We start from the raw sequence: 54,227 nt of genomic DNA on the forward strand, positions 1-54,227 counted from the left end.
CATCCTCTAACGTGCTGCCTATGAAGTGGAGGCGTGCCGCAACTCAAGCCAAGGCGTAACCCGATCCCGCCACCCCCGGGGTACGACGCAAAGGGCTAGCCCCCCCGGCCCGGCTGGGGTAACGCCTACGCATCGGTGCCGCAACAACCCCGGGGTAGTCGGGACTGCGCTGACCACCGAAGGCCCACGGTCGTGCAGCCATAAGGCGACACGGTAGCTAGGGGTCCCTATGGGGGCTTTCGATCCGTCGATATGGCGGAGAGATGGCCCCCCCGCGTTGGCGCGCGGAGGGGCCGGGCTTGATGGCTAGATCAAGGGCGAGACCGCCGCCGCGACCATAGGGGCCAGCCGGTGACGAATCCAAGGGTTCGAAGCCGCGCCTGAGCAAAAATAGTCGCGACGGCGGGCGCCCCCCTGGAAAGGGTCCCGTGACACAAACTTATCTGACTGAACGCGATATCGCCGCGCGCTACCACATCGCGGCCCGAACCCTACAACGCTGGCGAGGCACCGGAGAGGGGCCGCCCTACATCCGGTTAGGCGCGCGGCGGATCGTGTATCCGCTGGCGGCGGCCGAGGAGTGGGCAGCGGCGAGGACATTCCCGCATCGCGCCGCAGAACTGGCGCAGGATGGGAGGAGCCGCGCATGAGCCGCGTGTTCCTGCCGCTGGCCGCGCTGGTCGCGACGCTGGTGATCCTGGCGGCGCTGCGCCTCCTCAACATCGCATCCCCTTAACGCAAGACCGCCGGGCGCGTGGAGCGACCCGGCGGCAAGCGTTCGGTGTGATGATGCGGTGGTGACGCCCGCCTTCTAGCACGCTGCGCGCTCCGCGCCACGCTCCAATTGTGTCCGGTGGTCCTGACATCAGGACAACCACCATGAACGCCACCACTACCTGCCCCACCTGCGGCCGGCGCCACCGGCTGCGGCGCGCGATGACGCCTGCCCCGCTGCCGCTGTTCGCATGGGCTGCACGGCATCCTCGCCCGCCTGCCATCGGTGCCCGCCTCCTCCTCCGCGCCGACATGCTCGACGCCGAGGGAGAGCCGCGCGCCTGCATCGCCATTCCCGGCCAGCGCGTGCCGCTGGCCTATCCGAACCTCGCGGCGGCGCTGTCCGCCCTGCGTGCCATGGAGGCCGCCCATGCATCCCGTTGAACCTGCCGACCACCGCCCGGTGGCGCAGCGCCCCCGTCACCTGCTGCGCGTCGGTGACACGTTCCTGCCGATCCCGAAGCGGGCGGCGGAGGTGGCGCGACTGCTGTTGCAACACCCTGCCGGGATGACGCGGGTGGAGATGCTGAACGCGGCGCCGCCCCGCTTGGCACTCAACGCGACATGCCACGTCGCGCGGCTGCGGAAGGCCGGTTGCCCGATTGAGAGTGTCCCCGTGATCGGCACCGACGCGGACGGCAACAAGGTGCTGTTCGTGCGCTACCGCCTGGCCGGCGATATCGCCGTGACCGCCGGACCCTGGCCCATGCTGGAGGATGCCGCATGATGGATGACCTCGACGCGATGACGGTGGTGCAGGCGCCGGGACGGCGCCTCGCCAAGCTGATCCATGCGGATGGCACGGTGGAGGCGCAGCAACGGACCCGCACCGTCAACCTGCACAACCTCCAGGTTCCGGGGCTGGCGGCGCTGGCGATGCTGCTGGAGGAACTGGCGCAGCGCCCGGACACCTGCGTGGTGCGCGGCGCGATCCTCGACGCGGACAGGACGCACGGTGTCCGGCGCCTCCTCCACCGCGATCCGAAAACAGGCGAGGCGCCTACGCTGCGCGAGGTGCCGCGCCGCTGGATCGCGCTGGATGTGGACAGCCTGCCGGTGCCAGAGGGGATGGACCCTGCGGACCTGGTGGCGAACGCCCGCGCCATACTGCCACTACTGCCGGCGCCGTTTCGGGTGGCGAAGCTGGTGGTGCAAGCCACGGCATCGCACGGGATCAAGCCCGGTGCGCGCCTGCGGCTATGGGGCTGGTGCAGCCGCCCCGTGACCTCCGCCGAGTGTAAGGCGTGGCTGGCGGCGGCGCCGGTTGATCGTAGCCTCTACAGCGCCGCGCAACCGCACTACACGGCGGAGCCGCTGTTCGTCGGGCAGCGCGATCACCTGCCGCGCCGGCTGGCCGTTCTGGAGGGGCTGGAGGCCGTTGTGGTGCCCCCGGCGCCGCTGCTGGCACCACCGCCCCCACCGCCTGCTGCAACCGCCCTGCGGCGCTCCGGCAGGCTCTACAGCGGGGGCGAGGTGATGCGCTTCGCCCGCCTCCTGCGCGTGGTGCAGGACGCGGTGGAGGGAGAGCGGCACCGGCTGCTGTTTTGGGCATCGTGTCGCGCTGGCGAATTGATCGCGGCCGGCATCCTCGATGAAACCAGCGCCCATGTGGCGCTGGTTCAGGCCGCGATGGATGGCGGCGGGAAGGACAGGCGCAACGCCGAGGCAACTGCCCGCGACGGCATCGCGCGCGGCGCGGCGGAGGCGCGGGCATGACGGAAGCCGCAACCATGGTGGCCGAGGATGCCGCCGAGATATTGCGCCTCTCCCTGCTGGACCGCGTGACCTATGACCGCGAACGCGATGCGGCAGCAAAGCGGCTGCGCGTTCGCGTCGGCACGCTGGACAGCATGGTGGAGGAGATGCGGCCGGCGCCCGAGCAACCGCGCGGCCGAGGCGTGGAGCTACAGGTCGTCGTGCCCTGGCCGGAGCCGGTGGAGGCCGGAATGGTGCTGGACAGGCTGGCCGCTGCGATCCGGCGCCACGTCATCCTGCCCGCCACCGCCGCCGATGCTGTCGCGCTGTGGATCGCGCATACCTGGGTATCTGAGCGGTTCCAGCACTCGCCCCGTCTGAACATTGGATCACCTGCCAAGCGATGCGGGAAATCGACGCTGCTGGACCTGCTGCGCGCCACCTGCCACCGCCCGCTAAAAGCCGACAACATCAGCGCCAGCGGAGTGTTCCGCACGGTGGAGGCGTTGCGGGAGGAAGGCGGGATTACGCTGCTGGTGGATGAGGCGGACACCTTCGTGGGCGACAACGAAGAACTGCGCGGCATCCTCAACTCCGGCTTTGAGCGTAGCGGGGAGGTGGTGCGCGTGGTGGAGGTGAAAGGGGAGTGGGTGCCGGTCAGGTTCGCCACCTTCTGCCCCGTGGCGCTGGCTGGGATAGGCAAGCTGCCGGACACGCTGGCGGACCGCTGCGTGCCGATCACGCTCCAGCGGAAGGCGGCGGCGGAGACGGTGACGAAACTCCGCGCGCCTGGCGCTCGCGCAACGCTGCACAATGCCGCCCGGTGCCTCGCCCGATGGGCGGCGGACCGGCGCGACCATCTGCCGCTGGACCCGGAGGTGCCGGAGGCGATGGGCGACCGGGAGGGCGACATTTCCGTGGTGCTGCTGTCCATCGCGGACGATGCCGGCGGGGAATGGCCCCAGCGTGCCCGCCGGGCACTGCTGGAGGTGTTCGGGCACCGCAACGCGGCCGAGGGCAATGCCGAGGCCGGCGCCCTGCTGCTGGCGGACCTGCGGGCGCTGTTCACCGAACGCGGCGCGACCCGCCTTCCCTCGACTGACATTATCGCGGCGCTGGAGAAGTTGGAGGAGCGGCCGTGGCCGGAGTGGAAGAACGGGAGGCCGATGACCCCGGTGCAACTGGCGGCGGCGCTGGCGCCGTTCCGGGTGCGGCCGATCACCTACCGGCCGCCGGGCGGTGGTGCCCCGGTCAAGGGCTACATCAGCGACCATTTTGAGGAGGCGTGGTCCCGGTATCTGACGCCTGCTGCACCTGCGCCCGCCAACTAAGGGCGCTGGAGCGGTAACGCGGTTACAAGCGAGGAAACTCTAGGCTTTGCGGCCGTTCGGGTGCGGTTACAGGGTGCGATCCTGTTACGGCTGCGAATGGGCGGAAAGCGGCGGAAAACCGGGGTTGTAACCGCGTTACGGGCTGGGCGGAGGGAGGAGGCGGGCAGGCTGGGAAACCACGCGCGCGGGCTTAGGGGTCATATTTTGAATTGCGGATGCGTGCGGAGGTGACGGGGAGCGGTCCCGGTGCGGGGATCGTATGGAGATCGCACCCCCGCCCCCCCCGGCGGCACGCACCGCCGCCCGAAAGTCACGGATTAGCATGGCCGCATGAGTGGCGCGGTCGTGGAGGGCGTTGGGCTGAACACTTCGCCCGCCCCCCCGCCATATGGATCGCGTTCTTGCCAATCGGCAGGCCAGCGCAGTGCCACCACCTAGACGCTGACCCGCCTTTGGCGAAGCTTAACTGATAGGACGACGCCCGGCAGTAGGCGCTGGGACGGGCGCTGGTGGCGCCAGCGCCATCAGGGCACGCGCCAAGTCTGGATCGTCTCCAATCTGCCGGATCAGACGTTGCAACCCTGCTTCTAGGGCAATTCGGGCGTTCTCTCCGCTGGCGATCTGGATGTTGGGGTTCAGACCTTCCGCCGTGAAGGTGCGAGTGAATACGATGCGGCCGGTGGGGTCCGTTATCTTGACGTTGACCTGTAGGTCAGCGGCGGCCACGCCGCTCCAGAACCCGGCGCGGAACTCGCTGTGAAAGCGCAACACCTCCACCTCGACCCGGCCATCGGTGCCGCCGATCCGAAAGCCGCGTGCCTCGAACTCGCCAATAACTGCCTGGCGTGTCTCCGCGATCACATCGTTGGTCGCGATGATCGGCGCCATCTCCATGCCGTATCCGTTCTTCTTGACGCTGACCCGATCCCTATTGGCCGTCCTGGCATCACGAGTTTCCACTTGCAGCCCGATACGCTCAGCCCCGGGGATAGCCTGGACGCCGGCTACTGGCGTGTGCCGAACGTGGATGTAGTCGGGTTCTAGCGCGCAGGCAGCCAAAGGGAGCAAGGCAAGGAGCGTTAGCAGGCGGCGCATAGGTCCCTCCGATTGATAACCGGGCGCAACGGTGCCGGGAGACGTGGCGGGCGTCTAGCGGGGGCGTGACGTCCGGTGATCCCTCCTGACCGGTGGTAACGCCTGCACTGGCACCTGCTAGTGCTGATATGACGGAGGCGGCCCCGCTGGTGATCCTACCGCACCACGGTAGCCATAGCCGGGTGGTTGCTACGGTCCTGGCCCATGGGCGCGACGTAGGGCGGACGATGGACGGCGCCAGGTGGTCAAAGGCGCGTTGCCCACGGCGCTAGAGCGGCGACGCAAGCGGCATCTTGTGGACTGGTTTGTGGACCATGGCCGGCGCCGCGCTAGAAGCTGCCCGGAAGGCCGGATTCTGGCGGACGGAATATCCGCCTAACAGCGAGACGCCGCCGGCTGCCCAAAGCGCGATTGTCTGCGGCGCTAAGGGCCGGGGGTCCTGTCCGCTGGCGCCGAGTCGCAGCGTTTCGGACGGCGCCACCGCGCTAGGTTCCGCCGCCGCCTAGAGGTTCCTCCTTCTACCCATCCAGAACGTGATGCTACGCCCGGCCACTGCTGCACCTGGAGCGGAGACGGCGCCGGAACACCTGCGCTTGCATTTCCGCGAGAGGGACCCAGCCGAGGGGTCCGCACCGGGTCCGCATATCGGAGGTCCGCGAAATAAGAGCGCGAAATATGCCCTTAAACGACTGATTTGATTGGTGTCCTCGGCGGGATTCGAACCCACGGCCCCCAGATTAGGAATCTGGTGCTCTATCCTGCTGAGCTACGAGGACGCCGCGCCCCGGATAGCACAGCCCGCCCGCGCCATGCGAGGGGGGCGGGAAACCCGCGCGACGCCAGCCCGTTCGTCCCCCCAGGTCCCGCCACAAGCGACCGAGGGAGATCGACACATGGCAAGCAGCATCCGCGACATCTACATCGCCGGCCTCACCAACGCCCACGCGCTGGAAGCCCAGGCCATCCAGCTCATCAACCGCCAGGTCGAGCGGATCGAGAACTACCCGGAGATGCGGGAGCGCCTGCGCCTGCATGGGGAGGAGAGCAAGCGCCAGCAGGAACGCCTGGCGCAGATCCTGGACGGGCTCGGCACCTCGCCCTCCAGCATCAAGGACATCGGCACCTCGCTCATGGGCAACGTCGCCGCCATCGGCCATGCGCTGGCGCCGGACGAGGTGATGAAGAACACGCTCGCCAACTTCGCCTTCGAACACATGGAGATCGCGAGCTACCGGTCCCTGCTGACCATGGCCCAGGCCGCCGGCGACACCGGCGCGCCGCGGCTGCTGGAGCAGAGCCTGCAGGAGGAGATCGCGATGGCGCGCTGGATCGAGGAGAACCTCGACGCCACCACGCGGCGCTATATGCAGCGCGAAAGCGCCGGCCAGACCGCCGGCGTCTGACCGGTGAGGGAGGGGGCCGCGGCCCCCTCCCCTTCACGCGCCCCCCCAGGGCGCGCATCCTGCCCCCGCAGTCACGCGGAGGCGCGCCATGGCCGAGCCCTATCCCGAAGCCGTCTTCGACGCCGCCATGGCGCGGGCCGGCATCGCGCTGACGGAGGCCGAGCGCGCGACGCTGATCGCCGTCTCCCGCCACATCGCCGCCAGCACCGCGCGCATCCGCATCCCGCGGGAGGCCGCGCGCGAGGTCGCGCTGGAACCCGCCACCATCTTCGTGCCGGGCGAAGGGCGATGAGCGCCCTGCCCGCCACCATCGCCGGCCTGCACCGGCTGGTCGCGGCGAAGCAGCTCTCCCCGGTGGAGCTGGCGCGGGAAGCGCTGGCGCGGGCCGAGCGGCTCAACCCCGTGCTGCACGCCTTCATCCGGCTGACGCCGGAAGTCGCGATGGAGCAGGCCCGCGCGGCGGAGGCGCGGCAGATGGCGGGAACGCTGCGCGGCCCGCTGGATGGCATCCCCGTCGGCCACAAGGATATCTTCGAGACAGCGGGGATCCCGACGACCGGCCATTCCCGCTTCATGCAACACCATGTGCCCGCCCGGGACGCGACGGTGGTGCGCGCCTGGGCGGAGGCGGGGATGGTCATGGTGGGCAAGCTCGCCACCCATGAATTCGCCTGGGGCGGGCCTTCCTTCGACCTGCCCTGGCCGCCGGCGCGCAACCCCTGGGACACCAGCCGTTTCACCGCCGGCTCCTCCACCGGCACGGGTGCGGCGGTCGCGGCCGGGATCGTGCCGGCGGGCACGGGCAGCGACACCGGCGGCTCCATCCGGGGGCCGGCGGGGCTCTGCGGCCTGGCGGGCATCAAGCCGACCTATGGGCTGTGCAGCCGGGCGGGGGTGCTGCCGCTGGCGCAGAGCCTCGACACCACCGGCCCCATCGCCTGGACGGTGGAGGATTGCGCGCTGCTGCTGCAGGCCATGGCGGGGCATGACCCGGCGGACCCTTCTTCCGCCAACCGGCCCGCGCCGGAGCTGCTGGCGGGGCTCGGGGATGGCGTGAAGGGCCTGCGGATCGGCGTCATCCGCCACTTCCATGAATCCGACCTGGTGGTGACGCCTGCCGTCCGGCAGGGCGTGGACCACCTAGCCGAGGTGCTGCGCGCCGAGGGGGCGGAGGTGCAGGACGTCACCCTGCCGCCGCTGATGGACTGGAACGCGACCGGCTGGCTGATCCTGATGGTGGAAGCGCTGGCGGTGCATGAGCCCTGGCTGCGCACGCGCTTCCGCGACTATGGGGAGATCCTGCGCGAACGCCTGGCGCTGGCGACCCTGGTTTCCGGCGCCGACTACGTGCAGGCGCAGCGCCGGCGGCGGGAGCTGTGCGGGGCGATGGCGGCGGCGATGCGGGGTTGCGACCTGCTGCTGACCGCGGCGCAGGCATCGGAGGCACCGCCGATCGACAAGGTCTCCAAATTCGCGAGCCTGGAGGCCCCCGGCCTGACCATCCCCTTCAACCTCACCGGCCAGCCCGCCATGACGGTCTGCACCGGGTTCGGGGAAGGCGGGCTGCCCGTCGGCGCGCAGATCATCGGCCGGCCCTTCGAGGATGCGGTGGTGCTGCGCGCCGGCCATGCCTTCGAACGCGCCACCGCCTGGCGCCAGCGCCGCCCCGCCCTCGCCGCCTGATGCCCCCCGGAGCCCCCGCCGCCATGAAGCGCCCCATCCCGCCGATCGCCGCCCCCGTCCTCAGCGCCCTGGTCCTCGCCGCCGGCCCGGCCGCCGCGCATCACCCGATGGGCGGCACGACGCCCGCGACGCTGATGGAGGGGCTGCTCTCGGGCCTCGGCCATCCCGTGATCGGGCCGGATCACCTGGCCTTCCTGCTCGGCCTGGCGCTGGTGGCGGGGCTGGCGGGATGGGGGGCGGTGCGGGCGCTGGTCTTCGTCGCGGGCTCGCTCGCCGGGGTCGTCACGGCCTGGGCCGGGCTCGCCCTGCCGGGGGCGGAGGCGCTGGTGGCGCTGTCCGTCATCGGCATCGGCGCCGCGCTGCTGGCGCGGGCCGAGCTGCCGGCGGGCGCCTGGGCGGCGCTGCTGGCGGCGGCGGGGCTGGCCCATGGCCAGGCCTTCGCGGAAGCGGTGATCGGCGCGGAGGCGACGCCGGTGCTGGCCTATCTCCTCGGCCTCGCGGCCGTGCAGGCGGCGATCGTGCTCGGCGTGGCGAAGCTGGCGGCGGAACGGCCGGCGCTCGGCCGGCTGCCGCGCCTGGCCGGCATCGCGGCGATGGTGGTGGGGGCGGCGGCGCTGCTGGCCTGAGCCCGCCGGGCTCAGAACAGGAAGTCGTCCACCTCCATCGCGGCGGCCGGGGCGGCGGCGGCGGGCACATCGGCGCCGAAGCCGCGCGCGATCTCCCTTTCGCGTTCCATCGTGAAGGGCACGGCGTGCACCAGCAGCAGCCGGTCATGCACCAGGCCGGGCGCCACTTCCGGCGCGCCGGCCGACAGCGCCTCCAGCTCCCCGCCCATGCCGCCGAGTTCCTGCGCCAGGCCGAGCGCGGCGCCGAGGCATTCGGCCATGGCGGCGAGTTCGCCGGGCACGCGCCCGCCTTCCTCCCGCAGCCCGGCCACCGCCGCATCCATGGCGCGGCCGGCATCGCCCAGCCGTTCCAGCCCGTCGCGCAGCGTCGCCATCATCGCCTCCAGCGCCGCGACCTGGCCCTGGCCGCCGCCCTGCATCAGCGTGGCGCTGGTCTCCAGCGCGGCCTCCAGCGCCGCCGACAGGCCATCGACCCCTTCCGCCATCTGCTTGGCATAGGCGCGCAGCTCGATCGTCACGGCGCCGAGCGCGGCGCCCTGCTTGCCGAGCCTGGCGCAGCGGAACACGGCGTTCAGCCCGGCGACGCGCAGGTCGATCTCCATGCCGCGGATCTCGCCGAGCCCGGCGCGGAGGCTGCGCATATGGCCATCGATCGCGGCCATCGCGGCGTCCAGCGCCTCCAGGCTCGCGCGGCTGGACCCGACCAGCGACGCGGCCTGCCCCAGATCGCCATCGAGGGCGCCGAGGAAGGACCGGCCCTGCGGCCCGCCGCGCCCGTACAGCGCCTGGCCCTGCGCCACCATCGCCTCCGCCTCCTGCCCCAGCCGGGCGAGGGAGGCGGTGACGCTGCGCGATTCCGTGCCCAGCGTGGCGCCGGCATCGCGCAGCAGCGCGGCCTGCATCGCCAGCGCGCGCGCCGCCAGGGCCGAAGCCTCGGCCGGGGAGAGGCCGGCGCACCAGGGGACGCCGGCACCTTCCAGCCCCGCCAGGACCTGGCCCAGCGCGTCGGTCACATGTTCAAGCCGCTGGCGCGTGGCATCGCCCACCTGCAGCGCGGTGACGACGGTGCCGATGGCCCCACTGATCGCGCGGCCCCGGTCCTGCGTCTGCTCCGCCGCCGCGCTGGCCTGCCGCCGCAGGGCGGTGATGGCGTCGAGCCCCGCGGTGATGCGGGCCGGAACCTGCCGCAGCGCGGCGCCATGCTGCCGGTTGAAGGCCGCCTGCTGCGCGGCGATGCAGCCCAGGTCCTTCACCGCCGCGGCATGCTGCTGGCCGAAGCGCCGCACGGTCTGCGCGGCCAGGTCCGTCAGCCGGCGGAGGTCGGTCTGGAAGGTGACGATGTCGCGGCTGTCGGCATCCAGGCTGCTGCTGGCGATGGCGGAGTTGAGGGTGAGGACGCCGAGCGCCTCGTTGATGCGGGAGAGGAAGGCGATGCGCGCGCCGACCGCGCCGAGCCGCGTGCCGAGCACGCCGAGCGCCGTCACCGCCTGCTCCTTGCGGGCGGCCAGCGCGACCATCCCCGCCGACGCGGCCGCGAGCTGGGTGGAGGCGGTCTCCAGCGCCTCCCCGTCCAGCAGGCGGCGGAGGTCGCCGAAGCGTTCCCCGATGCCGTCGATGCGGGCGGCCGCCTGGCCCAGCCGGTCGCCCACCGCCAGCAGGTCGTCATCCACCGGCGCGAAGGCGGGCGCCAGACGGTCGCGCAGCGCGCGCAGCATCGGCGTGCTCAGTTCCATCGGCGCACCTCCGCCAGCAGCGCCGGGATGCGGTCCAGCGGCATGACGCGTTCGGCCGCGCCCAGCGCGATCGCCTCCTTCGGCATGCCGAAGACGACGCAGCTCGCCTCATCCTGCGCCACGGTCCGCGCCCCGGCATGGCGCATCTCCAGCAGGCCGCGCGCGCCGTCATCGCCCATGCCGGTCATGATGACGCCGACGGCGTTCGGCCCCGCATATTGCGCGGCGGAGCGGAACAGCACGTCCACCGAGGGCCGGTGGCGGGAGACGAGGGGCCCGTCCTTCACCGCCACGTGGTAGCGCGCGCCGCCGCGCTGCAGCAGCATGTGCCGGTTGCCCGGCGCGATCAGCGCGCGGCCGGGCAGCACGGCGTCGCCATCCTCCGCTTCCTTCACGTCGATCCGGCACAGCCCGTCCAGGCGGCGCGCGAAGGCGGCCGTGAAGCGTTCGGGCATGTGCTGGACGATCACGATGCCGGGGCTGTCCGGCGGCAGCGCCTGCAGCACCATCGCCAGCGATTCCGTGCCCCCGGTGGAGGCGCCGATGCAGACCACGCGTTCCGTCGTGCGCACCATGGCGCGGCTGACGGGCGGCGGCAGCATCGCATCCGCGCTCAGCTTGCGTTCCACCGTCGTGCTGGGCGCGCCCGCCATCCGCCGGCCGGGCCGCGCCCGCGCCGCCGCCCGCACCGCATCGCAGACCCGGATGCCGGATTCGAGCAGGAAATGCGCGGTATCCACCCGCGGCTTGGCGATGATGTCCACCGCGCCCGCATCCATCGCGTGCAGCAGCGTCTCCGACCCCTCCTCCGCCAGGGAGGAGCAGATGATGACCGGCACCGGGCGCTGCGCCATGATGCGGCGCAGGAAGGTGATGCCGTCCATGCGCGGCATCTCGATGTCCAGGATGATGACGTCGGGCATTTCCTGCTGGATGCGCTGCGCGGCGAAGAAGGGGTCCTGCGCCGTGCCCATCACCTCGATATCCGGGGCATCGGCGATGACGCGCGTCAGCGCCTGGCGCACCGCCGCGCTGTCATCGACGATGAGAACGCGGATCGGCTTGCCGGAACGCGCCGTCATGCCCTTCCCTCCTCCCGCTGCCAGATGGTGGACATCACGCTCCGCACCCCGCGCAGCGTGGCGCCCGCGGCGGTTTCCGAATGGCCGACGATGAGGAAGCCGCCGGGGCGCAGATGCGCGGCCAGCCGTGCCAGCACCGCTTCCTGCGTGGGCCGTTCGAAGTAGATCAGCACGTTGCGGCAGAAGATCACGTCGATGTCGCCATCCACCGCGTAGCTGGTCTCCATCAGGTTCAGCAGCTGGAAGGCGGTGGCGGCGCGCAGTTCCGGCACGATCCGGCATTCCGCCCGCGCGGGATCGCGATGCCGCATCACGTAGCGGCGGCGCAGCGCCGGCGGCACCGGGGCCATCGCCTCCTCCGGATAGATGCCGCGGCGCGCCACCTCCAGCACCTGGCTCGAGATGTCGGTGCCGAGGATGCGGAAGCCCGAGGCGATGCGCCCTTCCAGCGCCAGCTCCGCCAGCACCATCGCGATGGTATAGGCCTCCGCCCCCGTGGAGGCGGCGGCCGACCACATCTTCAGCGGCCGCCCCGCGCGCGGCCGTTCCATCAGCTTCGGCACGGCGACCCGCGCCAGGAAGTCGAAATGCTCGGCTTCCCGGAAGAAATCGGTCTTGTTCGTCGTCACCATGTCGATGACGTGCTGGTATTCCGTCTCCAGCAGCCCGTCATCGAACAGCGCGCCGCAATACTCGTCGACATCCATGATGCCGAGGCTGCGCGCGCGCTTGCGCAGCCGCCCCTCCACCATGGTGCGCTTCACCGCGGGAAGCTTGATGCCGATGTCGCGCTCGATCAGCCCCGCCACCTGGCGGAAGCGGCGGTCGCTCAGGATGTCCGCCATGTGGTCAGGCGGCCAGCGCCGGATCGTCCAGCAGCAGCGCCGCGCCTTCATCCGCGCCGATCAGCCGCGGCATGTCCAGCACGACCACGAAGGCGCCGGCGCGCCGGCCGATGCCGCGGATGCAGTCGGACCGCCACCGCCGGCCGATATCCGGCGCGGGCTCCGACTGCGCCGCATCCAGGCTCGTCACCTCGAACACCCGGTCCACCAGCAGGCCGATGCGCAGGCGCCGGCCATCGAGGTCCAGTTCGAGCACCAGGATGCGCGTCACCTGGCTCGGCTCCGCCACCGGCAGGCCGAGCAGGCGGCGCAGATCGACGACGGGCACGCTGTGCCCCCGCACATCGGTCAGGCCGAGGAAGCTGGCCGGGGCATGGGGCAGGCGCGCGATCGGCCGCAGGTCCAGGATTTCCTGCACCTGGGCGACGGGAATGGCGAAGATCTCCGCCGCCGCGCCCAGGGTGACGTACTGGTCATGCTCCGCCATCGCCGCCTCAGTGCCGCTGGAATTCGGCGTCGAGGCTGTCGCCCGCGCTCATGTTGAGGGCGAAGCCGTTACCGTTGGCGCGGCCCGCCACGCGGATGGGCTTGGCCTTGGCCGGCGCCTCGCGCCGCGGCGCGGGCTTGGCCTGCGGGCGGGCGAAGGAGACGGGGCGCTGTTCCGCCACCGCCGCCGCGCGCGGCACCTCCGCCTCCCCCAGCCGGAAATAGGCGATGGTGGATTGCAGCACTTCCGCCTGGGTGGACAGTTCCTCCGACGTCGCGGAGACCTCCTCCGACGCGCTCGCATTCTGCTGCGTCACCTTGTCCAGCTGCTGGATCGCCTGGTTGATCTGCCCGGCGCCCAGATCCTGCTCCCGGCACGCCGCGTTGATCTCGTCCACCAGCTCCGCCGTCCGCTTGATGTCCGGCACCAGGCGCTGCAGCATCTCGCCCGCCTCCTGCGCCGTCTTCACCGTGGTGGAGGACAGCGTGCTGATCTCCGCCGCCGCCGCCTGGCTGCGCTCCGCCAGCTTGCGCACCTCGCTCGCCACCACCGCGAAGCCCTTGCCGTGTTCGCCCGCGCGCGCCGCTTCCACCGCCGCGTTCAGCGCCAGCAGGTCCGTCTGCCGCGCGATCTCCTGCACGATGTTGATCTTCTCCGCGATGCTCTGCATCGCGACCACCGCCTGGACCACGGCCGCGCCGCTGCGCTCCGCATCCTCCGCCGCCTGGCGCGCGATCTTCTCCGTCTGGCTGGCGTTCTCGGCGCTCTGCTTGATGTTCGCCGCCATCTCCTCCATCGAGGCCGAGGCCTCCTCGGCGGAGGAAGCCTGCTCCGTCGCACCCTGCGCCAGCTGCTCGGAGGAGGAGGCGAGTTCCTGGCTGCCGGACGCCACGTTCTGCGCCGCCGTCGAGGCCTCGCTCACCACGGCGCGCAGCTTCGCCAGCATGCGTTCCAGCGACTGGCCCATCACGTCCTTGTCGGAGAGCGGCTTCGCCACCACGGCCAGGTTGCCCTGCGCGATCTCCTCCGCCACCGCGGCGGTGGCGCGCAGACCCTCCGTCATGCGGTCCATCGCGACGATCAGGTCCTTGATCTCGTCATTGGTGGTGACATTCGCCTTCTGGCTGAGGTCGCCGATCGCCACGGCCTGGGCCACGGCCACCGCCTGGCCGAGGCCACGGCTGATGGCGAGCGCGATCCAGATGGCGGAGGCCGCGGCGATCAGCAGCACGACGAGGCCGATCGACAGCAGCAGGACCTTGGTATCCTGCGCATCCGTGGTCGCTTCCGCGCGCGCTTCGCGCATCATGCGCTGGTTGATGGTGATGACCTGGCCCAGGCGGTCGAGCATCTCGACCACGTTCTGGCGGGCCGCGCCCATGGACAGCGCCTCGGCCTGCGCATCGTCGCCGGCCAGCATGAATTCCCGCATCCGGTCCTGCAGGGTGATGTATTGCTGCAGCGCCGCCCGCGCCGCCACCCAATGCGGCCGGCCTTCCGCCGAAGCCACCGCGATGGCGGCGTCGAAAGCCTGCAGCAGCGCCTGCCGCCGCTGGTCCATCTCGGCAGCCTGGCGCTCCACCGAGGGGCGGTCATTGGCCAGGACCATGTTCTTCTCGGCCCGCACGAGCAGCAGCGCTTCCGACTGGAGAGTCAGCGCCCGCTGGACGCGCACGACGGATCCATCCAGCGTGCCTTCGTAGTTGGCGGTGATCGACGACAGCTTGAACAGGCCGAGGCCGACCATGCCGGCGAGCATGAGCAGGAGGAAACCAAAGGCCGCGAAGAGCTTCGCCTTGATGGTCGCGCGCATGGTGCTGGTCTTTCTCCGTTGTCGATCGAATGACGGAAGGGGTGCGGCTCAGTGTCGCTGGAATTCGGCGTCGAGGCTGTCGCCCGCGCTCATGTTGAGGGCGAAGCCATTGCCGTTGGCGCGGCCCGCCACGCGGATGGGCTTGGCCTTGGCCGGCGCCTCGCGCCGCGGCGCGGGCCTGACCTGGGGGCGGGCGAAGGAAACGGGGCGCTGTTCCGCGACCGGTGGCACGCGCGGCGCCTCCGCCTCCCCCAGCCGGAAATAGGCGATGGTGGATTGCAGCACCTCCGCCTGGGTGGACAGCTCCTCCGACGTCGCGGAGACCTCCTCCGACGCGCTGGCGTTCTGCTGCGTCACCTTGTCCAGCTGCTGGATCGCCTGGTTGATCTGCCCGGCGCCCAGATCCTGCTCCCGGCACGCCGCGTTGATCTCGTCCACCAGCTCCGCCGTCCGCTTGATGTCCGGCACCAGGCGCTGCAGCATCTCGCCCGCCTCCTGCGCCGTCTTCACCGTGGTGGAGGACAGCGTGCTGATCTCCGCCGCCGCCGCCTGGCTGCGCTCCGCCAGCTTGCGCACCTCGCTCGCCACCACCGCGAAGCCCTTGCCGTGTTCGCCCGCGCGCGCCGCTTCCACCGCCGCGTTCAGCGCCAGCAGGTCCGTCTGCCGCGCGATCTCCTGCACGATGTTGATCTTCTCCGCGATGCTCTGCATCGCGACCACCGCCTGGACCACGGCCGCGCCGCTGCGCTCCGCATCCTCCGCCGCCTGGCGCGCGATCTTCTCCGTCTGGCTGGCGTTCTCGGCGCTCTGCTTGATGTTCGCCGCCATCTCCTCCATCGAGGCCGAGGCCTCCTCGGCGGAGGAAGCCTGCTCCGTCGCACCCTGCGCCAGCTGCTCGGAGGAGGAGGCGAGTTCCTGGCTGCCGGACGCCACGTTCTGCGCCGCCGTCGAGGCCTCCGTCACGATCTTGCGCAGCGCCGTGTTCATCCGCGTCATCGCGTTGACGAGGTCCTTGATCTCGTCGTTGCTGCGCTGGTCCACCGTATGGCTCAGGTCGCCGCCGGCGATGGCATCCGCCATGCCCACCGCCTTGCGCAGGCCGTTGGCGATGGACAGCGCGATCCAGACCGCGGCGCCGATCGCGACCAGCAGCGCGGCGCCCGCGGCCAGAAGCAGCGCCATCCGCGTCTCGGCTTGCGTCTCCATCGCTTCCGCGCGCTCGGCGCGCAGCAGCTCGGCATTGATGCCGATGACCTGCTGGAGGCGATCCATCATCGCCGTCACATGGCCGCGCGCGGCGCCAGTGGACAGCGTCGCCGCCTGCGCCGCATCGCCGGCGCGCACCAGGTCGCGGATCTGGTCCTGCGCCTGGATATACTGCAGGAGTGAGGCCCGCACCTCGATCCAGCGCGGGCGCCCGTTCTCCGATGCCCTCGCGATGGCATAGTCGATCGCCGCCAGCAGCGCCTGCCGGCGCTGCTCCATTTCCGCGACGAACTGGTCGGATTGCGCGCGGGTCGGCGCCACGATCACGTTCTTCTCCGCGCGGACCAGCAGGGCCAGCTCCGACTGCACCGTCTGCGCGCGCTGGATGCGCGGCACCGCATCCTCCAGCACTGTCTCATAGGTCCGGCCGACGGAGGCGAGGCCCGTCACGCCGAAGGCAGCCATGCCTGCCATCAGCAGGATGACGCATCCGAAGGCGGCGAAGAGCTTGGTCCGTACCGTGATGCGCATGGGGGTGGTGTCCTTGCGTGTTGCAGGAAGGATCAGTGGAGGATCTGGGCGAGGTTCGGCAGGATCAGCAGATCGTCGCCGCGCATGCCGATGCCGCGGATGAATTCGGGCCGCCAGCGGATGCCGATGCGCGGCGCCGTCTCCAGCGATGCGGGCACGATCTGCGTCACCTCGAACACCCGGTCCGCCAGGATGCCGACGGGGGTGGGCTCCCCGGCCAGGTCCAGCTCCACGACGATGATGCGCGTGTCGGTGGTGGGCGCCGTGACGGCCATGCCGAATTGCAGGCGCAGGTCGGCCAGCGGCACGATGCGGCCGCGGACATTGACGACGCCACCGACGAAGGGCCGCGCGCCCGGCACCGCCGTGATGGGCACGAGGTCCAGGATCTCCCGCACATCGGCCGCCTCGATGGCGAAGACCTCGCCCCCGATGCCGAGGGTCAGGACATCGACCGGGGTCTGGGAGGGGGTTTCCTGCGTCATGCCGCCTGCCTCATCCGCGTCCGGCGGCCTTCCTCCTCCCCGATCTCCAGCAGGTGCGCGACATCGAGGATGAGCGCGACGCTGCCATCGCCGAGGATGGTGGCCCCGGAGAAGGTCTTCACATCCGCATGCAGCCGCGACAGCGACTTGATGACGGTCTGGTGGCTGCCGAGGATCTGGTCCACCACGACGCCCAGCCGCTGGTCGCCGGCGGTGATGATGACCACCTTCTGGTGCGGGTCGGGCGGCGTGGTGCAGCGCATCACCTCCCGCAGCCGCAGGAAGGGCACCAGCGCGCCGCGGATCTGCAGCAGGCTGTAGCCGCCGGAACGGCCATCCTCCGGCGGCGGCAGCTCCACGCATTCCTCGACGGCCGACAGCGGGATGGCGTAGCAGCCATCGCCCACGCGGACGAGCAGACCCTCGATGATCGCGAGCGTGAGCGGCAGGCGCAGCGTGACATCGGTGCCGCGGCCCGGCCGCGTCGCGATCTCGATGGAGCCGCGCAGCTGCTCCACCGTCCGCTTCACCACATCCATGCCGACGCCGCGGCCGGAGATGGCGGAGATCTCCTTCGCCGTGGAGAAGCCGGGCTGGAACAGCAGCTGGTGGATCTCATGCTCCGCCAGCCGCGCCTCGGCGCTGATCAGGCCCTTCTCGATCGCGCTCGCGCGGATGCGCTCGGCATCCAGCCCGCGCCCGTCATCGCTGACGGTCACCAGCACTTCCGCCCCGGCATGGCGCGCCGAGAGGCGGATACTGCCGGCTTCCGGCTTGCCGGCGCCGATCCGCGCGCCCGGCGCTTCAAGCCCATGGTCCACCGCGTTGCGGATCAGGTGCACCAGCGGATCGGCCAGGCGCTCGATCATGGTCTTGTCGAGCTCGGTCTCCTCGCCGCTCGTCACCAGCTCCACCGGCTTGCCGAGGTCGCGCGACAGGTCGTGCAGCAGGCGGCGGAAGCGGGTGAACAGCGATCCGATCGGCAGCATGCGGATGCTCATCGTCGTGTCGCGCAGCTCGGCCACCAGGCGGCCGATCTCCTCCGCCACCGTCGTCAGCCCGGCCTCGCCGCCCGAGGCGATCTGGCTGAGCCGCGCATGCGCGATCACCAGCTCCCCCACCCGGTCCATCAGGGCGTCCAGCCGCTCCGCCTGCACGCGCAGGCTGCCGCCGACACGGGCGATCTCGCCCTCGCCCCGCGGCTTCTCCGCCATGGGCTGCGCGGGCGCGGGCTGGGCCGGCGTGGACGGAGCCGATGCGGGCTGCGCCGGCACGGGCGCGGCCGGCGCGGCGGCGGGCGCCTCCGCCACCGGGGTGGCCGGGGCGTCCAGCCGTTCGATCTGGATGCGCGCGTCGTCGCTGACGAAGATGAAGACTTCCTCGATGGCCGCGCGGGAACAGCGGCCCCGCAGCCGGACCTGCCAGCCGAGGTGGCAGCTCTCCGGATCGATCTCGTCGAGGGGCGGCACCGCCTCGGTCAGGGCCGTGACCGTCACGCTGCCCAGCGCGCGCAGCTCGTCGAGCATCAGCAGCGGATTGGCGCCGTTGACCAGCGCCTCCCCGCCCAGATGGAAGCGCACCAGCCACTCGGCCTCGGGCTCCGCCCCGGGCGGCTCCACCCCGGGCGGCGCGGCCGGCGCATCGGCGCCCTCCACCGCCAGGCGCAGCGCCGCCAGCAGGGCCGTGCCGCGCCCGGGCTCGGCCTCGGCGGGCGTCTCGATCAGGGCGCGGATGTGGTCGCGCGCCTCCAGCGCCGCCGCCACCAGGGCGGGGGAGCAGGGCGCCAGGCCGCTGCGCACGCGGTCGAAGGCGGTTTCGAAATCATGGACGAAGGCGGCCACCGCTTCGAAGCCGAACATGGCGCCGGAGCCCTTGATGGTGTGCAGCGCGCGGAACGCCGTATCCACCAGGCCGCGGTCATCCGGCCGCCGCCCCAGGTCCAGCAGCGCCTGCTCCAGCTGCTCCAGCAGCTCCGCCGCTTCCTGGCGGAAGATCTCCGCGGGATCGCCGGCGCCGCTCATCCCAGCACCTTCTTGACGATGGCGAGGAGCTGCGTCTGCTCGAAGGGCTTGGTGATCCAGCCCGTCGCGCCGGCCTGCTTCGCCTCCGCCTTGCGGGTGGCGTCCGATTCCGTGGTCAGGAAGATGATCGGCACGCCCTTGTAGGCGGGCAGCTTGCGCAGTTCCCGGATGAAGGTCATGCCGTCCATCACCGGCATGTTCAGGTCCGTCACCACCATGTTCACCGGCGAAGCCTGCGCCTGGCGCAGCCCTTCCGCGCCGTCGCCGGCTTCCTTCACCTGGTAGCCGGCGCCCGACAGCGTCAGGCGGACCATCTGCCGCACGCTGGCCGAGTCATCGACGGTGAGGACGGTCTTCATGCGGCGCTCCGTTCGGGGGAAGAGGTCCAGTCGCGGAAGCCGCCCTCGGCCAGGATGGCGGCGAGCGGCGGCGGCACGGGCTGGCGGAGGGAGAAGGCGATGCCGTCCCGCTGCGCGAGGGCATGGGCGGATTCCAGCAGCTGGACGAAGCAGGTGTCGAAGGCCGTGCCATCCGCGCAATCCAGCTCCACGGCCGGGGAAGCGCGCATCGCTTCCAGCAGCGCCGCCCGGGATTCCTGGATGGTGGCGATGGTCAGGCGGCCCTGCAGCCGCAAGGGGCGCAGGGCAGGGGTTTGGGCAGGGATAGACATGTTGCGCGCCTGTCCGGAAGGGATGGCGGCACGGTATGCGGTATCGAGGTTAGCAATTCCCCAATGGGGCGCCGATCATTGCGATGACGATCCTGCTTCGGCGCGGCGGTGCCCCCGCCGGGGGCAGCCTATCGCGGGCGGCTGGCCGTGGCGGTGATGGTGGCGATCATGTCCTGCTCGGCCGCCGCCGCGCTCATGTAGCGCGGCGCCGTGGTGACGAAGGGTTCCGTCGCCTCCGCCGGCATGAAGACGGCGAGGTAGAAGAGGCCCGTCGCCGCGTCACGGGTCGCCTCGATGCGTAGCGTGGCCATGCGTTCTCCTCAGCCGGGTACGGCAACCTGGTGGCGCAGCGTGACGTCGCGGCCGGTCCGCGCGGAATCGAGGATGGCGAGGCAGGCCTCCAGCGTCGCCATGCCCCAGGCCCCGGACTGCACCGGCGCCACGCCATCCAGCACGGCGGCGCAGAAGGCGTCCAGCACCTCCCCCCGCGGCACGGCGGGCAGGGGGGCGCGTTCCAGCCAGCGGCGGTCATCGGCATGGACCATCACGCCCTCCGCCGTCAGGCGGAGGTCCGCGCGCTCGCAGCTCGCCAGCAGGAAGCCGAACTGGTTGTGGAAGGCAGGCGGCGCGGGCGCGGCGAGCGGCGGCGTCTCCGGCCCATAGGCGCGGCGCGCCTTGGCCGCTTCCTCATCGGTGATGGCGGCAAGCGCGCGGCGCGCGGTGCCATAGGCGGCGGGGTCGCGGGGCTGGCCAAGCTCGCCCACCCAGCCCATCAGCTCATCCGTATCGTAGCGGCCATGGCCGCTATAGGTCAGGGTCGCGGCGGCCCCATCCTCGAACTGCAGGAAGGCCGTATAGGCGCCCTCCGTCGGGCGGGCGGGGTCCCAGCCGAAGCACTGGGCGCGGACGCTGCGCAGCAGGCCGCCGCCCAGCAGCCGCACCACATCCAGCTGGTGCGCGCCCTGGCTGAACACCACGCCGCCGCCGCGCGCCGTGTCCAGCTCCTCCGGCCGCCGCGGGCGGCAGAGGAAGTCGGTATAGGTCAGCGCGGTGATGAGGCGGACGCGCCCCTGCGCGCCGCCCGCGATCAGGCGGCGCGCCGCCAGCACGGGCCCGTCCTGCCCATGGCTGTGGCCGATGACGAGCTGCACGCCGGCGCGGTCCGCGGCCTCGATCATCGCGGCGCATTCGGCCAGCGTCACCGCCATGGGCTTTTCCACCAGGCAGTGCCGGCCGGCGGCGCAGGCGGCGATGACGTCGGCGGCGTGGAACTGGTGCGGCGTCGCGACATAGATCGCCTCCACCGCCTCGTCCCGGCAGAGCGCCGCCATGTCGGCATGGGCGCGGCTGCCGGGGAAATCCTGCAGGAAGCGCGCGCGCGCCTCCGGCCGCGGCTCGGCGCAGGCGACGAGCTGCACGCGCGCATGCCCGGCCAGCGTCGGCAGCATCAGCGTGAAGGCGCGGCTCAGCCCGACGACGCCCAGCCGCAGGCGGCGCGTCACAGGTCCAGCACCAGCTCATCCGTGCCGGGCGCGGCGCGGGAGACGCAGACCATGAGGTGCGACGCCTTCTCATGCTCCATCAGCACCAGGTCGCGGTGATCGGCCTGCCCCGCCACAAGCCCGGTGCGGCAGGACCCGCAGGTGCCGCTTTCGCAGGAATGGGAGACGGCGATGCCGGCAGCCCGCAGCGCGTCCAGGATGGTGGTGCCGGCGGGGATGTCGATCCGCGTGCCGGACCGCGCGAGCCGCACGGCGAAGGGCGCGTCATCCGCGCGCTTCTGCCCGCCGCCACTGCCGAAATCCTCGAAATGCACGGCGGAGGCGGGCCAGTGGCCGGTCATGTCCCTGACAGCCTGCATCAGCCCGCGCGGGCCGCAGCAATGGATGTGGCGGCCCTTGGGCTGGTCCAGCAGGGGCCAGAGGTCGAAGGCCCGATCGGGGTCGCCGCCATCATGGTGGATGACGACCTTGCCCTTCAGCGCGGGCGTGGAGAGATCATCCAGGAACGCCGTCTCGGCCGGGGAGCGCGTGAGGTAGATGAGCTTCCAGGGCGGCCGGCCTTCCGCCTGCAGCTGCCGGATCATGGACATGATCGGCGTGATGCCGATGCCCCCCGCGATGAACAGTCGCGACACCGGGTTGCCAAGCAGAGGAAAATCGTTGCGCGGCGCCGCGCAGGGCAGCAGGTCCCCCGCCTTCACCTGGTCGCACAGCGCGAGGGAGCCGCCCTGGCCGGCCGCGTCCCGCTTCACGGCGATGCTGTAGGACGCCGTCTCGATCGGGTCGCCGCATAGCGAGTAGCGGCGGATCATCCCGTTCGGCACCCGCACCTGCAGATGCGCGCCGGCGGTGAAGCCGGGCAGCTCGGCGCCATCGGGATCGGCCAGGTCGAAGCGCATGATGCCCTGCGCGATCGGCTCCGCCGCCAGCACGCGCAGCGGCCGGAACGCCCCATCCTCATCCATGCGCGATCCTCCATGGCGGATTTACTTAGCTCTCTAAGAATTTCGGTCAAGCCCCCGGCACCACGCCTTGCGGCGCAGGCACTTAGAACGCTAAGTATCGGGCGATCCGGCGGAAGGGAGGAAGCGCATGCTGACCCATGAGGAAAACCAGCTGCTGGCGCGCGTCGAGGGCGATGCCCCGATGGGCCGCCTGATGCGCCAGCATTGGCTGCCCGTCTGCCTGTCGGAGGAGGTGGAGGAGCCCGAGGGCAAACCCATCCGCGTGCGCATCCTGGGCGAGAACCTGGTCGCCTATCGCGATGCCGAGGGCCGCGTCGGCCTGGTCGGCGAATTCTGCCCGCATCGCAAGGCGTCGCTGGTCTATGGCCGGAACGAGGAAGGCGGGCTGCGCTGCCTCTATCACGGCTGGAAGGTCGATGCGGAGGGCAATGTGGTGGAGATGCCCTCCGAGCCGCCGGAGGCCTGCGCGGCCGCGAAGTTCAAGCACCCCGCCTACCCGACCGAGGAAGCGGGCGGCTTCGTCTGGGCCTATATGGGCGACCGCGCGACGATGCCGGTATTCGAGCCGCCGCCCTTCGCGCCGACGCCGGAGACGCGGGTTTCCATCGGCACCGCGCGGGTGGATTGCAACTGGGCGCAGGTGGTGGAAGGGCAGATCGACAGCGCCCATTCCTCCTCGCTGCATTCCTCGGACATGGTGCCCGCCCGCGTCGGCCGGGCCAGCGCCAATGCGAAGCTCTGGACGCGCCCTTCCACGGACAAGGCGCCACGGCTGCAGGTGCAGCTCACCTCCTACGGCTTCCGCTACGCCGCCATCCGCCGCCCGATCCAGAATGCGGCGACGCAGGATTATGTGCGCATCACGACCTTCGTCGCGCCGCTGATCTGCCTGATCCCGCCGAACGCCAGCTACAACGTGGCGCAGGTGACGATCCCGATCGACGACCATACCTGCATGTTCCACTTCATCGCCTGGGGCGATGGGCCGGACGTGCCCTCCATGGCGGAATGGCGGAAGTTCCTGGCGCTGACGCCGGGGGTCGATGTGGATCCGGCCAAGGGCTGGACGCGGCTGCGGGTGCGGGAGAATGACTACCTGCAGGACCGCAACCTGATGAAGCTCGGCAATTTCACCGGCATCAAGGGCATCCCCGCGCAGGACATGGCGATGTGGGAAGGCATGGGGCTGATCGCGGACCGCACCTCCGAACGGCTCGGCGCCAGCGATGTCGCGATCGTGCAGTGGCGCCGGCTGATGATCGAGGCCGCGAAGGCCTTCGCCGAAGGCGCGCCCGCGCTCGGCCGGACGGAGCCGATGGTGCCGAAGCGGGACATTGCGAGCTTCGAGGGCGTGGTGCCGAAGACCACGGATTGGCGCACCCTCGGCACCACGGAGCTGGAGCGCAGCCTCTTCCCCGGCGCGGCCCCGGCCCAGGCGGCAGAATAGGCACGATGACCAACCTCTCCCTTTCCGTCGCCATCGGCCCCTATGACCGCATGATGCCGCTGGTGCGCGGCGAGGCGCGGATCGATGCCGTCGATCCGCAATTCATGCTGCTGGAGCCGGAGGAGATCTTCTTCCGGGCCATGCGGCATGAGGCCTTCGACATCTGCGAGCTCTCGCTCTCCTCCTACAGCCTGCGCGTGGCGCGGGGCGACAGCCCCTATGTCGCCATTCCCGTCTTCCCCTCCCGCGCCTTCCGCCACACCTGCATCGTCGTGCGCAACGACCGCGGCATTGCCTCGCCCGCCGACCTGCGCGGCAAGCGCATCGGCATGCCGGAATACCAGCTGACCGCGAATGTCTGGGCGCGCGCGATCCTCGCGGAGGAATACGGCGTCCACCAGCGCGACATCACCTGGGTGCGCGGCGGCTATGAGAGCCCCGGCCGGATCGAGAAGCTGAACGTCACGCTGCCGGAGGGCGTCGTCGTGGAGAATGCGCCGGAGGGCAAGACCATCTCCGGCATGCTGGCCGCCGGCGAGCTGGATGGCGTGATGGGCCCGCGCGCGCCCTCCTGCTTCGAGCGTGGCGATCCCGCGATCCGCTGGCTGTTCGAGGATCCCACCGCCGAGGCCACCGCCTGGTTCCAGAAGACGCGCATCTTCCCGGTGATGCATGTGCTGGGCATCCGGAAGACCCTCGTCGAGAAGCATCCCTGGCTGCCGACGGCGGTGATGAAGGGCTTCCAGCGGTCGAAGGACATCGCGCTGGAACGGCTGACCGACACCTCCGCCACCAAGGTCACGCTGCCCTTCGTGGAGGAGAATCTCCGCCGCGCGCGGCAGCTGATGGGCGAGGATTTCTTCAGCTACGGCCTGGCACCCAACCGCCACGTCTTCGACTACTTCCTGCGCCACCACCATGCGCAGGGCCTGTCGAACCGCGTGCTGGCGGCGGAGGAACTCTTCCACCCCAGCACGCTCGAGGCTCACAAGGTCTGAGGGGTTTCCCCTCAGACCGGGAAACCCTCCAGCAGTTCCAGCGGATCGCCGTAGCGCTCCGCCAGGGCCACCACCTTCGGGTCGCGGAGCGACAACAGGTAGCCATCCTCGATCATCGGGCTGTTGCCCGCCGTGACCGTGCTGTCATAGGTCACGAGGTCCATGTGGATGTGCGGCTCCTCCCAGTTCGGCATGACGCGCCGGAGATACTCGGAGGGCTTCAGCGCATTGATGCCGAAATGCAGCGCGCCCGGGCTGTTGGGGCCGGCCGGGTAGATGTCGAAGCGCGGCGCCTTCGGGTTGTGGCCGCAACCCACTTCCTCCAGCGTGCCGCCGATCAGGTAGTCGCGCAGCACCTCGGCCTCGAAGCCCTCGCCATGCACGGCGAAGACCACGTCGTCGCGGAACTCGACGCCGACCGGGCTGGCGAAGGGATGATCGAAGCCGACGGCCCATTGCGCCCAGATGGTGCCGGAGATGCCGACCTTGTCCTCCGGCTTCAGCCCCACCATGCCCGGCTCGAACAGGTTCGGCCCATGCGTCGGCAGATAGTGGACGTAGCAGCCATCCTCATCCGCCACATTGTGCCCGCGCCAGCGATTGTGCCGCTTCAGCTTCTGCAGCATCGCATCCGTGTAGGGGATGCGGAAATCGGTGCCACGCGGGTCGGTGAAGCGCAGGGTGAAGTCGCCCTGCTCCGGGAACAGGCGGGAGGTCGCGCGGATGATCTCGCCCAGCAGGTCGATCGGGAACTGCGCCTGCGGCGTGTTCAGCAGGTCGAGGTCGCGGAAGAAGGTGATCTTCACCCAGCGCTGGCCCTTGTTCTTGCGCAGCGCCATGCAGAAGGGATCGATCACGCTGGCGAACCAGGTGGAGACGACGAAGGTCGCGCGTTCCAGCAGCGCCTTCGCCTCATCCGGGATGGTCACGTAGCGCGTGCTGTCGCCCATATAGGCGATGAAGGTGGCGCCGCGCCCGCGCGCCAGGCCCTGCACCGCCTGCACCACCCGCGGGTCCAGCAGCGGGTCGATCAGCATCACCACATGGTCGCCGGGCCGGATCGCCATGACGCGGCAGAAATTGTCCATGCCCTTGATGGAGGCGGCGATGTCCGCCGGCGGATGCGTCACCTTCCGTGGCAGGCCGCGGCGCGTGGGGGCGGCGATGATGTCCTCGACGCGGTTGGGCAGGCGGGGCATGGCGGCTTCCTCTCCGAACCCTTGGGCCGCGCGGGGACGGCCGGGCATACACTTCGAAGACTAAGCATTGTCCGGCCCGTCGCTGTCAATCCGGCGCGTGGCTCACACCCGGCGATACACCCCCCGCATGATCGGCTGCCAGCTGCCATCGGGCATCTGGACGCGGGAGGAGAGGGACCGCGTGCCATCCGGCATCATCTCGACGATGTCCTGGTATTTCAGGCGGCGGGTGGGATCGGTGAAGTCCGGCCCCTCGCTGTCCAGCGTCAGCACCTCGCCCTCCCGCACCCCGTCATAGAGCCACATCATGCTCATGGCGGAGGAGATGAAGCTGCCGGTGAAGCGGCCGCGGGCGATGTCGTAGCCGAAGGTGATGATGTTGGTGCAGGTGCCGCCGCCCGGCATCTCCGCCTGGCCCTCCCCCTGCACCCAGAGGCCGCCGATGGCGCGGACCTTCTCCGTGCCGCGCAGGGTCTGCTCGGGCTGGCCCGGCCCCATGGAGCAGGTGCTTTCCATCGTCCAGTCGCCGACCAGGCGCAGCAGCCATTCATGGTCAGCCGTGGGCTGCGGGATATCCATGCCGTGTTCCTTCCTCGGCGATGCGGTTCAGCCGGTGGGCACGTCAGGCGTGCTCGTGCAGCGCCTCCAGCCGCTCCAGCGATTCCGTCCAGCCGCGGCGGTGGCGCGTGGCGGTATCGGCATCGGCGAAGCGGTCATGGGTCAGCGTGACCTCCGTGCCTTCCGGCACGGCGCGGAATTCGACGGTCACGCGGGATTCGCGTTCGGGCATGGAGACCCAGGCCCAGGTGAAGACCAGGCGGCGCTCCGGCTCGAACACCGTGTAGGTGCCACCGACGCCGTGGCGTTCGCCATTGTCCTCGATCAGGCGCACCAGGAAGCGCCCGCCCTCCCGCGCCTCGATCTCCGCCTGCTCGACCGTCGTGTGGTGCGGGCCGAACCAGCGCGCCAGCATCTCCGCCCGCGTCCAGGCGGCGAAGACCGTGGCGGGCGGGGCCTTGATGCGCTTCACCAGCGTCAGGCTCGGCACCACGGCGGTCACGGCTGCTCCGCCTCCAGCGCCGCGGCCAGGCGATCCAGGCTTTCGGTCCAGAAGCGCTGGTAGCGCATCAGCCAGCCCATGGCGTCCTCCATCGGCGCGGCGGTCAGCCGGCAGGTGACGGTGCGGCCCGCCTTGCGGCGCGCGATCAGGCCCGCGCCTTCCAGCACATCCAGGTGCTTCATCACCGCGGGCAGGGACATGGCCAGCGGCTCCGCCAGCGCGGAGACGGAGAGCCCATCCTCCGCATCCAGCCGCGCGATCAGGGCACGGCGGGTCGGGTCCGACAGCGCGGCGAAGACGCGGTCCAGGCGGGGCTCGGCGGCGGGGTTTTGCTTAACCATCGAGTTAAGCATATGGATCGCGGCGCCCCGCGGTCAAGCCTTCCCGTTCCGCCCGGCCCGGCGCAGCATCGCCGCCGCCTGGGAGGAAGAGGCCGATGATCGTGAACCCGGTCCGCCAGCGCCTGCTGCGCGGGGAGACCTGCTTCGGCCTGATGGCCTTCGAGTTCTTCACCCCCGGCCTGGCGCCCGTGCTGGCAGCCGCGGGCGCCGAGTTCGTGATCCTGGACATGGAGCATAGCGGCCTCGGCATCGAGGGGGTGAAGGCCCAATGCGCCTTCGCCCGCGCCGCGGGCATCGTGCCGCTGGTGCGTCTGCCGCGCCCCGATCCCGGCCTGGCGCCGCCGCTGCTGGATGCCGGGGCGCTGGGGATCATGATGCCGCTGGTGGAGAGCGCCGCCCAGGCCCGCGCGCTGGTGGAGGCCTGCCGCTACCGGCCGGAAGGCAGGCGCGGCCTCGCCTTCGGGCTGGCGCATGATGGCTACGCGGCGGGCGCGCCGCTGGAGAAGATGGCTGCCGCCAACCAGGCGGTGCTGACCATCGCCCTGGTCGAGAGCGCCGCCGGGATCGAGGCCGCGGAGGCGATCGCCGCCGTGCCGGGGCTCGACCTGCTCTGGCTCGGCCATTTCGACCTCTCCGACAGCCTCGGCATCCCCGGGCGGTTCGAGGATCCGGCCTATCGCGCCGCCGCCGCGCGGCTGCGGGATGCGGCGGCGGCGCAGGGCAAGCCGATCGGCTGGCTGGCCGCCGATGGCGCGCAGGCCGCGGCGGCGCGGGGTGCCGGGTTCCGCTGCCTCTGCATCGGGCATGAGGTGATGCTGCTGCGCGAAGCCCTGCGCGGCGCCATCGAGGCCGGGCGCGGCCCCGCCCCGGCGGGCGATCCGGGTCGGGACGGGCTGCCGTAGCAACGGGCGGAGGGTGCGACCGGCCGCGCCGTGGCAGGCTGCGCGGCATGGACCTGCCCCTGGACTGGCCGCGCATCGCGGCGGATCTCGACACGACCGGCTGCGCCGTGACGCCGCCGCTGCTGGATGCGGCCGACTGCGCGCGGCTGGCCGCGCTCTACGACGACCCCGCCCCCTTCCGCAGCCGCGTGGTGATGGCCCGGCACGGCTTCGGCCGGGGCGAATACCGCTACTTCGCCTATCCGCTGCCGGACCCGCTGCCCGCGCTGCGCGCCGCGCTCTATGCCGGCCTGGCCCCGGTGGCGGAGCGGTGGCGCCAGGCGCTGGGCGGCGCGGGGGAGGCCTTCCCGGCCACCCTCGACGCCTTCCTGGCGCGCTGCCACGCCGCCGGCCAGGCGAAGCCGACGCCCCTGCTGCTGTCCTATGGCCCGGGCGACTACAACTGCCTGCACCAGGACCTCTATGGCCCGCATGTCTTCCCCCTGCAGGCGACGATCCTGCTCTCCGCCCCCGGGCGCGACTTCGAAGGGGGCGAGTTCGTGGTGACGGAACAGCGCCCCCGCATGCAGTCCCGGGCGGAGGTGGTGCCGCTGGCCCAGGGCCAGGCCGTGATCTTCGCGGTGAACCACCGGCCGGTGCAGGGCACGCGCGGGACCTACCGCGTCGCCATGCGCCATGGCGTCAGCCGCGTGCGGGAAGGGTTGCGCCGGACGCTCGGCATCATCCTGCACGACGCGGCCTGACGGTCTGGCCGAGGCGCCGCCCAGGGTCTAGATCGTGCCGGCAGGCCGGCCCGACCCGGCATTCCCAACCCGGCACAGGACCGTCCACGATGCCCCAGTACCGCAGCCGTACCACCACCCATGGCCGGAACATGGCCGGCGCGCGGGGCCTGTGGCGCGCCACCGGCATGAAGGATGGTGACTTCGGCAAGCCCATCATCGCCGTCGTCAACAGTTTTACCCAGTTCGTGCCCGGCCATGTCCACCTGAAGGACCTCGGCCAGATGGTGGCGCGGGAGATCGAGGCCGCGGGCGGCGTCGCCAAGGAGTTCAACACCATCGCGGTGGATGACGGCATCGCCATGGGGCATGACGGCATGCTCTACAGCCTGCCGTCGCGCGAACTCATCGCCGACAGCGTCGAATACATGGTCAATGCGCATTGCGCGGATGCCATGGTCTGCATCTCCAACTGCGACAAGATCACGCCCGGCATGCTGATGGCGGCGATGCGCCTCAATATCCCCGCCATCTTCGTCTCCGGCGGGCCGATGGAAGCGGGCAAGGTCATCCATCGCGGCCAGAAGCGCTCCGTCGATCTGATCGACGCCATGATCGTCGCCGCCGACCCGACCGTGACGGATGAGGAGGTGAAGGTCATCGAGCGCAGCGCCTGCCCGACCTGCGGCAGCTGCTCCGGCATGTTCACCGCCAATTCCATGAACTGCCTGACGGAGGCGCTGGGCCTGGCGCTGCCCGGCAACGGGACGGTCGTCGCGACGCATGCCGACCGCAAGCGCCTGTTCCTGGAAGCCGGGCGGCGGATCGTCGAGATCACGCGCCGCCACTACGAAACGGAGGACATGTCCGTCCTGCCCCGCGCCATCGCGACGCGCACGGCCTTCGAGAATGCGATGACGCTCGACATCGCCATGGGCGGCTCCACCAACACGGTGCTGCACCTGCTGGCGGCCGCGCAGGAAGGCGGCGTCGATTTCACCATGGCCGATATCGACCGCCTGTCGCGCCGCGTGCCCGTGCTGTGCAAGGTGGCCCCCAGCGTCGCCGATGTGCATGTGGAGGACGTGCACCGCGCCGGCGGCATCATGGGCATCCTGGGTGAGCTCGACCGCGCCGGCCTGCTGAACACCAGCGTCAGCCGCGTGGACAGCCCGACGCTGGCGGAAGCCCTGCAGGAATGGGACATCGCCGGCAAGGTCGATGACAGCGTGCTGGAATTCTTCCGCGCGGCGCCCGGCGGCGTGCCGACGCAGGTCGCCTTCAGCCAGGCGGAGCGCTGGGAGAGCCTGGACACCGACCGCGCCAAGGGCGTGATCCGGTCGAAGGAACACGCCTTCTCCGCCGATGGCGGCCTGGCCGTGCTGTTCGGCAACATCGCGGAGGAAGGCTGCATCGTGAAGACGGCTGGTGTCGATGCCTCCATCCTGACCTTCACCGGCCCGGCGCGGGTGTTCGAGAGCCAGGATGCCTCCGTCGAAGCCATCCTCGGCAAGAAGGTGAAGGCCGGCGACATCGTGCTGGTGCGCTACGAAGGCCCGCGCGGCGGCCCGGGGATGCAGGAGATGCTGTACCCCACCAGCTACCTGAAGTCCGTCGGGCTCGGGAAGGCCTGCGCGCTGGTGACGGATGGCCGCTTCTCCGGCGGCTCCTCCGGCCTCTCCATCGGCCACCTCTCGCCGGAAGCGGCCGAGGGCGGCCTGGTCGGGCTGGTGGAGGAAGGCGACATCATCGAGATCGACATCCCGAACCGCCGCATCCACCTGGCGGTGCCCGATGACATCATCGCGCAGCGCCGCGCGGCGATGGAAGCCAAGGGCGATGCGGCCTGGCAGCCGGCGGAGCCGCGCAAGCGCGCCGTCTCCACCGCGCTCCGCGCCTATGCGGCGCTGGCCACCAGCGCGTCCCGCGGCGCGGTGCGGGACCTCAGCGGGCTCCGCCGGAAGTAGGGGCTGGCCTACCCCGCCTTCACGGCGGGGTAGACCGGGCCGTAGTAGCGGCGCAGCTCCTCGATCTGCCCCGGCGGCGGCTGGCCATAGGCGCCCCGCCGGCTGGCGTAGCGCCCGCCCATGGCGCGGGAGAGGCGGACCGCCGCCTGCCCCGCCTGCACCAGCGCCATGGGGCCGCAGAGCACGGGCGTGTCCTTCACCGTCTCATGCACCCCGGCTTCCGCCAGCAGCACCATGGCGACGCCGACGGCGGGGATCACCACCTCCGCCCCCTTCGCCACGCAGGCCTCCGCCGCCGCATGGAACTGGCCGAGGATGCGGTCGCGCTGCTCGCCCGGGCTGAAGGCGGCATCGAGATCGACCAGCCGGTCCACCGCCATCCGCTCCACCGCCACGACGCGCGTGTTCAACCCGTAGAGCGCGACGTTCTCCAGGATGCGGGAGTAGTGCTTGTCATTGGAGACGACGAGGCCGACCGTCACGCCCATCTGGCAGGCCGTGAACAGGGATGATTCGCAGAGGCCCAGCACGGGGATCCGCGCCATCTCCCGCGCCGTGCGCAGCCCGGGATCGGCGATGTTGCCGAGCAGCACGGCATCGAAGCCCTCGGCCTCCGCGCGCTCGACATTCTCCAGCACCTCGATCGTCTCGATGAATTCGAGCCGCCGGTACTGGTCGCCGACGCCGCCGCGCTTCTCGATGCCATGCACCTCGATGGTCGTGCCGGGATCGGTCGCCTGCGCCAGCACGCGGCGCAGCGCGGCCTGGTAGGCGGGCCAGGCATCAGGGTGCGTCAGGGATTGGTACCAGAGCTTCATGCCTTCACTCCGCCCGGATATTGGCGCCGCGGATCACCTCGCCCCAGGACCTGCCCTCGCTGGCCAGGCGCTGGGCGAAGCTCTCGATGCTGCCGCCGAGCGGCTTGGCGCTGAGGCGTTCCAGCGCCGCGGTCATGCCGGGCGCGGCGATGCTCTCCGCCAGCACGGCGTGCAGGCGCTGCGTGGTTTCCGGCGGCATGCCGGCAGGGCCCATGATGCCCCACCAGACCGTGACGTTGATGCCCTCGATCCCCTGCTCCGCGAAGGTGGGGGAATCGGGCAGGGCGGGATGCCGCTGGCGGTCGGCGACGCCCAGCACCTTGAACTGCCCGCCCCTGATCAGCGGCAGCGCCTGCGCCAGGTTGGTGAACATCATGGACAGCCGCCCGGCCTGGAGGTCCGTCATCGCCGGCGCGCCGCCGCGATAGGGCACATGCACGATGTCGAGCCCCGCGCGCAGCTTCAGCAATTCGCTCGCCAGATGCTCCGTGGTGCCGGACCCGCCGGAGCCAAAGGTGAAATGCCCCGGCCGCGCGCGGGCCATGGCGATGAAGGCGCGCGCGTCATTCGCCTCGAAGGAGGGGGGCGCGATCATGACGGAGGGCACCTCCCCCACCAGCATCAGCGGCGCGAGTTGCGTCGCCTGGTCATAGGTGAGGCTCGGATAGAGATGCGGGTTCACGATGACGGAGGGCGAGGCCATCAGCAGCGTCGTGCCATCGGGCGCGGATCGCGCGACATGCTCCATGGCGATGTTGCCGCCGCCGCCCGTGCGGTTCTCCACCACCACGGTCTGGCCGAGGCGCGGCGCGATTTCCTGCGCCACCAGCCGGGCCACGATGTCCACCGCGCCGCCGGCGCCGAAGGGCACGATGATGCGGATGGTGCGACCGCCGGCGACAGGCTGCGCCAGCGCGGGCGCGGCGATGCCGGCGGCAGCCATGCCCAGCAGGGCGCGACGGGTGAGCATCCTGGTATCCTCCCTGTATGCAACCCAGCCTGCACCGGATCGGCGGCGCCCTTCAAGCGCCGCCGCTGCCGTTCAGGCGCTGAAGTCGATGGCCTCCGACGTCGTGAAGGTCGCGAAGCGCTGCAGCGCGCGGATCGCGGCCTCGTGGTCCTCCGGCGTCGGGCAGGCGCAGCAATCCTCCAGCACCGTCATGACGTAGTCGCGGTCATGCCCGTCCCGCACGCAGCCCTGCACGACGGCGACGGTGGAGACGCCGGAGCAGATGATGCGCCCGATGCCATGCGCCCGCAGGATCGCTTCCAGGTTGGTGGCGTAGAAGGGGCTCACGCGGTGCTTGACGATGTCGAAATCGCCGGGCTGGGGCGCCAGCTCCTTGTGGATCTCCGTCCCCCAGGACCCCAGCTTGAACAGCCCATGCTGCCGCGCGCCGTTGAAGATGATTGAGGTGGTCGGCGCCTCCCGGTAGTCCGGGGAGAAGCCGACGCGGACATAGCCGATGGGCACGCCCGCCGCGCGCGCCTTGGCGATGGCCTTGGCGGTCTTCGCGATGATGCCGCGGCCCTGCACCTGCGCGCCGAGCGGCCCCTTCCCGTTCGGCCCGTCCTCCGCCACCAGGTCGTTTTCCATGTCGAGGACGAGGTAGATCGACTTCATTCTGCGTGTTCCTGTCTTCAGTCGTCGAGCTTGATGCCCAGGCGTTCGACGCGCGCGCGCCACACCGCGTCATCCTCCGCCAGGTAGCTGATGAAGCGCGCGCGATCCTGCGTATCCGCCAGCAGCCCGTTGGGCGTCAGGAATTCCAGCGCGGCCGGCGTGCGGACGAAGGCCTGGGTTTCCTGCGCGATGCGCTCCGCGATCGCCACCGGCGTGCCGGGCGGTGCGAGGATGGCGAGCCAGAGGTCGCCGGCCAGGTTGATGCCCTGTTCGGTCAAGGTCGGCACATCGGGGATGGCGGAGAAGCGCTGCGCCGTCGCGACGCCCAGGATGGGCAGGCGCCCCTGCTGGCCGATGGCGACCGCGACCGGCAGCATCATCGCATCCACCTGGTCGCCCAGCAGCGCCTGCACGGCCGGCGCGGCGCCCTGGAAGGGGATGTGCTGCATCTCCACCCGCGTCTCGAACTTCATCGTCTCCATCATCACCTGCGAGGTGCTGGCCACACCCCAGGAGGCGAAGGTGAGCGGGTTGGAGGCGCGCGAGCGCGCCAGCGCGACGAAATCCTGCGCGTTCTTCGGGCCAAGCCCCGGCCGCGTGACGAGCGAGAAGACGAGGCGCGCCACGGCGGAAACGGGCACGAAGCTCTGCGGCTGGTAGGGCAGGCGGCGATAGACCACGGGGTTCACGGAATGCGTGTCCGCCGTGGTGAAGATCAGCGTCTGCCCATCCGGCGCCGCCTGCTGCACCGCCTGGCTGCCGAGGATGCCATTGGCGCCCGGCCGGTTCTCCACCACCACCGGCTGGCCGAGCCGCGTGGTGAGTTCCCGCGCGACCCAGCGCGCGACCAGGTCCGTCGCGCCCCCCGGCGGATAGGCAACGACCAGCCGCACGGGCCGCGTCGGCGCCCAGCCCTGGGCCAGCGCGACCCCCGGCAGGATGGCAGGGGCCGCGAGCAGGAGCGCGCGGCGAGAGAGCGTGGTCATGGCGTTCCCCTTCATTCGGCGGTGATGCGTGCGGTGCGGATCAGCTCGCCCGTCTCGTCCAGCTTGCGGGCGATGTAGTCGCGGAAGGCGGCGGGCGGGCCGCCGGCGGGTTCGATGCCGAGGCCCGCGAGCCGCGCCGTCATCGCGGGTTCCGCGATGCCCGCATTGATCGCGGCATTCATGGCCGCCAGCGCCGCGGCCGGAATGCCGGCGCGGGCGAAAAGGCCGAACCAGGAGGTGCTCTCATAGCCCGGCACGCCGGCCTCGCTCACCGTCGGCACGCCGGGCAGCAGGGCGGAGCGCGTGGCGGCACCGATGGCGATGGTGCGCAGCTCGCCCCCCGTCAGATAGGCCTGGACGGAGGGGTAGTTCTCGAACATCGCATCGAGCCGCCCGCCGATGATATCGGTGGCGGCGGGCGCGGTACCGCGATAGGGCACATGCGTGAGGTCCACGCCCGCGCGCCACTTGAACAGCTCCCCCGACAGATGCGCGAAGGACCCGATGCCGGCGGAACCGTAGGTGAGGCGGCCGGGGCTCGATTTCGCCGCGGCGATGAGGTCCGCGAGGTTGCGGATCGGGCTGTCCCGCCGCACCACCACCACGGCCGGGCTGGCGCCGACGAAGGCCACGGGCTCGAAATCCCGCAGCGGCTGGTAGGGGATGCGGGGCTGGAGGTGCGGGTTGATGGTGATGGGCCCCGGCGTGCCGGCCATCAGCGTATAGCCATCGGCGGGCGCATCCAGCACGCGCTGCGCGCCGATGGTGCCGCCGGCGCCGGTGATGTTCTCCGCCACCGTCGCCTGGCCGAGCTTCTCCGTCAGGATCTGCGCGCAGAGCCGCGCGAGGATATCCGTGCTGCCGCCGGCCGCGAAGGGAATGACGATGCGCAGGCCGCGCGTGGGGAAGCGTTCCTGCGCGGTGGCGCCCCGCGCCAGCGCCGCGCCGGTCGCGATGCCCAGAAGGGTGCGCCGTTCCATCATGCCTCGTTTCCTCCCCCTTGTTGTCGTTCAGCCGCCGAGGCGGTCGATGCCGTAGAATTTCAGCAGCTCCTTGACCCGCGCGCGGGGCGGCTGTGCCTGGAAGTAGCCGCGGCGGCTGGGCTTCGCGCCGGTGATGCGCCGCATGCCGACCATCATCTCCGCCGCCTTCACCGTCGCCGTCACGGGGTCCAGCACCGGCACGCCATCCACCGCCGTCACGCCGGCCTTGGACAGCAGCAGGCAGAGCGGCGCCTCGCCCGGGATGATCACATCCGCGCCGCGCGCGATCAGCGCCCGCGCATCGGCGTGGAAGCGTGCCACCACCTCCGCCGGATCGCCGGCATAGGCGGCCAGCACATCGTTGAAGGTGAAGGAGACGGGCTGCGCGCCGACGAAGCGGGAGGTGAGCCCCATCCGCTCCACATTGCGCTCCACCGTCCCCGCCATGCCGTGGATGAAGAGCAGCACGCCGATCCTCTGGCCGAGCATGGAGGCCGCGAGCATCGCGCTTTCGCCGTAGCCGACGACGGGGATGTCCACCAGGCTGCGGATTTCCATCAGGGATGGCTCGGGCAGTGTCATCATCGCGAAGGCGTCGAAGCCCTGTTCCTCCGCCGCGATGGCGCCGAGCACGAATTGCTGGCTGTGCAGGGTCTGGAAGTAGTGGAAGCTGATGTCGTTGCCGGGATATTCCGTGAGGTAGGTCTCGGGATGCATGCCATGCATCACCACCTCCGTCCCCGGCGCGGCGGCGCGCGCGAGATGCGCCGCCATCGCCTCCGCATAGGCGGGCAGGTTCTGCAGCACGGTGAAGCTGTGGTGCCAGATTTTCATCGGTTCAGTCGCTCCACATGCCGCCATTGATGTCCAGCACTTCGCCGGTGATGAAGCCCGTGTCGGGGCCTGCGAGGAAGGCGATGGCAGCCGCCACCTCCTCCGCCCTTCCCATGCGACCCACGGGGATCAGCGCCTGCAGCGCCGCCGGGAAATTCGTCGTCATGGCGGAGGCGATGGGCCCCGGCGCCACCGCATTCACCGTGATGCCATCGGCGGCGAGTTCGCGCGCCAGGAAGGCCGTCATCGCATGCACGCCGGCCTTGGAGACGCCATAGGCCACGTTGCTCGCGCGGTCCTGTTCCGCCGCGTCGATCCAGGGGCGCGCATTGCCGCCATTCTTGCCGATGATGGAGCCGATATTGATGATGCGCCCGTGGCGGTTGGCGCGCATGGCGGGAATCACCGCCTGGCAGCAGAGGAAGCTGCCCTTCAGGTTCACCGCCATCACGCGGTCCCACTCCGCTTCCGGCAGCGTCGCCGCCGCGCCCATGGAAACGGTGCCCGCGACATTGACCAGGATGTCGAGCCGCCCGAACTCCGCGACGACGCGATCCACCATGGCGCGCACCTGCGCGGAATCCGTGACGTCCACGGCCAGGTTCAGCGCACCCTCCACCGCCGGCGCCGCGCGATCCGCCAGCGCCAGCCGCGCGCCGCGCGCGGCCAGGGCGCGCGCCGTCGCGCCGCCGATGCCGCCCGCGGCGCCCGTCACCAGCGCGACGCGGCCCTGCAGCGTCGCCGTCACAGGTTGCGCCTCGCCGTCGCGGCATCCGCGCCCGCGAGCTTCCCGAAGACGAGCCCCTTCAGCACCGACGTCGCGCCCGTATAGGTGCCGTAATACATGCCGACGACCTCGCCCGCGGCGTAGAGCCCGGGGATCGGATCGCCGCCCGTGTCCAGCACGCGCGCCTTGCCGTCCACGCGCACGCCGCCGAAGGTGAAGACATTGGCGGAGATGATGGGATAGGCGTGGAAGGGGCCGGTCACGAGCGGCGTCGCCCAGTTCGACTTGCGCGGCATCAGCCCCTGCGTCGCCAGCCCATCCAGCTGCAGCGGCTTCCAGTCGCCCGGCACGCAGGCGGCGTTGTACCCGGCCACCGTCTCCACCAGCGCCGCTTCCGGCAGGCCGATGGCGCGTGCCAGGGCCTCGATGCTCTCGCCCTCGATCGGCGGCTGGTCGGTGCGCAGGCCGAGCCGCCAGTTGGGAATCTCCCGGTGCCGGGCGTCCAGGATCACCCAGGCGATGCCGTCGCGCTGGTCGTAGATGCGGCGCGTCACGCGCTCATAGGTCGCGTCCACCGTGCCCGGCGCCTCATCCACGAAGCGGCGGCCTTCCTTGTTGACCAGGATGCCATAGGGGAAGAGGAAGACCGACGGCTCCGCGATGGAGGAGCGCGGGTCGATCGGCTCCGCATGGTAGCTGCCGAAATCGCCGCTCGGCGCCGCCCCGATGTCGAGCGCCATGCGGATGCCCTCGCCCCGGTTGAACAGCCCGCCCTTGCAGATGGTGCGGAGGAAGGAGGAGCGCGGGCCGAGGTAGCGCGTGGACATCTCCGCATCGCCCTCGAAGCCCCCGCAGGCCAGCGTCACGGGCCCGTGGAAGCGCAGCATCCGCCCGGCCTGGCGCGCGACCAGCCCGGTGACGCGGCCTTCCTCGTCCTGGATCAGCTTCTGCGCCGTCGTCTCGTAGCGGAAGGCGACGCCCAGCGCCTCCGCGCGCCTGGCCAGCGCCTCCACCAGCGCCGCGCCGCCGCCGACCGGCAGCAGGCGCGGCTGGGATTTCGTCAGGAACTGCGTCGGCAGGAAGTCGAAGCGCACGCCCATGGTCTTCAGCCAGGCGATGGTCGGCCCGGCCTGGTTGGCGAATTCCTGCACCACATCGGGATCGATCATCGACAGCGCGCGCGCATGGCCGGCGCGATCCGCCATAGGGCGCGCAACCTCCGGCGCCAGGTCGGGATCGGCATAGGGCAGCGCGCCATTCTCCGCGAGGTGCGTCTCGAAATCGTCGGTGACCTCGCTCTCGCTCTTCATGCGGAGATAGGCCTCGGTGTAGCGGCTCTGCCCGCCGCGCTCGGCCTGCGGCGCGCGTTCCAGCACCACCACGCGCGCCCCCTGCTCGGCGGCCGCCACGGCGGCGGAAAGCCCCGCCACGCCACAGCCCGCCACCACCAGGTCGAATCCCTCCCCCGCTGCCATGTGACCGGCGCCGCTCCCCTTTGCTTGGACGGGCAGAGCCTTCACCCGCGACGGCCGGAGGGCAACGGCCGAGGACGCCGGTGGCGCCGAAGACAGTCTTCGGATTTCCCGAATGATGGGATAGGCTCCCGCCATGGACCGGCTGAAGGCGATGCAGGTGTTCGTGGCGGTGGCGGAGGGCGGCAGCCTGGCCGCGGCCGCCACGCGGCTCGGCCTCTCCGCACCCACCGTCACCGCGCAGCTCCAGGCGCTGGAAGCGCATCTGCGCGCGGCGCTGCTGCATCGTTCCACGCGCAGCCTGCGCCTGACGCCGGAAGGGGAGGCCTTCCTGCCCCGAGCCCGCGCCATCCTCGGCGCGGTGGCGGAGGCGGAGGCGGAAGCCGGCGGCGACGCGCCGCGCGGCGTGCTGCGCGTGCAGGTGCCGATCGCCGTCGGCCACATGGTGCTGGCGCCGGCACTCGCCGCCTTCGCCGCGGCGCATCCGGGGCTGCGCGTGGTGACGATCCTGGGGAATGAGGTGGACAGCCTGGCGCGGCGCGGCATCGATGTCGCGATCCGGATGGATGAGGTGGAGACCGGCGACCTCGTCGCCCGCCCCGTCTATCGCAGCACCCATGTCGTCTGCGCCGCGCCCGCCTTCCTGGCCCGCCACGGCGTGCCCGCGCATCCCGGCGCCATCGATCCCGCGCGGGGCCTGGCCTGGGTCGCCGATACCGGCGCGCCGCCGCGCGCCTGGCGGTTCCAGCGCGGGGCGGAACGCGTCGTCATCGAACCGGCCGGGCCGCTCGCCTTCAACAGCAGCGATGCGCTGCTGAACGCCGCGGCGGAGGGTGGCGGCTTCTGCTACGTGCTCGGCCTGCTGGCGCATACGCATCTGCGCGACGGACGCCTGCGCGCGGTGCTGGAGGAATGGGAGACGGAGGCGCAGGTCTTCTACGTCGCCTATCCCAAGGCGCGCTTCACCGCGCCCAAGGTCCGCGCCTTCGCCGATTTCGCGGCGCGGGCCTTCCCGGACCATCTGCGCCACGCCAGCGCCGCCCCGATCCGCATCCGGCGCCGCTGAACCCGTTGCCAGCGCGCCCTGTCTGCGGGAGGCTTCCCGCAGCGCGCCGCGACGAGCGCGCGACGGAGGAACAGCCATGAAGCGCGCGCTGCTTGCCTGTGTGCTCGCCGGCGGGATCGGGGCGCTCGCCTCGCCCGCCCTGTCGGAGGTCATCCGGTTCGAGGTGCTGGAAAGCGTCCCCGCCTTCCAGGGCCGCAGCTTCGATGGCGTGGGGACCTATCTCCGCATCACCGGGCGCGCCACCATCGCGGTGGATCCCGCCGATCCGCGCAACGCGGTGATCGCGGATATCGAACGCGCGCCCCGCAACGCGCAGGGCCGCGTGGAGGCGGTGGCGGATGTGGTGGTGCTGCGGCCCGCCGATCCCGCGCGCGGCAATGGGACGCTGCTGGTCGATGTGCCGAACCGCGGCACCAAGCTGGCGCCGCAGCTCTTCGACGATGTCGCGCAGCCCGGCGCGACGCGGGCGGAACAGGCGGCGGATGCCGGCATCGGCTTCCTGCACCGCCTCGGCTATTCCATGGCCTGGATCGGCTGGCAGGCGGATATCCCCTCGGAGCCCAACCAGCTCGCGCTGCGCGCGCCGGTGCTGGAGGGCGTGACCGGCCCCTCCCGCGACGAGTTCCTCTTCGACCACACGCGGAATCCCGCCACCGCGACGCTGACCTGGCCCATCGCCGATGCCGCCAGCCTGGCGGTGACGGTGCGCGGCCATTGGTCGGAAGCGCGGCAGACGCCGCCGGACCTCGCCATCCGCGCCACCGGCCCGCGCAGCGTGGAGATCACGCGGCCCGCGACCGGCTTCGACGCCGCCGCGCTCTACGAGGTCACCTACACCGCGAAGGACCCGATCGTGCTGGGGCTGGGCTTCGCCGCCACGCGCGACGTCGCCGCCTTCCTGCGCCGCGACGGCAGCGATTCGAATCCGCTGGCGGCGCAGGGGCGTTCCACCGTGCAGCGCGCCATCGGCTTCGGCGTCTCCCAGTCCGGGCGGTTCCTGCGGGACTTCCTCTGGCTCGGCTTCAACGAGGACATGCGCGGCCGCATGGTCTTCGATGGCGTGATGCCCCACATCGCCGGCGGGCGCCGAATGGCCACCAACTACCGCTTCGGCAATCCCGGGCGGAATGCGCGCCATCCGCAGGACCCGGCCTGGCAGGCCGACACCTTCCCCTTCACCTATGCGGCGATGCGCGACCCCCTGTCCGGCCGCACCGACGGCATCCTGATGCGCTGCCGCCTGAACGGCACCTGCCCGAAGGTGATGCATACCGACAGCGAGCATGAATGGTGGGCCTCGCGCGCCTCGCTGATCGTGACGGACCTGGCGGGCAACCACATCGACCTGCCGCCCGATGTGCGCGCCTACATGGTCGCCGGCACGCCGCATTACGCGCAGCCCAACGACAGCGTGCGGCGCGTGCCGACCATGGCGCTGCCGACCAACCCCATGCATGCGGGCCCGCCGATGCGCGCCCTGCTGGTGGCGATGGAGGCCTGGATCGCGGAGGGCGTGGAACCCCCCGCCAGCCGCGTGCCGATGCGCGCCCATGGCACGCTGGTGGAAGCGGCGGGCGCCGTGCCCGCCGGCATCCCCGGCCTGCCCTATGCCGCCATCATGACCGGCGCCGCCATCTCCGACCAATCCGTGCTGCCGCCGCGGCTGATCGGCGAATACCCGGTCTTCGTGCCGCGCGCCGATGCGGACGGCATGGCGATCGCGGGCATCCGCATGCTGCCACTCGCCGTGCCGCGCGCCAGCTACACCGGCTGGAACCCGCGCGCGCCGGGCTTCGGCGCGGGCACGCTCTTCCCGCTGCAGGGCGCCGTCTCCCCCTTCGCGCCGACGCGGGAGGCACGGATCGCGGCCAACGATCCGCGTCCCTCCATCACGGAGCGCTATGCGGATGACGCCGCCTATGTCGCCGCCGTGCGCGCCGCGGCCGACCGCGCGGTGGCGGAACGGCTGCTGCTGCCGGAGGATGCCGCGCGCGCCGTGGAGCGCGCCCGGGCCGGCACGCTGGCGCAACTGCCCTGAGGGGCGGTGGACACCCCGGGGTGGCGGGCCTAAGGTCATAAAGCTGGCCTAAGCCTGCCACCAGGGGAAACGCGCATGGACGGGACGCCGCGCAGCGTCGCGCAGAAGATCATCGCCCGCGCCGCCGGCCTGCCGGCGGTGGAGGTCGGTGACTATGTCACCCTCTCCCCGGACTATGTCGCCTGCCAGGAACTCTTCTGGCCAGGCCACAAGCGCAACCTGGACCGCATCGGCGTCGATCGCATCCCGCGCCCCGACAAGGCGATCATGGTCATCGACCATTCCACCAGCGCGGCGATGGGATCGCATCACCACGAGACGCACCGCACGCTGCGCGACTGGTGCGCCAGCCAGGGCATCGAGACCTTCTTCGGCCCCGGCAACGGGCTCCGCCACCTCGTGCTGACGGAACGCGGCTTCGCGCGGCCCGGCACGCTGATCTTCTCCGACGAAGGCAACATCGCCTCCATCGGCGCGCTCGGCGCGCTGAACCTGCCGATCTCGACGGAGGTGATCGTGGCGCTGATCCAGGACGGCACCTGGATCGCCGTGCCGCCCTCGGCCCGCATCACGCTGAGGGGCAGGCTGGGTTTCGGCGTCGGCGCGCGGGACGTGATCCAGACCATCCTGCGCGACCAGACCACCAACTCCGCGCTGCTGCAGGCCTGCGTCGAATTCGCGGGCGATGGCATCGCGACGCTCTCGATGGATGAGCGGGAGACGATCCTGGCCAGCCTGTTCCACAGCGGCGCCTATACCGGCGTGATGCCGGTCGATGACGCGGTCATCGCCTATGTCGAGGCCCGCGCCCAGGGCCGCCCCTGGCAGCTGGTGGAGGCCGATCCCGGCGTGCCCTACATCGCCGACCTCGCCTACGATCTCGGCGCCATCGCGCCCATGGTGACGCTGCCGCCGGACCTGCATGCCGCCGTGCCGGTCGGCGACGTTGCAGGCCAGCGGATCGACCAGGCGACGATCGGCTCCTGCTCCGGCGGGCGGATGGAGGATATGCGCCTCGCCGCCGGGCTGCTGCGCGGCCGGCGCGTGGCACCGCATGTCACGCTCTACATCACGCCGGGCAGCCGCAACGTCTATGCCGCCGCGGCGCGCGAGGGCCTGCTGGAAGTCTTCGCGGAGGCCGGGGCCACGGTACTCGCGCCGGGCTGCACCACCTGCTGGGGCTACCAGGGCGTGCTGAACGACAATGAGGTCCTGATCTCCACCCAGCAGTTCAACTATGCCGGCCGCAATGGCGCCCGCAGCGCGCGCGTCCACCTGGCCGGCGCCGCCGTCGTCGCCGCTTCCGCGATCGAGGGCCGCATCGCCGACCCGCGGCCGATGATGGCGGAGGGCGTGGCATGAGCCCGCGCGGCCGCGCCTGGGTCTTCGGGGACGATGTCTCCGGCGATGACGGCATCATCGAATTCGCCATCATCCGCGACAGCTTCGGCAAGGAACATGACGAGGCCGCGCTGCGCGCCATGTGCTTCCGCCGCCTGCGGCCGGAATTCCCCGCCGAGGTGCGGCCGGGCGATATCGTCGTGGGCGGCCGCAACTTCGCGCATCACAACCATGTGGAGGTCAGCGTCGCCATCCGCGCCTCCGGCATCGCGGTGGTGGTGGTGGAAAGCTGCGATGCCGGCTTGCTGCGCCGCGCGCTGAATGCCGGCCTGCCCGTGATGATCTGCCCCGGCATCCAGGGCGCGGTGCGGGATGGCGACGTCATCGGCGCCGATCCGGAAACCGGCGTGGTGACGCTGGCCGATGGCCGCATTCTGCAATCCAAGCCCTTCTCCCCCCGCATGGTGCAGATCTGGCGCGCGGGCGGCATCATCCCGCTGCTGGAACGCGAATTCGCCGAGCGCCGCGCGCAACAAGCCCGAGAGGAAGCGACCCCATGACCCTCCACCGACGCCTGGTGCTGGCCGGTGCCGCAATGCTCGCGGCCCCATCGCTGCGCGCGCAGACCCGTTTCCCCGACCGCCCCGTGCGCATCGTGGTGGGCTTCCCGCCCGGCGGGAACGTCGATTTCACCGCGCGGCTCCTCGCCCCCGGCCTCTCCGCCGCGCTCGGCCAGCCCGTGGTCATCGACAACCGCGCGGGCGCCGGCGGCATCGTGGGCACGGAGCATGTGGCGCGGTCGCGCCCGGATGGCCATACGCTGCTGCTGGGCTCGACGGGCCCGCTCTCCCTCTTCCCCGTCGCCATGGCGCAGCTGCCCTATGACACGCTGCGCGACCTCGGCCCCATCGGCATCTGCTACCGCGTGCCGATCGTGATGATGGTCTCCCGCCAGGTCACCGCGCGGAACCTGGCGGAATTCGTCGCCGCGGCGAAGGCGCAGAAGGGCCAGTTCTCCGCCGGCACCGCGGGCATCGGGTCTGGCGCCCATCTGGCGGTGGAGCTGTTCAATGCGGGCACGGGGGCCGACCTGGTGCATGTGCCCTATCGCGGCACCGGGCCCGCCATCAACGACCTCATCGCCGGCACCATCCCGGTGGTGTTCGACCAGCTCTCCTCCGCCCTGCCGCTGCACGCCGATGGCCGCGCGCGCATCATCGCCGTCGCCTCCGCGAGCCGCGCCGGCCAGCTGCCGGATGTGCCGACGCTGCGGGAAGCGGGCCTGGTCCAGCAGGAACTCACCACGACGCTCGGGCTGCTCGGCCCCGCGGGCATGCCCGCCGATGTGGTGGAGACGCTGCGCGCGGCGCTGGCCCGCACCATGCATGACGCGACCATCAGGCAGCGGCTGGAGAGCCTCGGCGGCGCCATCCCGGCCGCGGAGGCCATCACCCCCGCCAACTACACGGCCGTGATCCGGGACGAGATGGAGACCTCGCGCGAGGCCGTGCGCATCGGCAATATCCGCCTCGATCAGTAGCGAGACAGCAGCATGCGCGCAGCCTGGTATGAGCGGACGGGACCGGCACGGGAGGTGATCACCGTCGGCGAGATGCCGACACCGACACCCGGGCCGGGCGAGGTGCTGGTCCGCCTCGCCACCTCCGGCGTCAATCCTTCCGACTGGAAGGCGCGGGGCGGCAGCCGGCCGATGCTGGCGCCGCGCATCATCCCGCACAGCGACGGCGCCGGCACGATCGAGGCGGTGGGCGCGGGCGTCGATGCCGCGCGGATCGGGCAGCGCGTCTGGATCTGGAACGGCCAGTGGCAGCGGGCGCTGGGCACGGCGGCCGGCTACATCGCCCTGCCCGCCGCCCAGGCCGTGGCCCTGCCCGCCGGCACCAGCTTCCAGGAAGGTGCCTGCCTCGGCATCCCCGCGCTGACCGCCTGGCGGGCCGTGCAGCTCGATGGCGGCGTGGCGAGGCAGCGCGTGCTGGTGGCGGGCGGCGCCGGCGCGGTCGGCCACTACGCCATCCAGATGGCGAAGCTGCTGGGCGCCGCGCAGGTCATCGCCACCGTCAGCAGCCCGGGCAAGGCGGCGCATGCCAAGGCCGCCGGTGCCGATGCGGTGATCGACTACCGGACGCAGGACGTGGCCGCGGCGGTGAAGGAACTGACGGGCGGCCAGGGTGTCGATCGCGTGGTGGAGGTGGACCTGGCCGCCAATGCCGCGCTGCTGCCGCAGATCGTGGCCAGGGGTGGCCTCTGCACCTGCTACGGCAGCGGCAAGCCGGAGATGGCGCTGCCCTTCTTCCCGCTGATCCTCTCCGGCGTCGCGATCCGCTTCTTCATCGTCTATGACCTGCCCGCGGAGGCCCGCGCCGAGGGCCTGGCCACGCTGACGCGCTGGATGGAATCGGGCGCGCTGCGCCACGCCATCGGCGCCGTCATGCCGCTCGAGGATTGCGCGGAGGCGCATGACCTGGTCGCGCGGGGCGAGGTCATGGGCAACGTCGTGCTGGACTGCGCCTCAGCCCTGTAGCAGCGCCCGCGCCGCCTCACGGTGGCGCGCGGCCTGCGCCCGCTCATCCAGCGTCAGCAGCCGCCCGTCACGCACCACGACGCGGCCATTGATGACGGAGAGCGCGGCCCGCGCCGGCGTGCAGAAGACGAGCGCGGCGACGGGGTCCGCCCCCGCGCCGGCATGGTCGATGCCGCCGAGATCGAAGGCGACGAGATCCGCCGCCATGCCCGGCGCCAGCGCGCCGATATCGTCCCGCCCCAGCACGCGGGCGCCACCCAGCGTCGCCATCTCCAGCGCATCCCGCGCCGTCATCGCGGCCGGGCCATGGCCAACGCGCGCCAGCAGCATCGCCTGCCGCGCCTCACCGAGCATATGCGCGCCGTCATTGGACGCCGATCCATCGACGCCGAGCCCGACCGGCACGCCCGCGCGGCACATCGCCGGGATGGGCGCGATCCCCGACGCCAGCCGCATGTTGGAACAGGGGCAATGCGCGACGCCCGTGCCGGTGCGGGCGAAGAGCGCGATGCCCGCCTCATCCAGCTTCACGCAATGGGCATGCCAGACATCCGGCCCGACCCAGCCCAGCTCCTCCGCATATTCCGCCGGCGTGCAGCGGAACTTCTCCCGGCTGAACACCACGTCCTTGTCGTTCTCCGCCAGATGCGTGTGCAGCCGCAGCCCCCGCGCCCGCGCGAAGCCCGCGGCATCCCGCATCAACTCCCGCGTGACGGAGAAGGGCGAGCAGGGGGCGATGCCGATGCGCAGCATCGAATGGGGCGCGGGGTCGTGGAAGCGCGCGACGACGCGTTCCATGTCTTCCAGGATCGCATCCTCCTCCTCCACCACCGCATCCGGCGGCAGCCCGCCCCTGGACTGGCCGAGGCTCATCGCGCCGCGCGTCGGGTGGAAGCGGATGCCGATCTCCCGCGCCGCCTCGATCGTATCGTCCAGCCGGCAGCCATTGGGGAAGATGTAGTGGTGGTCGGCCGCCGTGGTGCAGCCGCTCAGCACCAGCTCCGCCATCGCCGTGGCGGCCGCGATGCGCAGGGCCTCCGGCGTCATGCGCGCCCAGACGGGGTAGAGCGCGCCGAGCCAGTCGAACAGCTCCGCATCCTGCGCCGCGGGCAGGGCGCGTGTCAGGGACTGGTACATGTGGTGATGCGTGTTCACCAGGCCGGGCATCAGCACATGGCCCGGGAGGTCGATGCTCTCCGCCGCCGGCGGCGGCGCTTCGCCGGCGGCCCCGACCGCGGTGATGGCGCCGCCCGCCACATGCACCCAGCCGCCGCGCAGCTCGCGCCGCGCCGCGTCCATCGTCAGGACGACTGCGGCTCCCCGCAGCAGCAGGCTCATGCCGCATCCTCCCGGTTGCGCATATGCATCGCCATGGCGAGGACCTTCGGCATCACCGCCTCGGTCAGCGCGGGGTCCCGGACCTGTTCCGCCCAGGCCTGGCGGAAGCAGGCGATCCAGCCCTCGATCTCCGGCCCCGCGATGGGGGCGTGCAGGTGCCGCGCGCGCAGCATCGGCGCGCCACGAGACTGGAGGAAAAGCGGCGGCCCGCCGAACCAGAAGGAGAGGTATTCGAACAAGCGCTGCTCGGCCTGCTCCAGGCTTTCCGGATGGATGGCGCGGCAGGCGGCGGCTTCGGGCAATTCGTCCATCAGCGCGTAGAAGCGGCGCGTCAGGCGGCGCAGCCCTTCCTCCCCGCCCAGCAGGGCATAGGGGGATTGGGGGGAGGTCACGTGATCGGCGGTCATGCGCCGCATCATGCCCGGGAAGCGGGCCAGGGCGAAGCCTGAAGCGGGTTCCGGCCCCGGCGCGGGGCGCCTATCCTGGCCCCCTTCCAGGGAGCGTCCGGCAAGGCGAGATGGCCGTCCAGATTCCACGCCTGCTGCTCGTCATCCTCGGCGCGATGTTCCTGCAGCAGACCTGCGCGGCGCTGGGGCGCAACCTGCCTTCCATCATCGCGCCCGCCATCATCACCGATCTCGGCCTCGATCCCGCCCTGGCCGGCGTCTATGTCGGCCTGGCGGCGGCGGCCTCCCTCGTCTTCCAGATGGGCTGCGGCGGCTTCATCCTGCGCTGGGGCGCGCTCCGGATGAGCCAGCTGGCGCTGGTCATGCTCGCCATCGGGCTGGCGGCGGCGGCGGTCGGGCCGCTCTTCTTCTTCGCGCTCTCCGCCATCATCGGCGGCGGCGGCGCGGCGGTCTCCACCCCCGCGAGTTCCCACCTGCTCGGCCGCCATTCGCCGCCGAAGCAGGCGCCGCTCGTCTTCTCCATCAAGCAGACGGCGGTGCCGGCGGGCCTCCTGCTCTCGGGCCTGGTCGGGCCCTGGCTGACCGCCTGGCTCGGCTGGCGCGCGGCGCTGGAGATCGCGGCCCTGTTCTGCCTGGTCTTCGCGGTCGCGCTGCAGCCGCTGCGCGCCACCTTCGACAATGACCGCATGCCGGGCCGCGCCTTCAAGATCAGCGACCTCTGGCTGTCGGGCCAGGTGGTGGCGGGCAGCCCGGCGCTGCGCAACCTCGCCTTCGCCTGCTTCGCCTTCAACGGGCTGCAGACGGTCTTCATCGGCTTCTTCGTCATCTACCTCGTGCATCTCGGCCATGGCCTGGCCATCGCCGGCGCGGTGTTCTCGCTGGCCATGGTGGTGGCGGTGCCGGCGCGCATCTTCTGGGGCTGGCTCGGCAGCGGGCATGTCGCGCCGCGGGCGCTGATGGGGGCGCTGTCGCTCGGCATGGCCGTCAGCACGGGGCTGCTCGGCCTCTCCGGCGCCGCCTGGCCGCTCGCGCTCTTCGCCAGCGTCGCCATCGGCATCAGCCTGACCGCCATGTCCTGGCATGGCGTGCTGCTGTCCGAAGCGGCGCGCCTGGCGCCCAAGGGCATGAGCGGCGCGGCCACCGGCGGCGTGCTGTCCAGCGGCCAGCTCGGCGCGCTGGTCCTGCCGCTGACCTATTCGCTGGTGCTCAGCCTGACCGGCCAGCATGGCTGGGGCTTCGCCGCCTGCGGCCTGCCCGCGCTGGTCGTCGGCATCGCGCTGCTGCGGCGCCCCGCCCTACCCGATTGAGGCGAGCAGCGCCTCCGCTTCCTCCAGGTGCAGCCGCTCCACCATCCGCCCATCGAGGTTGATGACATTGGCCGCGGCATGGGCCGGCTCCGCGAAGGCGGCGACGATGCGGCGCGCCCAGGCCACCTCCTCCGCCGAGGCACCGAACAGCGCATTGGCGGGCTCCATCTGGCGGGGATGGATCAGCGTCTTGCCATCGAAGCCCAGCGCCCGGCCCTGGCGGCACTCGGCCGCGAAGCCCTCCTCGTCCTGGAAGTTGTTGTAGACGCCATCGAGGGCGGAGAGGCCATAGGCCTTGGCCGCCAGCACCACCTGGGACAGCCAGGAGAGCATCGGCGCGCGATCCGCCCCCGCCCGCACGCCCGTCATCTTCGCCAGGTCGTTCGGCCCCACGGCCAGCGCCTGCAGCCGCCCGGCCCCGGCCCGCGCCGCGATCTCCGCCACCGCCAGGATGGCGCGCGGCGTCTCCACCATGGCGAAGATGCCCATGGCGGCCGGCGCATCGGCCAGCGCCTGCTCCACCGCCACCACATCGGCGGCGCTTTCGGTCTTCGGCAGCAGCACGGCATGGGCGCCGGCCGCGACCGCCATGCGGATGTCATCCGCCACCAGGTCGCTGCCCAGCGGGTTCACCCGCACCACCAGCTCCCGCGTCCCGTAGCCGCCGGCGCGGATCGCCGCCGCCACCTGGTCCCGCGCCAGCGCCTTCTGCTCCAGCGCGACGGAATCCTCGAGGTCGAAGAGGATCGTGTCGCAGGCGATGCCGCGCGCCTTCTCCAGCGCGCGGGCATTGGAGCCCGGCATGAACAGGGCGCTGCGGCGGCGTCTCGGCATGGCGTCAATTCTCGTCGGCGGTGATGCGGGCCAGTTCGATCACCCGGCGCCAGCGGTCAAGGTCCCCGGCGAGGAAGGTGGCGAATTCGTCGGGCGTCGAGGATTGCACGATGGCGCCCAGCGCCTTCAGCCGCTGGTTCGTCTCGGGCTTCGCGAGGGAGCCGCGGATGACGGCGTTCAGCCGCTCCACCACAGCGGGCGGCGTGCGCGCGGGCGCCAGCACGCCGAGGCCCTGCGTGTAGTCCTCGAAGCCCGGGAAGCCGACCTCCGCCATGGTCGGCACATCCGGGAAATCGGCGTTGCGCAGGGGGGTGGAGATGCCGAGCGCGCGCAGCTGGCCGCGGGCGATCTGCTCCCCGATCCCGATCATCGGGTAGAACATGAAGCTGACGCGCCCGGCCATCACCTCGCTCAGCGCCGGTGCATTGCCGCGGAAGGGCACGTGGGTCATCTGCGTCTCCGACCGCGCCGCCAGCAGCGCGCCCGCCAGATGCGCGGACCCGCCATTGCCGGCGGAGCCATAGGAGATGGCGCCGGGCTGCGCCTTCGCCGCCGCCACCAGCCCCTGGATGGAGTCGAAGGGCGCGCCCGGCGCCGCGACGGCGATCAGCGGCAGCATCGCCAGCAGGCTGACGGGCGCGAAATCCCGCAGCGGGTGGTAGCGCGCATTCGGCAGCAGGATGGCGTTCACGCTGTGGGACAGGGTGCTGACCAGCAGCGTGTGGCCATCCGGCGCCTCCCGCGCCACGGCCTCCGTCGCCACCAGGGCATTGGCGCCGGTGCGGTTCTCCACCACCACGGATTGCCCGAGCGCGGCCGTCATGTCCTGCGCCAGCACGCGGGCGATGACATCGGTCGGCCCGCCCGCGGCGAAGCCCACCACCAGCCGCACGGGGCGGGTGGGATAGGGTTGCGCCAGCGCCGGCGCGGCCAGCGCGGCGCCCAGCCCGCCCAGCAGCAGCCGCCCGCCATCCCGCCTGGTGAAGCCGGCCATGGTCGTTCCTCCCCTTCTGTCGGGGCGATCCTCGCCTGATCGGCGGGGCGGGTCCACCGGCGGGTCCAGCGGGCCGGCGGCGACGGCATGGTGCAGTGCGGTGGCGGGCTTAATCGGGCGGTAATTCGCGGCGGGGCATGGTGGGCCCATCGCACCGCCCAGCACCGGAAGACCCGTGTCAGCGCAGCACCGTTCCCCCAGCCCGCGGCTCCTGGCCCTGCCGGCCCCGGCCGACCGGCCCGTGCCGGCCTGGCACAGGCTGCTGCTGCCGGGGGTGGCCTTCGGCGGCGGCGTCGCGGTGGCGGTCCTGGCCGCCGCCCTGATGCGCCCGCCCGCGCCCGCCGTGGTGGTGGCGGAGCCCGCCGCGAACCCGGTGCCGGTGGAGGCCATGGTCGCCCCGGCGCTGGAAGCCGCCCGCCGCGCCGAGGCGCAGGCGGACCGGGCGGAGGCCGCCGCGCAGCGGGTGGAAGGCAGCCTGGCGCAGCGCAGCCCGCAGGGGGACCGCTTCCTGGCCGCGGCGCTGCTGCTGCAATCCAGCATCGCCACGCCGCGCCCCTGGCTGCGCGAATTCCAGACCATGGCGGAGCTGGCCCCCGCCGGCGCCCTGCCCCGCCCGGTGGCGGAGGTGCTGATGAGCCACGCCGCCCGCGGCCTGCCCTCGGAGCCCGAGCTGCGCGAGCGTTTCGCCGCGCTGATGCCGCAGCTGATCGCCCGCGCGCCGCAGCATGGCGGGCTGATCAGCCAGGGGCTCGGCATGATGCGCGGCGGCTTCGCCGCCATCGGCCTCGCCGCCCCGCCGCCGCCCTCGGACCAGGAAGTGGCGATCAGCGCGGTCGCGCAGCAATTGCGGCGCGGCAACCTCGCCGGCGCCGTCGCCGATGCCGCGGCGCTGGATGCCGGCTTGCAGCCCCTGCTGGCCGGCTGGCTGGCGCAGGCGCGGGCCCGTCTCGCCGTCGAACAGGCGGTGCAGGAGACGCTGCTGCGCGCGCTGTCCCCGGCCGCCGCGCCCGCCGCCACCCCCGGCGCGGGCGTCGCCGCCGCGGGCCGCCCCTCATGATCCCCCCGCCATCCTCCACGAAGGAGAAGCCCTTGCGCCGGACCTTCCTGCCGCTCATCGCGGCCCTCGTCGCCCTGGGCGGTGCCAGCGCCGCCGCGCAGCCCGTGGCGGCGCCCGGCGTGGCGGCCGCGGGCTCCCCCGCCGCCGGCCTGACGCTGCGCGACCGGCTGATCATCGTCAGCTCCTCCTCCTCCGCCGGCATCGCGCAGCTGCTGGCGCAGAACTTCACCGAGCGGTTCGAGGGCGCCAACGCGCCGCAGCTGCGCGCCATCGGGTCGAGCCAGGCGCTGGAGCTGTTCTGCGCCGGCGTCGGCGTGCAGACGCCCGACATCGCCATCACCACGCGCCGCATGCCGCGCGCGGTGGCGGAGAACTGCGCCGCCAACGGCGTGCGCGACATCATCGAGCTGCAGGTGGGCCTCGGCGCCGTGGTGCTGGCCGCGCGGCGGGGGGAGGTGCTGCCCAATGTCAGCTCCCGCCAGGTGTGGTCGGCGCTGGCGGCGGAACAGCCGGTGGAGGACGAGTTCGTCCCCAACCGCTTCGCGAACTGGGCGGATATCGGCCCGGGCCTGCCGCGCCAGCCGATCCGCGTCATCGTCCCCGCCGCCGGCAGCGGCACGCGCATGCTGTTCGAGGACCTGGTCCTCGAGGCCGGCTGCCGCCATGTGCGCGACATCCGCCTGATCTTCGAAGCCAGCTACCGCCGCGGCAAATGCGTGACGCTGCGCAACGACGGCGTGGTGACGGCGGTGCCCGCCGCCGAGGTGCCGGCGCGCCTGCTCGCCGCGCCGCCGGGCACGCTGGCGGTGATGAGCTACGACCAGCTGGTCGCCAGCGGCGGCAACTTCCTCGCCGTCTCGCTGGATGGCGACCTGCCGACGGCCGGCAGCATCGCGAACGGCAACTACGAGCAGTCGCGCACCTACTACCTCTACGCCAAGCGCCAGCACGGGCGGAACCAGCAGGGCGTGGGCGTGGTGCGGGGCCTGCGCGAATTCCTGAACGAGGCCAGCAGCGAACAGGCCGGCGGGCCCGGCGGCTACCTGACGCTGGCCGGGCTGGTGCCGCTGCCGCCCGCGGACCGCGCGGCCCAGCGCCGGATCGCCGAACGCCAGACGCTGATGTCCCGCTGACGCCGAAGGAACGCCCCATGCCCGCGAAAGCCCCCCGCCCCATGCTGCCCCGCCTGCCGGCGGCCCTCGCCCTTGCCGCGCTGCTGGCGCTGCCCGGCGCCGCCGGGGCGCAGACCGCGCCCGGCGCCACCCCCGTGCCGCGCACCGTGGTCACGGTGCCGCTGCAGGACCTGCCCTCCGGCGATTCGCTCGGCGACCGCGCGGAACGCCTGTGGTCCGGCATCCTGGACGCCTTCGGCTTCGGGCTCAGCACCAGCAACTTCATGCGCCGCCCCGCCGCCGGCGCCCATGACCAGGCGCGGGAGGACTTCACCTGGCTGATGGATGTCGCGGGCTACAAGCTGAAGGAAATCGAATCGGCCGTCAGCCTCTTCCCCAGCCTCAGCCTCACCTTCGGCCAGGCGCGGGAGCTGACGGAGGGCGACCGCGACTACCTGGAGCGGATGCTGGAACGCCACGCCCGCGCCAATCCCGGGCCGCTTTCCGCCATCCAGCGCACCATCGTGCGCGGCATCATGGATGCCGGGGAGATCGGCGGCTTCACCGTGGACAAGGTGGAGGTGGACCTCTTCCCGCTGCCGAAGGTGAAGCTGGTGCTGACGCCCACCGATGCGCCGCTGGGCATCGAGGCCAGCCGCATCATGCGCGCCATCGAACGGCTGAACCAGCGCGTGCAGGGCGCGCTGCCGCGCACCCAGGGCCAGGGCTTCGAAGCCCCGGCACCCGGCCAGCGCGGCCCGGCGCTGCGGCCCGCCACGCTCGATTTCTGACGGTTCCCCACCCCCACCGACGGCGCACCAGAAGGGTGCGCGGCTTCCAGGAAGGAAGGCGACACGATCGATGTCCATGACCGATGCCGCGGGCCGTGCCCGCTTCACGGAGTTGGTGAAGCTTCAGACGCAGGGCCGGCGCTTCCTGGACCGTGACCAGGAACGCAAGCTGCTGGAGGAAGGGCTGACGCGCTACGGGCTGACGCTCGACCAGGCGCAGGGCCTGCTGCGCGGCGCGGCGCAGGATGGCGACGTCGCCATGGAAGCGGAACTCGGCACCTCCTCCCGCCAGCTGCTGCGCACGCTGGCGGATCGCCACAACCGCGTCGCGCGCGACGATTTCGGCCGCGCCGTCGCCTTCTACCGCGCCCGCGCGGGCGGGGAGCTGACGGAAGCGGAAGCCCGCCGCCGCGTGAAGCGGCTGATGGAGGAACTCGACCTCCAGCCCCGGCCCAGCGGCCGCATCCTGCGGACGCGCCGCTGGTACCGATCGATCGACGCCTGACCATCCTTCCATCCCGACGGAGACTGACCATGCCGCGCCTGCTGCTGCTGCTCGCCTTCCTCGCCTTCGCGCTTCCCGCCGCCGCGCCATCCGCCGCGGCGCAGACCGCCACGCCGGCGCCGCGCGCGGCCAGCGTCACCCTGCCGCAGCTGCAGCTGCCTTCGGTGCCGGACATCTCCGCCGGCCATGCCGCGGCGCTCGGCGCGGGGCTCTTCGCCGGGGCGCTGGCGGGTTCCGCGCTGATCCAGGGCGGCTTCTTCGGCGCCGCCATCGGCGCGATCGCGGGCGTCACCATCGGCAACTGGGCCTGGAAGGAACACGGCCCGGAGGACTGAGCCGGAGGATCGAGGCCGCCGCGCCCCGCGCGGCGCGCATCGCCGCGGCCCGGCAGGATGCCGGGCCTTCCCGCCCGAGACGCCGAGGAGGAGCCCGGTCTTGGACATCCTGCTGCCGCACAGCCTGGCGGCGCTGCCGGCCTGGGCCGGCATCATCGTCACCATCGGCGTGCCGGTGGTGATCGCGCTGCTCTTCGGGCGGGCGATGTACGCGCTGTTCACGCCGCATGAATTCGCCACCAACGCCACCGTCGGCGCGGTGAAGTACGGCTTCGTGGTGGAGATCTACGCGGTGGTCGCGGCGCTGGCGCTGGTCGGCGCCTGGGACACCTACCAGACATCGCGCGACACGCTGCAGAAGGAAGCCAGCGGCCTTTACATGCTGGCGCTTTCCGTCGATACCTTCAGCGGGCCCGATTTCGCGGAGGCGCGGCAGGAGATGCGCGCCGCCATCCGCGGCTATGCCGCCGCCGTCGTCTCCGACGACTGGCCCGGCATGCAGGCCGGCACGCCCGTCCCGGCCTCCGACCCCG

The 54,227-nt window shown here is 71.7% G+C and carries 57 protein-coding genes and 1 tRNA gene (2 of these 58 running past the window's edge); 27 read left to right on the plus strand and 31 right to left on the minus strand.

Annotated features, from left to right (window positions below; translation table 11 throughout):
* The 5 genes from JJI54_RS00490 to JJI54_RS00510 form a co-directional block, all read left to right on the plus strand.
* On the plus strand, positions 1–59 hold the 3' portion of the coding sequence (locus JJI54_RS00490; RefSeq protein WP_203069866.1) for a tyrosine-type recombinase/integrase. It extends 1,294 nt beyond the left edge of the window; 59 of the gene's 1,353 nt are visible here — the last part of the coding sequence; the start codon falls outside the window, past its left edge; it ends in the stop codon at positions 57–59.
* Positions 60–879: 820 nt separating this feature from the next.
* Complete coding sequence (locus JJI54_RS00495) at positions 880–1,158, plus strand: hypothetical protein (RefSeq protein WP_203069868.1); 279 nt, start codon at positions 880–882, stop codon at positions 1,156–1,158.
* Positions 1,145–1,501 (plus strand): hypothetical protein, encoded by a 357-nt coding sequence (locus tag JJI54_RS00500; protein ID WP_203069870.1) that lies wholly within the window; start codon positions 1,145–1,147, stop codon positions 1,499–1,501. The genes JJI54_RS00495 and JJI54_RS00500 overlap by 14 nt, the downstream gene beginning before the upstream one ends.
* Positions 1,498–2,490 (plus strand): hypothetical protein, encoded by a 993-nt coding sequence (locus JJI54_RS00505; RefSeq protein WP_203069872.1) that lies wholly within the window; start codon positions 1,498–1,500, stop codon positions 2,488–2,490. Before JJI54_RS00500 ends, JJI54_RS00505 begins: the two co-directional genes overlap by 4 nt.
* Positions 2,487–3,800, plus strand: a complete 1,314-nt coding sequence (locus JJI54_RS00510; RefSeq protein ID WP_203069874.1) for a DUF3631 domain-containing protein — start codon at positions 2,487–2,489, stop codon at positions 3,798–3,800. Before JJI54_RS00505 ends, JJI54_RS00510 begins: the two co-directional genes overlap by 4 nt.
* A gap of 462 nt (positions 3,801–4,262) precedes the next feature.
* On the opposite strand, the gene JJI54_RS00515 is transcribed toward JJI54_RS00510, so the two are convergent.
* Together JJI54_RS00515 and JJI54_RS00520 are read right to left on the minus strand one after the other, a co-directional pair.
* Positions 4,263–4,895 carry a YajG family lipoprotein gene (locus tag JJI54_RS00515; RefSeq protein ID WP_203069876.1) on the minus strand — a complete coding sequence of 211 codons (633 nt, stop codon included), beginning with the start codon at positions 4,893–4,895 and terminating at the stop codon, positions 4,263–4,265.
* A 699-nt stretch (positions 4,896–5,594) separates the two neighbouring features.
* Positions 5,595–5,671 (minus strand) — tRNA-Arg (locus JJI54_RS00520).
* 117 nt (positions 5,672–5,788) lie between these two features.
* Between JJI54_RS00520 and JJI54_RS00525 the strand changes: the two genes are divergently transcribed.
* From JJI54_RS00525 to JJI54_RS00540, 4 genes are all read left to right on the plus strand, one after another.
* Positions 5,789–6,298, plus strand: a complete 510-nt coding sequence (locus tag JJI54_RS00525; protein ID WP_203069878.1) for a ferritin-like domain-containing protein — start codon at positions 5,789–5,791, stop codon at positions 6,296–6,298.
* 88 nt (positions 6,299–6,386) lie between these two features.
* Positions 6,387–6,590, plus strand: coding sequence for a hypothetical protein (locus JJI54_RS00530; protein WP_203069879.1), 204 nt, complete (start codon positions 6,387–6,389; stop codon positions 6,588–6,590).
* Positions 6,587–7,981 (plus strand): amidase, encoded by a 1,395-nt coding sequence (locus tag JJI54_RS00535; RefSeq protein WP_203069881.1) that lies wholly within the window; start codon positions 6,587–6,589, stop codon positions 7,979–7,981. The genes JJI54_RS00530 and JJI54_RS00535 overlap by 4 nt, the downstream gene beginning before the upstream one ends.
* A 23-nt stretch (positions 7,982–8,004) precedes the next feature.
* The gene (locus JJI54_RS00540) at positions 8,005–8,607 is read left to right on the plus strand and encodes a HupE/UreJ family protein (protein WP_203069883.1); all 603 of its coding nucleotides are present in this window, start codon (positions 8,005–8,007) and stop codon (positions 8,605–8,607) included.
* An 11-nt stretch (positions 8,608–8,618) separates the two neighbouring features.
* Here JJI54_RS00540 and JJI54_RS00545 read toward each other — a convergent pair whose 3' ends face one another.
* The 13 genes from JJI54_RS00545 to JJI54_RS00605 all read right to left on the minus strand — a co-directional run bounded on the left by JJI54_RS00545 (position 8,619) and on the right by JJI54_RS00605 (position 21,947).
* Positions 8,619–10,340, minus strand: a complete 1,722-nt coding sequence (locus JJI54_RS00545) for a coiled-coil domain-containing protein (protein WP_203069885.1) — start codon at positions 10,338–10,340, stop codon at positions 8,619–8,621.
* Entirely contained in the window at positions 10,331–11,422 is a 1,092-nt protein-coding gene (locus JJI54_RS00550) for a protein-glutamate methylesterase/protein-glutamine glutaminase (protein WP_203069887.1), read from the minus strand. Before JJI54_RS00550 ends, JJI54_RS00545 begins: the two co-directional genes overlap by 10 nt.
* A complete protein-coding gene (locus tag JJI54_RS00555; RefSeq protein ID WP_203069889.1) occupies positions 11,419–12,267 on the minus strand; it encodes a CheR family methyltransferase in 849 nt (282 codons plus the stop codon). The genes JJI54_RS00550 and JJI54_RS00555 overlap by 4 nt, the downstream gene beginning before the upstream one ends.
* A gap of 4 nt (positions 12,268–12,271) precedes the next feature.
* Entirely contained in the window at positions 12,272–12,754 is a 483-nt protein-coding gene (locus JJI54_RS00560; RefSeq protein ID WP_203069891.1) for a chemotaxis protein CheW, read from the minus strand.
* Positions 12,755–12,761: 7 nt separating this feature from the next.
* The gene (locus JJI54_RS00565) at positions 12,762–14,567 is read right to left on the minus strand and encodes a methyl-accepting chemotaxis protein (RefSeq protein WP_203069893.1); all 1,806 of its coding nucleotides are present in this window, start codon (positions 14,565–14,567) and stop codon (positions 12,762–12,764) included.
* A gap of 48 nt (positions 14,568–14,615) precedes the next feature.
* Positions 14,616–16,304 carry a methyl-accepting chemotaxis protein gene (locus JJI54_RS00570; protein WP_203069895.1) on the minus strand — a complete coding sequence of 563 codons (1,689 nt, stop codon included), beginning with the start codon at positions 16,302–16,304 and terminating at the stop codon, positions 14,616–14,618.
* A 32-nt stretch (positions 16,305–16,336) separates the two neighbouring features.
* Complete coding sequence (locus JJI54_RS00575) at positions 16,337–16,789, minus strand: chemotaxis protein CheW (protein WP_203069897.1); 453 nt, start codon at positions 16,787–16,789, stop codon at positions 16,337–16,339.
* A complete protein-coding gene (locus JJI54_RS00580; protein ID WP_203069899.1) occupies positions 16,786–18,810 on the minus strand; it encodes a chemotaxis protein CheA in 2,025 nt (674 codons plus the stop codon). Before JJI54_RS00580 ends, JJI54_RS00575 begins: the two co-directional genes overlap by 4 nt.
* Positions 18,807–19,169 (minus strand): response regulator, encoded by a 363-nt coding sequence (locus tag JJI54_RS00585; protein ID WP_203069901.1) that lies wholly within the window; start codon positions 19,167–19,169, stop codon positions 18,807–18,809. The genes JJI54_RS00580 and JJI54_RS00585 overlap by 4 nt, the downstream gene beginning before the upstream one ends.
* Positions 19,166–19,480 carry an STAS domain-containing protein gene (locus tag JJI54_RS00590; protein ID WP_203069903.1) on the minus strand — a complete coding sequence of 105 codons (315 nt, stop codon included), beginning with the start codon at positions 19,478–19,480 and terminating at the stop codon, positions 19,166–19,168. Before JJI54_RS00590 ends, JJI54_RS00585 begins: the two co-directional genes overlap by 4 nt.
* Positions 19,481–19,608: 128 nt before the next feature.
* The gene (locus JJI54_RS00595; RefSeq protein ID WP_203069905.1) at positions 19,609–19,791 is read right to left on the minus strand and encodes a hypothetical protein; all 183 of its coding nucleotides are present in this window, start codon (positions 19,789–19,791) and stop codon (positions 19,609–19,611) included.
* Positions 19,792–19,800: 9 nt separating this feature from the next.
* Positions 19,801–20,982: a Gfo/Idh/MocA family protein gene (locus JJI54_RS00600; protein ID WP_318987418.1), complete on the minus strand. Its 1,182-nt coding sequence runs from the start codon at positions 20,980–20,982 to the stop codon at positions 19,801–19,803.
* Positions 20,979–21,947, minus strand: a complete 969-nt coding sequence (locus JJI54_RS00605) for a PDR/VanB family oxidoreductase (RefSeq protein ID WP_203069907.1) — start codon at positions 21,945–21,947, stop codon at positions 20,979–20,981. Before JJI54_RS00605 ends, JJI54_RS00600 begins: the two co-directional genes overlap by 4 nt.
* Before the next feature lie 127 nt (positions 21,948–22,074).
* On the opposite strand from JJI54_RS00605, the gene JJI54_RS00610 reads away from it, so the two are divergent.
* Positions 22,075–23,394, plus strand: a complete 1,320-nt coding sequence (locus tag JJI54_RS00610) for a Rieske 2Fe-2S domain-containing protein (RefSeq protein ID WP_203069915.1) — start codon at positions 22,075–22,077, stop codon at positions 23,392–23,394.
* A 5-nt stretch (positions 23,395–23,399) separates the two neighbouring features.
* A complete protein-coding gene (locus tag JJI54_RS00615; protein ID WP_203069917.1) occupies positions 23,400–24,392 on the plus strand; it encodes a PhnD/SsuA/transferrin family substrate-binding protein in 993 nt (330 codons plus the stop codon).
* A gap of 11 nt (positions 24,393–24,403) precedes the next feature.
* Here JJI54_RS00615 and JJI54_RS00620 read toward each other — a convergent pair whose 3' ends face one another.
* The 4 genes from JJI54_RS00620 to JJI54_RS00635 all read right to left on the minus strand — a co-directional run bounded on the left by JJI54_RS00620 (position 24,404) and on the right by JJI54_RS00635 (position 26,992).
* Complete coding sequence (locus JJI54_RS00620) at positions 24,404–25,591, minus strand: hypothetical protein (RefSeq protein WP_203069919.1); 1,188 nt, start codon at positions 25,589–25,591, stop codon at positions 24,404–24,406.
* 102 nt (positions 25,592–25,693) lie between these two features.
* Positions 25,694–26,170 (minus strand): DUF1579 domain-containing protein, encoded by a 477-nt coding sequence (locus JJI54_RS00625; RefSeq protein ID WP_203069921.1) that lies wholly within the window; start codon positions 26,168–26,170, stop codon positions 25,694–25,696.
* A 43-nt stretch (positions 26,171–26,213) separates the two neighbouring features.
* On the minus strand, positions 26,214–26,651 hold the full coding sequence (locus JJI54_RS00630) for an SRPBCC family protein (RefSeq protein WP_203069923.1): 438 nt from the start codon (positions 26,649–26,651) through the stop codon (positions 26,214–26,216).
* On the minus strand, positions 26,648–26,992 hold the full coding sequence (locus tag JJI54_RS00635) for an ArsR/SmtB family transcription factor (RefSeq protein ID WP_203069924.1): 345 nt from the start codon (positions 26,990–26,992) through the stop codon (positions 26,648–26,650). Before JJI54_RS00635 ends, JJI54_RS00630 begins: the two co-directional genes overlap by 4 nt.
* A 95-nt stretch (positions 26,993–27,087) precedes the next feature.
* On the opposite strand from JJI54_RS00635, the gene JJI54_RS00640 reads away from it, so the two are divergent.
* From JJI54_RS00640 to ilvD, 3 genes are all read left to right on the plus strand, one after another.
* On the plus strand, positions 27,088–27,894 hold the full coding sequence (locus tag JJI54_RS00640) for an HpcH/HpaI aldolase family protein (protein WP_203069926.1): 807 nt from the start codon (positions 27,088–27,090) through the stop codon (positions 27,892–27,894).
* A 47-nt stretch (positions 27,895–27,941) separates the two neighbouring features.
* Positions 27,942–28,637, plus strand: coding sequence for a 2OG-Fe(II) oxygenase (locus tag JJI54_RS00645; RefSeq protein WP_203069928.1), 696 nt, complete (start codon positions 27,942–27,944; stop codon positions 28,635–28,637).
* Positions 28,638–28,726: 89 nt separating this feature from the next.
* Positions 28,727–30,583, plus strand: a complete 1,857-nt coding sequence (gene ilvD / locus JJI54_RS00650) for a dihydroxy-acid dehydratase (RefSeq protein ID WP_203069930.1) — start codon at positions 28,727–28,729, stop codon at positions 30,581–30,583.
* 8 nt (positions 30,584–30,591) lie between these two features.
* Here the strand turns inward: ilvD and JJI54_RS00655 are convergent, their stop codons facing one another.
* From JJI54_RS00655 to JJI54_RS00690, 8 genes are all read right to left on the minus strand, one after another.
* Entirely contained in the window at positions 30,592–31,401 is an 810-nt protein-coding gene (locus tag JJI54_RS00655; RefSeq protein WP_203069932.1) for an aspartate/glutamate racemase family protein, read from the minus strand.
* Positions 31,402–31,405: 4 nt separating this feature from the next.
* On the minus strand, positions 31,406–32,371 hold the full coding sequence (locus JJI54_RS00660) for a Bug family tripartite tricarboxylate transporter substrate binding protein (protein WP_203069934.1): 966 nt from the start codon (positions 32,369–32,371) through the stop codon (positions 31,406–31,408).
* Positions 32,372–32,443: 72 nt separating this feature from the next.
* On the minus strand, positions 32,444–33,025 hold the full coding sequence (locus JJI54_RS00665) for a cysteine hydrolase family protein (RefSeq protein WP_203069936.1): 582 nt from the start codon (positions 33,023–33,025) through the stop codon (positions 32,444–32,446).
* Positions 33,026–33,042: 17 nt separating this feature from the next.
* Positions 33,043–34,011, minus strand: coding sequence for a Bug family tripartite tricarboxylate transporter substrate binding protein (locus JJI54_RS00670; protein WP_203069938.1), 969 nt, complete (start codon positions 34,009–34,011; stop codon positions 33,043–33,045).
* Positions 34,012–34,022: 11 nt separating this feature from the next.
* Positions 34,023–34,994: a Bug family tripartite tricarboxylate transporter substrate binding protein gene (locus JJI54_RS00675; protein WP_203069939.1), complete on the minus strand. Its 972-nt coding sequence runs from the start codon at positions 34,992–34,994 to the stop codon at positions 34,023–34,025.
* A gap of 27 nt (positions 34,995–35,021) precedes the next feature.
* A complete protein-coding gene (locus JJI54_RS00680) occupies positions 35,022–35,828 on the minus strand; it encodes an aspartate/glutamate racemase family protein (protein ID WP_203069941.1) in 807 nt (268 codons plus the stop codon).
* Positions 35,829–35,832: 4 nt separating this feature from the next.
* Complete coding sequence (locus JJI54_RS00685) at positions 35,833–36,576, minus strand: SDR family NAD(P)-dependent oxidoreductase (RefSeq protein ID WP_203069943.1); 744 nt, start codon at positions 36,574–36,576, stop codon at positions 35,833–35,835.
* Positions 36,573–38,030 (minus strand): FAD-binding protein, encoded by a 1,458-nt coding sequence (locus JJI54_RS00690; protein ID WP_203069945.1) that lies wholly within the window; start codon positions 38,028–38,030, stop codon positions 36,573–36,575. Before JJI54_RS00690 ends, JJI54_RS00685 begins: the two co-directional genes overlap by 4 nt.
* A gap of 133 nt (positions 38,031–38,163) precedes the next feature.
* Here JJI54_RS00690 and JJI54_RS00695 point away from each other — a divergent pair, with 133 nt between their 5' ends.
* From JJI54_RS00695 to JJI54_RS00720, 6 genes are all read left to right on the plus strand, one after another.
* A complete protein-coding gene (locus JJI54_RS00695) occupies positions 38,164–39,093 on the plus strand; it encodes a LysR family transcriptional regulator (RefSeq protein WP_203069947.1) in 930 nt (309 codons plus the stop codon).
* A 76-nt stretch (positions 39,094–39,169) separates the two neighbouring features.
* A complete protein-coding gene (locus tag JJI54_RS00700) occupies positions 39,170–41,131 on the plus strand; it encodes an alpha/beta hydrolase domain-containing protein (protein ID WP_203069949.1) in 1,962 nt (653 codons plus the stop codon).
* 75 nt (positions 41,132–41,206) lie between these two features.
* Positions 41,207–42,493, plus strand: coding sequence for a 3-isopropylmalate dehydratase large subunit (locus JJI54_RS00705; RefSeq protein WP_203069950.1), 1,287 nt, complete (start codon positions 41,207–41,209; stop codon positions 42,491–42,493).
* Positions 42,490–43,032 carry a 3-isopropylmalate dehydratase small subunit gene (locus JJI54_RS00710; RefSeq protein ID WP_203069952.1) on the plus strand — a complete coding sequence of 181 codons (543 nt, stop codon included), beginning with the start codon at positions 42,490–42,492 and terminating at the stop codon, positions 43,030–43,032. The genes JJI54_RS00705 and JJI54_RS00710 overlap by 4 nt, the downstream gene beginning before the upstream one ends.
* Entirely contained in the window at positions 43,029–44,012 is a 984-nt protein-coding gene (locus JJI54_RS00715) for a Bug family tripartite tricarboxylate transporter substrate binding protein (RefSeq protein WP_203069954.1), read from the plus strand. The genes JJI54_RS00710 and JJI54_RS00715 overlap by 4 nt, the downstream gene beginning before the upstream one ends.
* 12 nt (positions 44,013–44,024) lie before the next feature.
* Positions 44,025–45,014, plus strand: coding sequence for an NADPH:quinone reductase (locus JJI54_RS00720; protein WP_203069956.1), 990 nt, complete (start codon positions 44,025–44,027; stop codon positions 45,012–45,014).
* Here JJI54_RS00720 and JJI54_RS00725 read toward each other — a convergent pair.
* Positions 45,003–46,352 (minus strand): 8-oxoguanine deaminase, encoded by a 1,350-nt coding sequence (locus JJI54_RS00725; protein ID WP_203069958.1) that lies wholly within the window; start codon positions 46,350–46,352, stop codon positions 45,003–45,005. The two genes, JJI54_RS00720 and JJI54_RS00725, sit on opposite strands and share 12 nt — an antisense overlap.
* Entirely contained in the window at positions 46,349–46,759 is a 411-nt protein-coding gene (locus JJI54_RS00730) for a group II truncated hemoglobin (RefSeq protein WP_203069960.1), read from the minus strand. The genes JJI54_RS00725 and JJI54_RS00730 overlap by 4 nt, the downstream gene beginning before the upstream one ends.
* 110 nt (positions 46,760–46,869) lie before the next feature.
* On the opposite strand from JJI54_RS00730, the gene JJI54_RS00735 reads away from it, so the two are divergent.
* On the plus strand, positions 46,870–48,066 hold the full coding sequence (locus JJI54_RS00735) for an MFS transporter (protein ID WP_203069962.1): 1,197 nt from the start codon (positions 46,870–46,872) through the stop codon (positions 48,064–48,066).
* Here the strand turns inward: JJI54_RS00735 and JJI54_RS00740 are convergent.
* Complete coding sequence (locus tag JJI54_RS00740) at positions 48,055–48,900, minus strand: HpcH/HpaI aldolase/citrate lyase family protein (protein WP_203069964.1); 846 nt, start codon at positions 48,898–48,900, stop codon at positions 48,055–48,057. The two genes, JJI54_RS00735 and JJI54_RS00740, sit on opposite strands and share 12 nt — an antisense overlap.
* 4 nt (positions 48,901–48,904) lie before the next feature.
* Positions 48,905–49,894: a tripartite tricarboxylate transporter substrate binding protein gene (locus JJI54_RS00745; RefSeq protein ID WP_203069966.1), complete on the minus strand. Its 990-nt coding sequence runs from the start codon at positions 49,892–49,894 to the stop codon at positions 48,905–48,907.
* 175 nt (positions 49,895–50,069) lie between these two features.
* On the opposite strand from JJI54_RS00745, the gene JJI54_RS00750 reads away from it, so the two are divergent.
* The 6 genes from JJI54_RS00750 to JJI54_RS00775 form a co-directional block, all read left to right on the plus strand.
* Complete coding sequence (locus JJI54_RS00750; RefSeq protein ID WP_203069968.1) at positions 50,070–50,951, plus strand: MICOS complex subunit MIC60; 882 nt, start codon at positions 50,070–50,072, stop codon at positions 50,949–50,951.
* A gap of 32 nt (positions 50,952–50,983) precedes the next feature.
* Positions 50,984–52,084 carry a PstS family phosphate ABC transporter substrate-binding protein gene (locus tag JJI54_RS00755; protein WP_203069970.1) on the plus strand — a complete coding sequence of 367 codons (1,101 nt, stop codon included), beginning with the start codon at positions 50,984–50,986 and terminating at the stop codon, positions 52,082–52,084.
* A gap of 17 nt (positions 52,085–52,101) precedes the next feature.
* Complete coding sequence (locus JJI54_RS00760; RefSeq protein ID WP_203069972.1) at positions 52,102–52,854, plus strand: hypothetical protein; 753 nt, start codon at positions 52,102–52,104, stop codon at positions 52,852–52,854.
* A gap of 76 nt (positions 52,855–52,930) precedes the next feature.
* Positions 52,931–53,359: a hypothetical protein gene (locus tag JJI54_RS00765; RefSeq protein WP_203069974.1), complete on the plus strand. Its 429-nt coding sequence runs from the start codon at positions 52,931–52,933 to the stop codon at positions 53,357–53,359.
* A gap of 29 nt (positions 53,360–53,388) precedes the next feature.
* Positions 53,389–53,694 carry a hypothetical protein gene (locus JJI54_RS00770; protein WP_203069976.1) on the plus strand — a complete coding sequence of 102 codons (306 nt, stop codon included), beginning with the start codon at positions 53,389–53,391 and terminating at the stop codon, positions 53,692–53,694.
* 100 nt (positions 53,695–53,794) lie between these two features.
* On the plus strand, positions 53,795–54,227 hold the 5' portion of the coding sequence (locus JJI54_RS00775) for a bestrophin-like domain (protein WP_203069978.1). It continues 368 nt past the right edge of the window; 433 of the gene's 801 nt are visible here — the first part of the coding sequence; its start codon is at positions 53,795–53,797; its stop codon lies off the right edge, out of view.

The sequence above is a fragment of the Falsiroseomonas ponticola genome (assembly GCF_016805305.1).
GTDB lineage: Bacteria > Pseudomonadota > Alphaproteobacteria > Acetobacterales > Acetobacteraceae > Falsiroseomonas > Falsiroseomonas ponticola.

Coding starts and splice junctions, on each gene's coding strand:
- JJI54_RS00495 (WP_203069868.1), top strand. CDS start 880: ATGAACGCCACCACTACCTGCCCCACCTGCGGCCGGCGCCACCGGCTG.
- JJI54_RS00500 (WP_203069870.1), top strand. CDS start 1,145: ATGCATCCCGTTGAACCTGCCGACCACCGCCCGGTGGCGCAGCGCCCC.
- JJI54_RS00505 (WP_203069872.1), top strand. CDS start 1,498: ATGATGGATGACCTCGACGCGATGACGGTGGTGCAGGCGCCGGGACGG.
- JJI54_RS00510 (WP_203069874.1), top strand. CDS start 2,487: ATGACGGAAGCCGCAACCATGGTGGCCGAGGATGCCGCCGAGATATTG.
- JJI54_RS00515 (WP_203069876.1), bottom strand. CDS start 4,895: ATGCGCCGCCTGCTAACGCTCCTTGCCTTGCTCCCTTTGGCTGCCTGC.
- JJI54_RS00525 (WP_203069878.1), top strand. CDS start 5,789: ATGGCAAGCAGCATCCGCGACATCTACATCGCCGGCCTCACCAACGCC.
- JJI54_RS00530 (WP_203069879.1), top strand. CDS start 6,387: ATGGCCGAGCCCTATCCCGAAGCCGTCTTCGACGCCGCCATGGCGCGG.
- JJI54_RS00535 (WP_203069881.1), top strand. CDS start 6,587: ATGAGCGCCCTGCCCGCCACCATCGCCGGCCTGCACCGGCTGGTCGCG.
- JJI54_RS00540 (WP_203069883.1), top strand. CDS start 8,005: ATGAAGCGCCCCATCCCGCCGATCGCCGCCCCCGTCCTCAGCGCCCTG.
- JJI54_RS00545 (WP_203069885.1), bottom strand. CDS start 10,340: ATGGAACTGAGCACGCCGATGCTGCGCGCGCTGCGCGACCGTCTGGCG.
- JJI54_RS00550 (WP_203069887.1), bottom strand. CDS start 11,422: ATGACGGCGCGTTCCGGCAAGCCGATCCGCGTTCTCATCGTCGATGAC.
- JJI54_RS00555 (WP_203069889.1), bottom strand. CDS start 12,267: ATGGCGGACATCCTGAGCGACCGCCGCTTCCGCCAGGTGGCGGGGCTG.
- JJI54_RS00560 (WP_203069891.1), bottom strand. CDS start 12,754: ATGGCGGAGCATGACCAGTACGTCACCCTGGGCGCGGCGGCGGAGATC.
- JJI54_RS00565 (WP_203069893.1), bottom strand. CDS start 14,567: ATGCGCGCGACCATCAAGGCGAAGCTCTTCGCGGCCTTTGGTTTCCTC.
- JJI54_RS00570 (WP_203069895.1), bottom strand. CDS start 16,304: ATGCGCATCACGGTACGGACCAAGCTCTTCGCCGCCTTCGGATGCGTC.
- JJI54_RS00575 (WP_203069897.1), bottom strand. CDS start 16,789: ATGACGCAGGAAACCCCCTCCCAGACCCCGGTCGATGTCCTGACCCTC.
- JJI54_RS00580 (WP_203069899.1), bottom strand. CDS start 18,810: ATGAGCGGCGCCGGCGATCCCGCGGAGATCTTCCGCCAGGAAGCGGCG.
- JJI54_RS00585 (WP_203069901.1), bottom strand. CDS start 19,169: ATGAAGACCGTCCTCACCGTCGATGACTCGGCCAGCGTGCGGCAGATG.
- JJI54_RS00590 (WP_203069903.1), bottom strand. CDS start 19,480: ATGTCTATCCCTGCCCAAACCCCTGCCCTGCGCCCCTTGCGGCTGCAG.
- JJI54_RS00595 (WP_203069905.1), bottom strand. CDS start 19,791: ATGGCCACGCTACGCATCGAGGCGACCCGTGACGCGGCGACGGGCCTC.
- JJI54_RS00605 (WP_203069907.1), bottom strand. CDS start 21,947: ATGGATGAGGATGGGGCGTTCCGGCCGCTGCGCGTGCTGGCGGCGGAG.
- JJI54_RS00610 (WP_203069915.1), top strand. CDS start 22,075: ATGCTGACCCATGAGGAAAACCAGCTGCTGGCGCGCGTCGAGGGCGAT.
- JJI54_RS00615 (WP_203069917.1), top strand. CDS start 23,400: ATGACCAACCTCTCCCTTTCCGTCGCCATCGGCCCCTATGACCGCATG.
- JJI54_RS00620 (WP_203069919.1), bottom strand. CDS start 25,591: ATGCCCCGCCTGCCCAACCGCGTCGAGGACATCATCGCCGCCCCCACG.
- JJI54_RS00625 (WP_203069921.1), bottom strand. CDS start 26,170: ATGGATATCCCGCAGCCCACGGCTGACCATGAATGGCTGCTGCGCCTG.
- JJI54_RS00635 (WP_203069924.1), bottom strand. CDS start 26,992: ATGGTTAAGCAAAACCCCGCCGCCGAGCCCCGCCTGGACCGCGTCTTC.
- JJI54_RS00640 (WP_203069926.1), top strand. CDS start 27,088: ATGATCGTGAACCCGGTCCGCCAGCGCCTGCTGCGCGGGGAGACCTGC.
- JJI54_RS00645 (WP_203069928.1), top strand. CDS start 27,942: ATGGACCTGCCCCTGGACTGGCCGCGCATCGCGGCGGATCTCGACACG.
- ilvD (WP_203069930.1), top strand. CDS start 28,727: ATGCCCCAGTACCGCAGCCGTACCACCACCCATGGCCGGAACATGGCC.
- JJI54_RS00655 (WP_203069932.1), bottom strand. CDS start 31,401: ATGAAGCTCTGGTACCAATCCCTGACGCACCCTGATGCCTGGCCCGCC.
- JJI54_RS00660 (WP_203069934.1), bottom strand. CDS start 32,371: ATGCTCACCCGTCGCGCCCTGCTGGGCATGGCTGCCGCCGGCATCGCC.
- JJI54_RS00665 (WP_203069936.1), bottom strand. CDS start 33,025: ATGAAGTCGATCTACCTCGTCCTCGACATGGAAAACGACCTGGTGGCG.
- JJI54_RS00670 (WP_203069938.1), bottom strand. CDS start 34,011: ATGACCACGCTCTCTCGCCGCGCGCTCCTGCTCGCGGCCCCTGCCATC.
- JJI54_RS00675 (WP_203069939.1), bottom strand. CDS start 34,994: ATGATGGAACGGCGCACCCTTCTGGGCATCGCGACCGGCGCGGCGCTG.
- JJI54_RS00680 (WP_203069941.1), bottom strand. CDS start 35,828: ATGAAAATCTGGCACCACAGCTTCACCGTGCTGCAGAACCTGCCCGCC.
- JJI54_RS00690 (WP_203069945.1), bottom strand. CDS start 38,030: ATGGCAGCGGGGGAGGGATTCGACCTGGTGGTGGCGGGCTGTGGCGTG.
- JJI54_RS00695 (WP_203069947.1), top strand. CDS start 38,164: ATGGACCGGCTGAAGGCGATGCAGGTGTTCGTGGCGGTGGCGGAGGGC.
- JJI54_RS00700 (WP_203069949.1), top strand. CDS start 39,170: ATGAAGCGCGCGCTGCTTGCCTGTGTGCTCGCCGGCGGGATCGGGGCG.
- JJI54_RS00705 (WP_203069950.1), top strand. CDS start 41,207: ATGGACGGGACGCCGCGCAGCGTCGCGCAGAAGATCATCGCCCGCGCC.
- JJI54_RS00710 (WP_203069952.1), top strand. CDS start 42,490: ATGAGCCCGCGCGGCCGCGCCTGGGTCTTCGGGGACGATGTCTCCGGC.
- JJI54_RS00715 (WP_203069954.1), top strand. CDS start 43,029: ATGACCCTCCACCGACGCCTGGTGCTGGCCGGTGCCGCAATGCTCGCG.
- JJI54_RS00720 (WP_203069956.1), top strand. CDS start 44,025: ATGCGCGCAGCCTGGTATGAGCGGACGGGACCGGCACGGGAGGTGATC.
- JJI54_RS00725 (WP_203069958.1), bottom strand. CDS start 46,352: ATGAGCCTGCTGCTGCGGGGAGCCGCAGTCGTCCTGACGATGGACGCG.
- JJI54_RS00730 (WP_203069960.1), bottom strand. CDS start 46,759: ATGACCGCCGATCACGTGACCTCCCCCCAATCCCCCTATGCCCTGCTG.
- JJI54_RS00735 (WP_203069962.1), top strand. CDS start 46,870: ATGGCCGTCCAGATTCCACGCCTGCTGCTCGTCATCCTCGGCGCGATG.
- JJI54_RS00740 (WP_203069964.1), bottom strand. CDS start 48,900: ATGCCGAGACGCCGCCGCAGCGCCCTGTTCATGCCGGGCTCCAATGCC.
- JJI54_RS00745 (WP_203069966.1), bottom strand. CDS start 49,894: ATGGCCGGCTTCACCAGGCGGGATGGCGGGCGGCTGCTGCTGGGCGGG.
- JJI54_RS00760 (WP_203069972.1), top strand. CDS start 52,102: ATGCCCGCGAAAGCCCCCCGCCCCATGCTGCCCCGCCTGCCGGCGGCC.
- JJI54_RS00765 (WP_203069974.1), top strand. CDS start 52,931: ATGACCGATGCCGCGGGCCGTGCCCGCTTCACGGAGTTGGTGAAGCTT.
- JJI54_RS00770 (WP_203069976.1), top strand. CDS start 53,389: ATGCCGCGCCTGCTGCTGCTGCTCGCCTTCCTCGCCTTCGCGCTTCCC.